Below are 57,671 nucleotides of genomic sequence, written 5' to 3' on the forward strand. Positions count from 1 at the left end.
CAGTAACAATAGCATTTGAAAATGCTTTTGGACTAGAGCGAACGATCGTAGGAGCTCTATTAGCTTTATTAGTTGCAGTTATTATTTTCGGTGGTATTAAGAGCATTTCACGTATTACGGAAATGATTGTTCCTCCAATGGCAATCATTTATATTGGTGTGGCTATTTTTGTTGTTATTAACAACTTTACTATGTTACCAAGCATTTTTATGGAAATATTTAATGGTGCATTCGGTTTAGACCAAGCCATCGCTGGTGGTATTGGAGCAGCAATCAAGTTCGGAATTCAGCGCGGTTTATTCGCGACAGAAGCAGGTATGGGTAGCTCTCCTAACGCAGCTGCAACATCAGATGTATCTCACCCTGTCAAACAAGGACTTGTTCAAGCATTAGGTGTTTTCGTAGACACGTTCTTAGTATGTACATCAACAGCATTTATCGTATTATGCTCTGGACTTTACAAAGGAACAAATTTACAAGGTATTGAATTAACACAAAGTGCATTAAGTTCACAAATCGGACCATGGGCAAGCACTTTCTTAGCGATTATTATTTTCCTATTCGCGTTCAGTTCTTTACTAGGAAACTACTATTATGGTGAAACAAACATCGCATTCATTAAAGAAAGCAAAACTTGGTTAATGATTTATCGCGTTGCCGTTGTCGGAATGGTATTCTTCGGATCAATCGCTGCCCTTCAGACTGTTTGGAGCTTAGCTGATTTATTCATGGGACTAATGGTATTCACAAACTTAATTGCCATCTCATTCCTAAGCAAGTTCGCCTACGCAGCATTAGTAGACTATATGAAGCAAAAGAAACAAGGAAAAGATCCTGTTTTCGTTGCAAGCTCTATCCCTGGCTTACAAAATACAGAGTGCTGGGATGGACAGGATGTAGAAGAAAATAAAAAAGCTGTATAACAACTAAACGGTGAAGCGGCTCGTTCAGAACAAGAGCTATATATCAAACAAAATCCCTATTACTCTACAGTAATAGGGATTTTTATTTACACAGTTCATAATTTGTTCAAATTAATTCCAGCAAAAGGGTTGATTTATACGAATTACTAGATTATAATAATTATAAATTAGTAATTGATATCACATAACAACTCAAAAGGAGATTGATCATAATGAACAAACAAGTAATCGAAGTATTAAACAAACAAGTAGCAGACTGGAGCATTTTATTCACAAAACTACACAACTTCCATTGGTACGTAAAAGGACCTCAATTCTTCACATTACATGAGAAATTTGAAGAACTTTACACAGAATCAGCTACTCACATCGACGAAATTGCAGAACGTATTTTAGCAATTGGTGGTAAACCAGTAGCAACAATGAAAGAGTACCTAGAAATATCTTCTATTCAAGAAGCAGCATACGGAGAAACTGCAGAAGGGATGGTCGAAGCAATCATGAAAGACTACGAAATGATGCTAGTCGAACTGAAAAAAGGCATGGAAATCGCTCAAAACTCTGACGACGAAATGACATCTGACCTACTACTAGGCATCTACACAGAACTAGAAAAACATGCTTGGATGCTACGCGCGTTCTTGAATCAATAATAATTAAAAGCGGAAGCGGCTCGTTCAGAACAGGAGGGTGTTGGAACTCCTGATTACGAGGCGCTTTTTGCCTCGAATGAAGGAGTGAAACAACCGACTGTTCTAGCCGCTGGAGCTGGATATTATTTTAAAGCGGAGGTGACTTGCTCAGAACAGGAGGGCATTGGAGCTCCTGACGAAGAGGCGTTTTTTGCCTCGCAGGAAGGCGCGAAATGACCGACTGTTCTAGTCACCGGAGCTGGATATTACTTTAAAGCGGAGGTAGCTTGCTCAGAATGTGAGGGGGATGGAGCTTTTGACGTAGAGGCGCTCTTTGCCTCGCAGGAAAAAGCGAAGCCACCGAACATTCTAGCTACCGGAGCTGGATATTATTTTAAAAGCGGAAGCGGCTCGTTCAGAGTCGCTTTTTTCTATGAAATGATCGCGCGTTCTGGTACATGAAATTTATATCAACGATTTTTCAAATATATCGACGATAACTCACAATATATCAACGATTTTTTCATTATATCGACGATTCGACACAGGATATCGACTTACCGACAAATCACGACAATATTAGCACTTCCCCATTCCCCACTTTCATCAATATATTACAATCTCTTTTATGCTAAAATATAGGAAACACCCTTTAGTAAAATAGATCCAAAAAAGCTTTTCCATATTCATCATTTACTACTTAAATGGCGGGAGTGGTTCAGTTGAAAGACTACTTAATTAGAGCATTTTTTGCGTTAATAACAGTTGGGATTGTCTTACTTATAGCTAATATTTTCAATATACGTATCGAGGTTAAAGACTATGCTTTCCTCATTGTCTTAGCAATTGGTGGCGGCTGGGGTGGCTGGTACTTGTATAAAAAACAAAGTAATCAAAATGATAAAGGCATTCCAAAATAATACGGAATGCCTTCCTTATTGTTTCCGTCTATAGTAAATAATTAAATTCAAACCACTAATACAACCAATCGCAATAAACATACAAAACGATTGTGCATCTCCACCTAAATTATACTCATCAACAATAAACCCAGACATAAACAACGTGATCGCGGAAACACCGATACATAGTATCGAAATAAACCAAAGCGAAAACGCATTAATAAGCTCTTTCTTCTGTGTTGAAACAATTAGCATAACAAGAATAGATGCCGCTAAAATACATTTAAAAACCGGCCTTAAAAATATGAATTCCTCCATCTATTTCTCCTTTTCCAAAAACATTACACCTTAACATTAACATATTTAACCAAATTAAAAACACATGCCTTTTCAAGATAAAATGACATTTGTTTCCAAAAATTCCTATACAATTGTATTATGATAGTTGCTTCCACTTCGTTCCTAAAATAGGACGCTCGTAATTTTGTATCTTATGAATGAGTGTATCTGCCGTTTCAGCGGCAACGATTAACTCTTTATTCGATGGATTCATGAATCCTTCTTCTGCTGCACGTTCAACCATTTGCAGAATTGGTCCATAAAAATCTTTTATGTTCAATAAACCAACTGGCTTATTATGTATACCAATTTGTGACCAACATACTGCTTCAAATAGCTCTTCAAACGTTCCATATCCGCCTGGTAGTGCAATAAAAGCATCCGCAAGCTCTGCCATTTTCGCTTTACGTTCATGCATCGTTTCTACTTCAATTAATTCTGTTAACCCTGTATGAACGATCTCTCCTCGGAATAGACCGCGCGGCATAACACCTGTTACACGGCCACCTAAGCGAAGAACTTCGTTTGCTACTTCTCCCATTAATCCGACGCAAGAACCACCGTATACAAGCTCATAATCATTCTCAACAAACATTTTACCTAATTCAATTGCCTGCTCTTTGAACTCTGGTCTCTCCCCTAAATTGGAACCTGCAAACACACAAATCTTTCTCATCCTTACACCCCAAAACTATATATTGTTATGATACAATGAACATTGTACAACATATTGAGGGGATGAGAAAGAAATGGATATCGTCGCATTTGAAAGATGGGTTGAGGAATTTTACGAAAAACGAAGCTGGTCACAGTATAATGCCTTTATTCGGTTAAATTTCTTAACAGAGGAAGTTGGGGAAGTTTCACGCGTTGTTCGCGCAATCGAAATCGGTCGGGATCGCCCTGATGAAAACGTGAAAACAGAAGAAGAGCTAAAACAAGAACTAAAAGAAGAACTTGGTGATGTACTATCTAATCTTATTATTCTTTCGCAAAAATATGATTTGGACTTACAAGACATTATGGACGCACACGTCACAAAGCTTTCGAAAAGGTTCGAGACATCCAAATGAGAATATTATCAATTATGGTATAATATTCTTGTCACAATACTAAGGGGGATTTTATGTTATCAAAAAAATTGCACGACGCACTAAACGATCAAATGAACTTTGAATTTTACTCTGCCCACGCTTATATGGCAATGGCTGCTTACTGTACAGCCGAAAGCTATGATGGATTCGCTAACTTTTTCCTTGTACAAGCTGAAGAAGAACGTTTCCACGCAATGAAGCTTTACAACTACATTAATGACCGCGGTGAGCGCGCTATTATTACTGGATTTGATAATCCAAATAACGAATATGACTCTGTACTGAACGCTTTTGAAGTGGCACTTGAGCACGAGCGTGAAGTAACGAAACGTATTTACAACCTATCTGATATCGCTTGGGATGAGCGTGAACACGCAACAATTACATTCTTAAAATGGTTTGTTGATGAGCAAGTAGAAGAAGAAGCTTCATTCGATAGCATCATCCAAAAATTAAAGCGTATTACAAGCGATTCAAACGCATTATTTATGCTAGATGCTGAATTAGAAAAACGTACATTTACGCCTCCAGCTGAGTAGTATTTCAATCACCTTAATGAATGGATTAAGGTGATTTTTTTATTTCTTCTCTAAGTTGAATAACCCTCGCCACATCCTTTTTATAGAGCCCAGAAACCTTTTCAACAAAGTCACTATGAGTAAAAGTTCCATCTCCTTCTTCTACTATGCTTAAATATCCATGTATAAATTTCAAAAACGCTCTAGCATCTTCTCCAGTTAAACGATTAATGTTATCTATAACCTCATCAAATTCCTTTAAACTATTCTGTTCTTTCACCCTAATTCCCCCTCTCCACACTATTTATCATACCAAAATAAAAAAGCCGTTCATCCCTCTAGGCGAGAGATAAACGACCTCTTTACTATTTATTAAAGCATAACCCCAACGATAACCGCTGATAATATACTTACTAACGTTGCACCGTATACAAGTTTTAATCCGAATGATGATACAACGTTTGCTTGTTTGCCATCGATACTCTTCGTTGCACCTGCGATAATTCCGATTGATGAGAAGTTCGCAAATGATACAAGGAAGATAGATAAAATACCTACTGTACGAGCTGATAAATCACCAGCTACTTTACCAAGGTCAAGCATTGCAACGAATTCGTTCGTTACTAATTTCGTTGCCATAATTTGTCCTGCTGTTAGCATCTCTGATGTTGGGATACCCATTACGAATGCTAATGGTGAGAAAATGTATCCTAAAATGCTTTGGAATGTGATTCCGAAAATTGAATCGAATACACCGTTAATTGCTGTAATTAATGCTACGAAACCGATTAACATCGCCGCTACTGTTACAGCGATAGAGAAACCAAGCATAATATATTCGCCTAACATTTCAAAGAATGTTTGCTTTTTATCTTCTTGTAATTCTAAAATGTCGTCTTCTTCTTTCACGTCATATGGATTAATAATATGAACGATAATGAATCCACTAAATAAGTTTAATACAAGTGCCGTTACTACATATTTTGGATCAATCATTTTCATATAAGAACCGACAATTGACATCGATACTGTAGACATGGAAGATGCACAAAGTGTGTATAAACGATTTTTCGGTAATTTACTTAATTGATCTTTTACTGTAATGAATACTTCCCCTTGACCAACAATCGCAGCTGCTACCGCATTATATGATTCTAGTTTTCCTAAACCGTTAACTTTGCTTAATAGGAAACCGACTGCACGAATGATAATCGGTAAAATTTTAATATGTTGTAAGATCCCAATTAGTACTGCTAAGAAAATAATTGGTAATAATACTGTTAAGAAGAATGGTGCTTGTCCATCATTTGCTAGACCACCAAATACGAAATTAACCCCTGCTTCCGCAAATTTTAAAATAGCGCCAAACCCATCTGCAATCCCTTTTACTAATACAAATCCGACCTTTGTATTTAGTAAGAAATACGCAAGTACCAATTGAATGACAAGCATAAGTGCAATTGGTTTATATTTAATTTTCTTGCGATCTGAACTGATAAGGAACCCTAGTACAAATACTACAAGTAAACCGACTAGAAACATTACTATTTTCATATGTGAATCCTCCACTTCTCCCACGAGTTATTGGTCGTATAACGTATAACGAATGACGTCTGACCATTGATGTTAAAAAAATTTAAAACCCCTAAATACTATTCAACTGTTATCTAAGATCAGTAAGCGTTTACATAAATTGCAATTTATTAAAGGTAGCCTCTTCTCTCCTACCATACTTGAAAGTCTGAAATTGATACCACCTACAAATCAAATTGTAAGCGTTATCTAACTGAAAAGCAATATAAATTTAAAAAGATTTTTATATGTTAATATATTCCTAATTAATTGGTTTTTCTATGCAAATTTACCATAAAAAAATAGCCCTAGCTATGAGCTAGGACCATCTTTTTTATAACATAACACCAACGATAATCGCTGATAGAATACTTACTAATGTCGCACCGTACACAAGGCGTAGACCGAATGATGATACAACATTTGATTGATTTTCATCGATACCTTTCGTTGCACCTGCGATAATCCCGATTGATGAGAAGTTCGCAAATGATACAAGGAATACAGAAAGAATACCAACTGTACGAGCTGATAAATCACCAGCTACTTTTCCAAGATCAAGCATCGCAACAAATTCGTTTGATACTAATTTCGTTGCCATAATTTGTCCCGCTGTTACCATCTCTGCTTGCGGAATACCCATTACGAATGCTAATGGTGAGAAAATGTATCCTAAAATAGCTTGGAATGTAATACCGAACATAGAATCAAACAAGCTATTGATTGCTGTAATTAATGCTACGAAACCAAGTAACATCGCTGCTACCGTAATCGCGATTGTGAAACCAAGCATAATATATTCGCTTAGCATTTCAAAGAATGACTGTTTTTTCTTATTTTCTAATTTCAGTGTATCTTCTTCTTCTGTAATATCGTACGGGTTAATAATATGAATAATAATGAAACCACTAAATAAATTTAATACAAGTGCTGTTACTACATATTTTGGTTCGATCATTTTCATGTAAGAACCGACGATTGACATCGATACTGTCGACATAGAAGATGCACATAATGTATATAAACGATGTTTTGGGATTTTACTTAATTGATCTTTTACTGTAATAAATACTTCCGCTTGCCCAACAATAGCAGCTGCTACTGCATTATATGATTCTAGTTTTCCTAGACCATTTACTTTACTTAACAACGTACCAATAGCACGAATAAATATCGGTAAAATTTTAAAGTGTTGCAGAATTCCGATTAAAACGGCAAAGAATACGATTGGTAATAACGCTGTTAAGAAGAATGAAACCTCTCCTTTATTAACAAGACCACCAAATACGAAAACGATTCCAGCTTCCGCATATCCAAGAAGTGCGCCAAATCCATCTGAAATTCCTTTTACTAAAATATAACCAACTTGTGTATTTAATAAGAAATAAGATAACGCTAGCTGAATAACAAGCATAATTGCGATTGGTTTATACTTAATCTTCTTACGATCGGAGCTTATAAGAAAACCGAGTACAAATACAACGAGTAATCCTATAAGAAACATAACAAACTTCATTAATAAAATCCTCCATTTAACTCTTCATTAACGTTGAACGTCTGACCACTAAAACAAGAAATAACCCGAACTTTCCATTTCCCCTCCAAAATCTTCAATCAGATAGGAAAAATCATAAAACCTCTTGTTTCAAAGGCATTTTCCATTCTAACATAAATCACAACTCATATCCGCACTTTTCTTTAAAAAATTACATTTTATTATAAAACACTCATTAATGTTCGTCTTTTACTACCGACAAATATCTGGATAAAACAAAAAAATGAGCATCAAGTTTCACTTGATGCTCACCTCATTATACCGCTTTTTCTTTATCTGCTACTTGCTCTTCCCAGCACTCTGTATTTTTCAGACCTGGAATTGAATTCGCATAGAAGACTGGATCTTTTCCTTGTTTCTTTTGCTTTACGTAATCTGATAACGCTGCAAAAGCATACTTAGAAAGGAATACGATTGCAACTAAGTTAATAACAGCCATAATACCCATGAATAAATCTGCTAAATCCCAAACGATTTGAATTGTTGCTACAGAACCTAACATAACCATACCAAGTACAGCAATGCGGTATGCATTTAATAGTACTTTACTTCCATTTAAGAATTCAATATTTGTTTCACCATAGTAGTAGTTACCTACTAATGAACTGAATGCAAACAAGAAGATTGCCACTGCTACAAATATAGAAGCCCATGGACCGATATGTTGACTTAACGCCTGCTGCGTTAATTGAATACCATTTAAATCAGCTGCATTATGCACATCTGATAAAAGAATGATAAATGCTGTACAACTACAAATTAATAATGTATCTGTAAATACCCCTAAAGTTTGAATGAAACCTTGTTTAACTGGGTGCGTTACGTTTGCAGTCGCAGCCGCGTTCGGCGCACTACCCATACCAGCTTCATTTGAGAATAATCCGCGTTTTACCCCTAGTAAAATCGCAGCTCCTAATCCCCCACCTACTACTTCTTTAATTCCGAAAGCATGTAAGAAAATTTCTTTAAACACATATGGAATTGCCGTAATGTTTGTTACAACAACGAATAATGCCACTGCTACATAAATGATTGCCATTACTGGAACGATCATTTCAACCGCGCGAGCAATTCGTTTTACTCCGCCGAAAATAATAACTGCAAGTAGACCAGCCATTACAAGACCTACTAATCTACTATCTGTTTTGAATGCCCCATCAAAAGCAGCTGCTACAGTATTAGATTGTACAGCGTTAAAAATTAACCCGAAACTTACTGTTATTAATACAGAGAAAATAGCTCCAAGCCAGCGTTTATTTAAACCCTTTTCCATATAATACGCTGGGCCACCACGGAACGTATTCCCATCTTTTACTTTATAAATTTGCGCTAATGTGCTCTCTACAAATGCAGAAGCACCCCCAATTACCGCGATTAACCACATCCAAAATACTGCGCCTGGTCCACCTGCTGAAATTGCGATAGCTACACCAGCTAAGTTACCAGTACCTACACGAGAAGCTGTACTCATACAAAAAGCTTGGAACGATGATACACCGCTCTTCTCTTTTTGTGCTTTCCTCGTTTTCGAACTTGCCCCATCCCCAAGCAATCGAATCATTTCACCGAAGTAACGAACTTGGACAAATTTCACACGAAACGAAAAGTAAAGTCCTAACCCAATTAACATCGCAATAATGATATATGACCAAAGGACATTATTTATATCCCCAATTACCTTAGCTAAAAAATCCATAATTGCATTGCCCCCTCTTCCTAACAATAAGAAAATTATATTCTAAAAACTTTAAACAATCAACAATTTTCGACAAAAAAATGTTAGGTTTTCTAACATGTAATTGTTACCAAACATAACATCATTATTTTAGAAAAATGAACAAACTAAATTCAACCTTATTTCATTAAACCATTTGACAAACACACCTAACTGTAACTATAATGATTACATCGGGTTGTAACAAACCTAATTACAATACATTCATTCACTTTCAGATATACACGTTAACAAAACACTTTGGAGGGATTTATTATGAAAATCGGAATTATCGGAGCAACTGGTAAAGCAGGAAGTCGTATTTTAAAAGAAGCATTAGATCGCGGACATGAAGTAACTGCAATCGTAAGAAATGCTGCAAAAATTACAGAAGAAAACGTAAAGGTTTTAGAGAAAGACGTATTCGCTCTTACATCTAACGACTTACAAGCATTCGACGTAGTTGTAAATGCATTTGGTGCTCCAGCAGGACAAGAACACCTTCACGTAGATGCAGGAAACGTACTTATTGAAGCGATGAAAGGTGCACCTAACACAAAATTACTTGTAGTCGGCGGCGCTGGAAGCTTATTTGTAGACGAAGAGAAAACAACACGTGTATTTGAGACACCAGGTTTCCCAGGCGAATACCTTGCAACAGCTCAAAACCAAGGTAAAAACTTAGAAATCCTGCAACAAACTAACGATATTACTTGGACATTCATCAGCCCTTCTGCACTATTTGCATTAGGAAAACGCACAGGTTCTTATACAGCTGGCAAAGACAACCTGCTTGTTAACTCAAAAGGCGATAGCTACGTAAGTTACGAAGACTTCGCAGTAGCAGCACTTGATGAAATCGAAAATCCAAAACATGTAAACGAACGCTTCACAGTTGTTTCTGAAGCTGAGTAATAAAAAAAGCTCGTAAAACGTTATGTTTTACGAGCTTTTTTTATTATTGCACTTGTTCTAAACCACTTGGAGTAATTTTAAAGGAAATTTCTTTAAACTTTTTCTTATCTCCTTTTCCAACGAACTCACTATTTTTGTACCAGCTTAAACGATCTGATTCGGCATGATACACTTTTACTACATCACCATACTCAAACACCATACCATTTACTTGTTTCGCAAAATTCTGCGACGTTTCTTGTCCTTCTGCTGTTACATGCTTTTTCTCATTATTATTTTGATCATATAATGTAATTCCCATATATAATTCATTATTAAAGTAACTATGAATTTGTTCATTTGTATACGTTACATGTAGTTTCTTATCATCATGATTTAACGTTACAATAGAACGAACAACATTACTAAGCCCTTGGTATACAATGCTATCTCCATATGTTACTTCTACAGGTACTTCCGTCACTTTCTTATTTCCAAAACGATCTTTCGTTTCTACTTTGACTTTTTGTTCACCGATTTTTGTTGTATTTGGCTTTTCTACAAAACCTACTACTTCTCCATCTTTCATTTGAACAAAGTCTTTTGCATTTAATTTTTCAGCGTCTGTTCCGATGACTACTTTTTGCGGTACTGCCGTTACTTCTTGCAACATATCCATTTTCTCGAAACCTTTTTCTGTCACTTTAAAGAACACTTCATGTACACCATACTGCGTATCCACTAGTTCGTTCTTTTTGTACACTTTAAATCTATCAAACTCTCTTTGATACACTTTTACGATATCCCCATATTCAAAGGCCGTTCCATTAAATTGTTCTGCAAATACTTTCGTATTCTCAGATGCTTTTACCGATAAAGCTTTCTTCTCTTTTCCACCTTTATCATATACAGTCATCGCCATATATTGCTCATCTGCAAATGAAGTATGCATTGGTCCTTCTGAATCTGTTATGCTAAATTTCTTTTCTTCATGATTTAATGTAACAATCGATTTAATATTCGTTCCACCATGCCATGTACCGAAGAACATAATACTATCTCCATAAATCACTTCTACAGGTACTTCTGTCACTTGCTTATTTCCAAAACGATCTTTCGTTTCTACTTTGACTTTCTGTTCACCGATTTTTGTTGTATTTGGCTTTTCTACAAAACCTACTACTTCTCCATCTTTCATTTGAACAAAGTCTTTTGCATTTAATTTTTCAGCGTCTGTTCCGATGACTACTTTTTGCGGTACTGCCGTTACTTCTTGCAACATATCCATTTTCTCGAAACCTTTTTCTGTCACTTTGAAGAATAGTTCTTTTGTTCCTTTTTGCTCACCTTGACCAGTAAGAGTATTATTTTGATACCATTTCAAACGATCCGGTTCCGCATGGAATACTTTCACTACATCTCCATACTCAAACTGCGTACCATTCACTTGTTCTGCAAAGTTCTTTGAAGTTTCTTGTCCTTCTGCTGTTACATGTTTTTTCTCTTTTCCTTCTCCATCATATAACGTGATTCCCATGTATAGCTCTTTATTAAAATACTTATGAATCTGGCTATTCATATCAGTCACATGGAATTTCTTCTCCTCATGCTTTAACGTTATAACCGAAGCAATGTTATTGTCATATCCGACATACGCGATACTATCTCCATAAATCACTTCTACAGGTACTTCTGTCACCGCTTTATTTCCTAAACGATCTTTCGTTTCCACTTTTACTTTTTGTTCGCCAATCTTTGTTGTATCCAGCTTTTCTACAAATCCAATTACTTCTCCATCTTTCACTTGAACAAAGTCTTTCGCTTCTAATTTTTCAACATCTGTTCCAATTACTACTTTTTGCGGTACTGCCTTTACTTCCTGTAAACTATCAATTAGTTCATATCCTTGTGGTGTAATTTTAAATAATTTTTCCTTTTTACTATTTGCTTCTCCTTGATCTACAAGTTCATTATCATGATACCATTCTAAATATCGAGGCTGAATATGGTATACCTTAACAATATCCCCGTATTCAAACGACGTTCCATCTAACTCTTTCACGAAATTCTTTAGTCCCTCATGTCCTTCGGCTGAAACATTCTTCTTTTCATTTCCGTTTGCATCATAGATTGTAACACCTACATATTTTTTATCTCGATAACTATGATTCAATATATTTCTTACTAATGTCGCATTAAATTTCTTGTCCTTATGCTGTAAAGTTAGCACCGAGTTTGTATTCCAATATGTTTTAAATAACATACTATCTCCGTATACTCCATTCACAGAAACCGGAACTGAATTAACATTTCCATTTTCATCTATGATCTCTACATATACAATTTGCTTTCCACTTTCCTGTTTAGACCATCTAATTTTTCCGGATACCTTTACATTTTCACCTAAGTTTTGTACTAACTCACTTGCCTTTTCTTCATCTAACTCTTTCCCTGATCCTGTTCCTATTAAAACATCTGGTACTGTATTTACAGCTTCACCATAAGGTGCTTTATATGGTTTCACTTGCGTTTCACGAATAGGGGCACTATCTCTCGATAACCATATTTCGTTTTTCGGTTCAGGCAATTGCAGCTTCCCTACATTTTCTACCGTATCAGGGTCCGCATGTAACCCCCATTTTTCAAAGTATGAAATTAAATTTTGCCCTGCTACTTTTGAGGCCGTATAAATAAATAGTTGTTTCTTCTCTCTATCGGTAACAACTTGATCTATATCTAATAGTGGATAATCTGCATCAGACATTACTCTATACATTTGATGAAGTTTTGGATAAAACTGATCTCCATAGATTAAATGTAACTGCCAAAACATTATAATTGGATCCGAGCTATCAAAATCCTTTTGATCGTTTGGTTTATTAAGATATTCAAAAGCTTGTTCATAACGACCATCTACCTCCATACGAGAGGGATTTCCAAAGCCTGTTTGAACAGCTAAACTGTAAATATTCGCAATTACTTCCTCCATCCCTGCCCATTCCCAAGGTTGTTGCTGATGTAAATGCCCTACTTCATGCCAAGGTCCCCAGCCCTTATTCTTAAACTTGTCGATATCTAATACAAATTCCATCGATTCTTGTGCATATCCCGTGTAATAATTAGTCGCATACATAAAGGGATTCGTTGGATATTTAGCCTCAATAAACTGAACATAATGTTCGCTAGCCTTCGCCATTCCAGGACCATCTTCTGATAATCCAGATAAGTTGTTTTCAATACGAATCGCTTCATCATGTGCCTTCATTAAATCTGTCGGATTTGTTTTTTCCATGTTCTTTTTCACTTTATCGTAACTGGCAGTAATTAAACTTCTTTCCCCTTTTAATTCTATCGCATAAGGATCTTTGTACTTTTTAAGCATTTCATCCCAATCTTTTTTCGTATGTTTCCCTAATATAAATAAAGGAAAATGACTACCACCACTTGTAACAGTTGCAGTAATCTCACCTGTATCATTTAAATTATAAAAGTATAAAATCCCTCCATTAGGAGCTGAAATTATATTTTTCCCCGGCTTTAAATCAAATTCTTTCGGGTCTTCCTTGTCATAACTACGTGTCCCTATGAAAGCCTTAATAGCATGGCTTCCTTTTATTTCAATAGTAATTTCTTCATTTGGCTTCGCATAAATTCCAGTTGGCTCATTAGGCGAAAGTTTATATAAATACTTTAAGCGTTTCCTCTCTTCTTCCACATCGCCTTTCCCCGGCAACTGAAATACTCTCTGCTCAAATTTATTCTCTTTAACCTCTTCTAAATTCCCGCCCTTATTCTCTTCCAAAGGTGCGGCATATCCTTTCGATGCTTCAAAAGCTACTGGTGATAATAATGTAGATATACATATACCAGCTAATAACACCCTACTCGTCTTTTTCTTCGACATAATCTGTGTCCCCTGTTCCTTTATTTAGAGAAACTATCCTATATATTCATTTAATAAACAATCCTATTATTTTTATAAAAACATTTAATGAATAGGCTAACACCTCGCGCACCTGTATCTATTACTACCGCATTCCCCCCATGTATTCGCTTTCTTACATTGTAAAATTTTTATGTAATATGCCCTCCTCACGTCTCTCTATTTGTGATGAGTTCTCTTCGTACATAAAAAGCGAATAGTAAAAGATATACTTTAGTATTGTCATCTATACATCCAAAAATAAAAATAGCAATAGAATCTTACATTTTCTTCATATATGACCATCTATAGGTAGTTTTTCCAACTGAATTTTACACGCTTTCTACTTTGTTTGATAGCCTTCCCAATCAGAATGATGTTACAATTTTGTGAATTTAATTCATTAATCGTAACGTTTAGATTTTATTATATTTTGTTATTTCTAAATAGTTTTTCTACCATTAAAACAGTGTTTTATATAGTGAATAATTATTTTGATATAACTTTAAAATTCATATATAAAAAGCATTGGTTAACACCAATGCTTTCATCCTTACCTTTTATATTGATTCGGTTTATGTGGTTCGTTTGGAGTATGTGGTTTATTATTATCATGACCATTTCCTTTTTTCCAACTCACTGATAACTCCGGACTTGTTTCTTCTTCACTACGCTCAAGTAATACAACTGCATTTTGAATTGTTGGTGTACCTTTATGTGCAATCCCTTGTAGCTTCGTTAATTTCCCTATTACTTTAAAGCTAAAACCACCAGCTGGTGTTTGTTTCGGAATTAAAATGCGGAACTTTTCTCCTACATTAAATTCTGTTTTTGTTTCGCCTTTTTCATTTACAAATTTCGCTCCTGCTGGTGCACCTGTTGCTTGCACTTTATACGTTCCACTTTTTGCATTTGTTTCTACTGTATATAAGCCTGTTTCAAAGAAATCATTTTTTAATACTGCTTCTTGTTCTTCTGTAGGAGTTACACTCATTGTAATTTCTTGTAACTCTTCACTAGCGCTTGCTTTTGCAACGATATCTTTCGTTACCTTTTCTACATTTTTATTGCGGAAATCTAAATCATTAATATCGATTTGCTTTAAAGCATTCCATACTGCAAGCTGCGTTGCATAATGAGCTTCTCTCCAATCAGAAACACCTAATTCTTGCGGGCTCTTTTGTGGATATCCATTTAATAATACACGGTATACGTTAATATCCACTTTCCCCATTTCCGGTAAATCTTGACCGCTTGGAGATTTTAAATCTACATTTAAGCAAAAAGCAATTTTGCCATCTGCCGTTTTAATAAGCTCTGTTCGGATTGGTTTCTTCTTAGACTTACTATAACTCCAATCCATTTGATACTTTGTATGGTCCATCACTTCTGCGAATGCTTTTTGAAGCGGGAATAACACAAATAAAACACTTAAAAACATAGCTAAAAGTTTGAACGATTGCTTTATATTCATGTTTACAGCCCCTTATAACAAACTTGATACTAAGTAGTATTTATTTAGAAACTATTTTTATGCAAAAAAAAGAGTGCTTTTACGCACTCTTCTTTCTTACCCTAATCTTAGAAATCGAAGTTATCAGGATCTGGACCAACGCGGTGATTTTGGTTTAACGCATCGATTTTTTCCATATCTTCTTTCGTTAATTCAAAGTTAAATACATCAGCATTTGCAATGATGCGGTGTTCTTTCGTTGATTTTGGAATTGTAATTACTCCATTTTGAAGATCCCAACGTAAAATCACTTGCGCTGTTGTTTTGCCGTGTTTCTCAGCAATCTCTTGTAATGTTTCGTTATCTAATAATTGACCTTGCATTAATGGTGACCATGCTTCCATTTGAATACCTTGTTCTTTACAGAAAGCTTGTAGTTCTTTTTGTGTTAAACGAGGGTGGTATTCTACTTGGTTAATCATTGGTTTAATTTCTGCATCTTTCATTACATCTTGTAAGTGATGGATTTGGAAGTTACTTACACCAATTGCACGTACGCGCTTTTCTTTATAAAGTGTTTCTAACGCTCTCCACGTATCTTTATATTTTCCTTCTGAAGGCCAGTGAACAAGATATAAATCTAAATAATCTAGTCCTAATTTTTTTAGACTCTCTTCGTATGCAGCGATTGTTGTTTCATATCCTTGGTCAGCGTTCCACACTTTTGAAGTGATAAATAAATCTTCTCTTGAAATACCAGTTGCTTCGATACCTGCACGAATTCCTTCACCTACAGCTTTTTCATTTCCGTAAATTGCAGCTGTATCAATGCTGCGGTACCCTGCTTTAATTGCTGATTTTACAGCTTCTACAAGTTCTGGTCCTTCTTCTACTTTAAATACACCTAAACCGAACCAAGGCATTTCTACACCGTTATTTAATACTGCTTTACTTTGTAAGTTTTTCATTTTATTTTCTCTCCTTTTATTTTACTTGATCTCTTTTTTCTAATGTCATGCTCCACGCTGTTAAAATAACAGCGGCTACTACCATAAGGCCGCCTACCCAAGCAGTATGGATTAATCCTAACGAATTCGTTACAAGGCCACCTATATAAGAACCTAAAGCGATTCCTCCGTTAAATGCGGCAATATTAATTGCTGAAGCAACATCCACCGCACTCGGAACAAAACGCTCTGCCAATATAACTACATATACTTGTAGCCCCGGAACATTCATAAATGCGAATAGTCCCATGAAAATAATTGTGATTAATCCAGCTACTTTAAATGGCGCTGTAAATGTTAAAACAAATAATATAATCGCTTGAATTAAGAACATGTAAAATAGCGCTCGAATCGGATTATGATTCGATAATTTTCCGCCAACCATATTCCCTATCGCAATTGCAATTCCATACACTAATAAAATGATGGTAACGGTACTTGCTTCAAATCCTGTTACTTCTTGTAATAATGGAGATAAATACGTAAATGTTACGAATGTACCGCCGTATCCAAGTGCAGTAATAATGAAAACTAGTAATAGTCTTCCGTTTTTAATGAGTTTGAATTGATCACGAAACGATACAGGTACACCATTTTTTAAATTAGATGGGACTAGTATGCTGTTTGCGATAAAAGCAATAATTCCAATTACGACAATCGCCATAAATGACGCTCTCCAGCCAAATTGTTGACCGATAAACGTTCCAATTGGCACACCTGTAATAGTCGCAACTGTTAATCCAGTAAACATAATGGCAATGGCGCTAGCACGTTTATTCTCTGGGACGATTGCGGCCGCAATTGTAGATCCTATCGACATAAACACACCATGTGCAAAAGCAGATACAATCCTTGCGATAATTAATATAGTGAAACTTGTTGCTACTGCCGCGATCCCATTACCAATAATGAAAATAACCATAATCCACATTAATAATGTCTTTCTCGACATACTAGCCGTTAGCGCTGTTAAAACAGGAGCTCCTACTGCCGCCCCTAACGCATATAGGGAAACAGTTAAACCAGCTGTTGTAACCGAAACATTTAAATCTTTTGAAATAGATGGTAATAAACCGACACTAATAAACTCGGTCGTCCCAATTCCAAATGCACTAATTGCTAGTGCTAATAAAGCAAACATACTTCTTCGATTCGTCTGAACTTCCGAAGATGGTACTGTATATGAACTCAATTGAATTCCTCCTTATTACAAGAAATCCAATCATAATAGTGCGATAAAAAGGCCCTTTTATCTTCTAAAAAAATATATTTAATCTCTACAAATGCTATTATGAATGGTTTCATTCTTTTTTTGAAGAACGCACTTTAAAGTACGATAGGCACCAAAAAGTAACATAGTCACTTTTCAGTACCGTACTACTCATTTGCCTCTTACATGTGCTATTATGAAACATATTTAACATGATAAAAAGTACGTACTTTAAAGTGCTATAGGTACTAAAAAGTAACATTTGTATGATTTAACTTATTTTACTCACAATGGGAGGGTTTCATATGAAGCAATACAATATTCCTGTAGAGGCAACTTTAGAAGTTATCGGCGGCAAATGGAAAGTTGTTATCCTTTGTCACTTAACGAAAGGTACAAAGAGAACGAGTGAATTAAAACGCTCAATGCCTGGTATTACACAAAAAATGTTAACACAGCAATTACGTGAATTAGAAGACGACGGCGTTATTCAAAGAAAAGTATACAACCAAGTCCCGCCAAAAGTAGAATATTCTCTTACTGATTACGGTTGGTCTTTAGAATCCATTCTTGATTCTCTTTGTTCTTGGGGCGAATGCCATCTTGAAAAAGAAGGTAAGACATCGATGCTAATTGCGGAAGGTGAATAATAGGAAAAAGGAAAAAACGAACATGAATTTGTTCATTTTTTCCTTTTTTTCTTATTATATATGTACATTTCTAACTGAAACAAAATATTTTATACGCTTTCATACCTTGTCAGTACTACGTTATACGCTCGATATCAAATAATTAGGAATCATTTTTATGTTAACATAGGTGTATATAGTATATAATATAGGATATATATTATATACACTTTCCGGTAACGGAGCTTTTCCATTATGCGGACAAGCCATATATCGGACAGTTCATAAATAATAAGTAAGACGTTATGGTTTTAGATTTATGTTTGCAACTTAGTTGCTGTCATAAATTTAAAGGCATTTTATTGTGTTTTGTGAAACTTTGTGTAAAGTTTCGTAACCGTTTACTATCTTACTTATCAAAAATAAGAGTATTGCTATCGTAAAGGAGAATTGGAGATGCCAGAAACTATGACTCAAACAAAGCCAGAACAAGAAACTGTACAAATTTCTGCTAGCCAAGGACAACTTGATGTACTTGATCAGTTGTTAAAACCTGAGGTACAAGAATCATTAACAACACTAGTAGAACAGCTTCCAAAATTAACTGAGCTTGTTAACATTTTAACTAAGTCTTATGACTTCGCTCAAACTGTTGCTACTGATGAAGTATTAAAAAGCGACACTGTTGGTGCAATCACAGAGCTTGTAGAACCTGTAAAAGATACAGTAAAAAGCATGGCTGCTACTGCGATCGAAGCGAAAGATCGTGCTGACGAAAGCAACGAAGTTATCGGCCTATTCGGTCTTTTAAAATTACTAAAAGATCCACAAGCACAAAAAATGTTCCGCTTTGTGAACGCATATCTTCAAATTAGTGCAGAACGTAACAATAAATAAGTTAACTTATAACAACAATTAGTAAAGACGGGGGATATCATACTATGTCAAAACAAATTGTCATCTTAGGCGCTGGTTATGGCGGTCTTCTTGCCGCTTTAAACGTACGTAAATATTACAGCAAATCAGAAGCACAAGTTACAGTGATTAACCAATACCCAACACACCAAATCATCACTGAACTACACCGCCTTGCAGCTGGTAACGTGTCTGAGCAAGCAGTTGCAATGCCACTTACAAAGCTTTTCAAAGGTAAAGATATTGATCTTAAAATCGCAACAGTTGAGTCATTCTCAGTTGATAGCAAAGAAATCAAATTAGCTGGCGGCACTACTTTATCTTACGATGCACTTGTAGTTGCTTTAGGAAGTAAAACTGCTTACTTCGGTATTCCAGGACTAGAAGAAAACAGCATGGTATTAAAATCTGCTGCTGATGCAAACAAAATCTACAAACACGTTGAAGACCGTATTCGTGAATACGCGAAAACGAAAAACGAAGCTGATGCTACAATCGTAATCGGTGGTGGCGGATTAACTGGCGTTGAGCTAGTTGGTGAGCTTGCTGACATTATGCCTAAACTTGCAAAAAGCCACGGTGTAAATCCAAAAGAAGTTAAACTTCTTCTTGTTGAAGCAGGTCCAAAAATCCTTCCAGTATTACCAGACCACTTAATCGAACGTGCAACTACTAGCCTAGAAGCACGCGGCGTTACATTCTTAACTGGTCTTCCTGTAACAAACGTTGCTGGCAATGAAATTGACTTAAAAGACGGTCAAAAACTTGTTGCTAACACATTCGTTTGGACGGGCGGCGTTCAAGGTAACCCACTAATCGGTGAATCAGGTCTTGAAGTAAACCGTGGTCGTGCAACAGTTGATGCATACCTACAATCTACTTCTCACAAAAACGTATTCGTTGCTGGAGACAGCGCTGTTGTCTTCGCTCCAGACGGACGTCCATACCCACCAACTGCACAAATCGCTTGGCAAATGGGTGAGTTAATTGGATACAACTTATACGCAGCACTAGAAGGCAAAGCATTCGAAGAGTTCGCACCTGTAAACTCTGGAACACTTGCTAGTCTAGGACGTAAAGATGCTGTTGCTACAATCGGAGCAAGCAATACTCCACTTAAAGGCTTACCAGCATCATTAATGAAAGAAGCAAGTAACGTTCGTTACTTATCACACATTAAAGGTCTATTCAGCTTAGCTTACTAATCTGAATATAAGCCCGAATCATGCCCTGCATGGTTCGGGCTATTTTTATCCCACTTTAATGGGCAGTAAGACCCCCCACCTCAAAATTCAGCGAAAGCAAAGCAGTTAGTTGGGGGATCAACTGCCCATAAAAGTCCGATTGGTGAGGGCTAATAATCAGTGGGGATGAGGAAAACCCCCACTGATTAAAGTTTCACTTTATCCGTAATTTTCTCTAACTTATTTATTCGGCAGAAGAATAATATAACCCTTTTAATTATCTAAATTTACTGATTATTTTATGTCCAAATTGTGTATACGAAAAGATGGAAGTATTCTTCCTACTCCCATCCTTTCACACAAACTATTCGCCTAACTTCACAAGACTGTAATTCTTCTTCCCTTTACGAATAATAATGAATCGTCCATCAAATGAATTCTCTACCGTAACATCCGTACCTACATCCGTTACTTTTTCGCCATTCATAGAAATAGCTCCGTTATTAATATCTTCACGCGCTTGTCGTCTAGATGGTTCAATACCTAAATCAACTAGCCATTCTACAATGTTTTTCGTCTCTTTTGAAGACTGGAATGTTGGCATTTCTTTAAAGCCTTGTTCAATTTCATCAGCTGTTAACGATTTAATATCTCCGCTAAATAACGCTCCTGTAATTTTCACAGCTTGTAGCAATGCTTCCTCTCCATGAACGAATTTCGTCATTTCTTCCGCTAATACTTTTTGCGCTTCACGTTTATGAGGCTCTGTTTCTACCTTCACTGCCAATTCATCGATGCGCTCTTTCGTTAAGAATGTAAAGTATTTCAAGTATTTAACGACATCACGGTCATCTGTATTTACCCAGAACTGGTAAAATTCAAATGGTGTTGTTTTTTCAGGATCAAGCCAAACTGCACCACCTGCTGATTTACCAAACTTCGTACCATCTGATTTCAATAATAACGGAATCGTCAATCCAAATACTTTTGCTTCGTGCCCTTCTAACTTACGAATTAAATCTAAGCCACTCGTAATATTCCCCCATTGGTCACTACCGCCAATTTGCAGTTGAACATCTTCTTTCGTGTATAAATGATGGAAGTCCATCGCTTGCAAAATTTGGTACGTAAATTCTGTGAAAGAAATTCCTGTATCTAAACGACTTGCTACGATGTCCTTTGCTAACATGCTATTAATGCTAAAGTTTTTCCCGTAATCACGTAAAAACTCAATAATATTTATTTCATGAGTCCAATCGTAGTTATTTACCATCTTCACTTCGCTATTTCCGCCAAAATCAAATAGCTTTTTCATTTGCGCTGTTAATGCATCTACATTATGCTGAACTACTTCTAACGTTTGAAGTTGACGCTCTGATTGACGTCCACTCGGATCACCGATTGTTCCTGTTGCACCGCCAATTAAAATAACTGGATGATGGCCGGCTAACTGGAATCTTTTCATCATCATAAACGGAATCAAATGTCCAATATGCATACTATCACCAGTCGGATCAACTCCGCAGTATAGCGAAATCTTTTTCTCTTCTACTAGCTTACGTAAACCTTCTTCGTCAGTCTGTTGATTAACAGCACCGCGCCATTCTAATTCATCAATGATATTCATCTTTTGTCATCCCCTTTATTTTTTAAAAACAAAAAGTCCCTATGTCTATGACATAGGGACGATGATTCACCGTGTTACCACCCAGTTTGTATAAATAGCATAGCTACTCATACCACTCTTAGCAATAATATCGATTGCCAATCCGCTTAGCATTACCTAAGATACTCCAGAGTGTAATTCGCAAATTTGTTTGTGCTAGGTTCCAGCATCCCCTAGCTCTCTCATTAACAGTGACAAACTGCTACTGGGCTCTTTCAACGTATGTTATTTGTTAAATTATTAGCCATTATATTGAATTGAAAACAAATTGTCAACAATACCCAAATGTTATTTTAAAATAATTCGCAGTTTCATACGTATATGTTATTCTTTATCTTCTCCAATAATCCTTACTTCACGCTCTAACTTCACGCCAAATTTCTCTTCAACTGTTTTTTGTACGAAGTGAATTAAGTCGATGTAATCTTGTGCTGTTCCGTTATCAACATTTACCATAAATCCAGCGTGTTTTAAAGAAACTTCCACTCCACCAATTCGCTTACCTTGTAACCCTGAGTCTTGAATCAATTTACCAGCAAAGTTATTTGGTGGGCGTTTAAATACACTACCACATGAAGGATATTCTAGAGGCTGTTTTGATTCACGTTTAAACGTTAAATCATCCATTTTTGCTTTAATTTCTTCATGTACACCTTCTTCAAGTTCAAATCTCGCTTCAAGAATAATGTAATGGTTGTTCGCAAATACACTCTTACGATATCCAAATTCAAATGCTTCTTTCGTCAAAGTACGTAGCTCTCCATCACCTGTCATTACGACAGCTTCTGTTAATACATACGAAATTTCACCGCCGTATGCACCTGCATTCATATATAATGCTCCGCCAACTGAACCTGGAATACCACAAGCAAACTCAAGCCCCGTTAAGTTATGTTCTAGTGCAATACGTGATACGTCAATAATTGCTGCACCGCACTGTGCTACAATCGTCGTTCCTGTTACAGTAACACCTGTAATATGAATTAAACTTACTGTAATCCCGCGAATTCCACCATCTTTAATAATAACATTCGATCCATTTCCTAAAAACGTAACTGGAATATTATATTTGTTCGCATATTTAATAACTTCTTGAATTTCATCATAATTTGTCGGCGCAACGAACACATCTGCTTTTCCACCAACTTTAATATGCGTATGATTCTTTAACATTTCATCTTGTTTCACATGACCTTCAGGCAATACCGTACTTAAATATTCATAAACCTCTTGCATATTCATTTTACGATTCCTCTATTTCTATATTCTTTTTATCCCGTTATACGGGCCCATAATATCCCCACATACATGAACGAACTTAAAGTGGTGGATACAGTGTACCCAAAATCAATTCGAGACACCTATTAACCTCTTAATTTATAAGAGGTGCCACTCATATTAAAATATATATTGCATAATAAAGCAACCCAAATGGGCTACTAAACTTGACATGTCATCAGAAAGACAACAATTTGTAAAATATATTACTTTTTCAAAACACTACCCTTCAGTATCTTACTATACCACACGAAAATAAAGTGGTATTTTTTTGTAATCTTTACTTTATTTTCATCAACAAAAAAGATGCTTTTACATAGGTAAAGGCATCTTTTTCATTACTTATTTTAAATTACTTTTCGTTCTCTTCTTTTTCTTTATCAAACCATAACAGTTCATCGTTATCCACTTCACCATTATAATTGATTAAGATTTCTTCTCCTGCTTTTATATCTTTATAAGCATAGAAGTTAAATGTATGATTCTCAAAGACAATATCATACGTCGCATTCGGTGTATATGAATGATTGAATAACATGCCGTATCCTAAAAGGATTGCCGTATGATTAATCCCATACTCAAATGCGTAGTCAGCAAGTAATGTTTTCTCAATGTGTTCATGCTGTTCATTCGGATAAGAGATAACTGGCGCTGCGTGTATCAACTCACCTTTTTTAATATCACGAGTTGCAAATACACCTCTATTAAATTCTCCATCACTAAGTTCAGAAGTCTTAACTTCGATCATATACGTCACCTTTTTAATTCTTTCTTTGAAGTATTTTAATTCCGCTATTAGCTGAATTTCATCTTCTTAAGCTTGGCAGAAAACGAGCAGAAAAGCAATTAAAATCCGAGCAAGTCTTCGTTTAAATGAAAAAAGGGCACAAACGTTGTGCCCTTTTTAAGTGATATTACTTTTCTAAAATATCTTCTAACAATTTCACTTGCTCGCTAACAGTATGTAATGTCTTCACCGATGTATCATTTCGATGCTTTTCTTCTTCCACACTTGCTAACACTTCTTCTGTAGCCGCAGAAGTTTGCTGTATTACATTGGAAGCATGTGTAACATCCTTTACGATATTCGTCGTTTTAACTTGGAAACTTTCTTGATGACCAACAATTTCTCGCATTACATCATTAATTTCATCAATAAATTTCCCTAAATCCGTTACATTTGTTAAAACACTTACTAACATTTCATTACATTCTTCTTGTACTCTTTCTGATTTCGCTACTTGCACTTCTACCTTACTTGCTTGATTACTAAACTCCTTCAAAATCCCTTGAATTCTTCCCGCAGAACGATTCGATTCCTCAGCAAGCTTTAATACTTCATTCGCTACAATCGCAAATCCTTTCCCATGCTCACCTGCTCTTGCAGCTTCAATATTTGCATTTAAAGCTAGTAAACTCGTCTGACTTGAAATATTCGTTATTACATCTACAATCTCATTAATTTGCTTCGATTGCATCATTAAATCTCTAAATATAACTCCTGATTGTGAAATAACATCATTTAAACTTTTCATATTTGCTTCAAAGTTTCTTAAAGTATGTACACTACCCTTTGAAATTTCTAAGCTTTCATCAACACGAATCGATGCATTTCTTACTTGAGAAATGATTTGTTCAATATTTCCTTCCATATCGTTCAATACTTCTACTGAACGTGACATCATCTCTGATTGTGATTGTGTACCAACTGCTACCTCTTCAAAAGCAAAATTAATGTCACTCATCGACTCCATCGATGTATTCATATTTTCTCTTAAACAATTGAAATTACGATCTAGTTTCACAACTGTTTCTTCAATAAGCCTTTGCGTCTCTTCTAGCTCCTGAGCTTTTCTCATTACTTCTTGCTTCTCATCACTTAAACGAGCCAGTAGGTTAGAACCAATTTTCGTGACGCCCCACATAGCGATTGTTACGATTGCTAACAAGCTTGCGAAGTTTGCAGCTTCAGATGCAGCTGTATAAGCAAAAAATTGCTCTGGCCAATAACTACAAAGGATAAATGTGATTACAACTGCCACTCCGCCTAGAATTACAACGAGGCGTTCACTTAAATAAATAAGTGAAACGGCTAGTGTAAAATAGACCATTTGAAATACAGCTGGGCTTTCATTAAAAGCTTGTACCATAATGAAAGACATCATAAGCAACATAAATGTCATGATATATTTATACGTCGTTTCCATGCTTTTTATAAAAGTAAGAAGTGTTCCAAATACAACGACAGAAATGCCACAAACCCAAAACGCGATTGCTCTCTCTGTAAAAATATATCCGTAATACCCAATTGCGATGATTCCAAGGAAGAAACTACAAATCGTAATAAACAGCAATAAATGATTTTTCTGTGATTCTTTCTCAAGGTTAGAAAAACAAGTTTTCTTTAACCATTCCATATATAGTCCCACCTTCTGCACTTAATTACTTCAGCTTAAATACCGCACTCACTGGGTTATGATCACTATTTTCAAACTTTAAATCTTTTCCTTGCACATTTACAATTTCAACATTCGGTGAAACGATAAAGCCATCAATAATCGTGACGAAGTTTTCACCTTCTACATATTTCTTCACATCGTCTCTCACTGTCATAACAGACGGGTCTACAGCCCATTTAAATCCACCATCAGTAAAGTCCTTCGGTAACTCTACTAACCACTCAGGACGCTCCTTCACAAACTTCGGATCACTTAATTGAACGTCAGAAACTAATTGATTCCAATCTCCGCCCATTATTACGTAATCACCTTTTTCATAATGCTTGTTCATATATTCTTTTAAAAACTCTACTTGCTGTTTTCTAATTTTCCCGCCTTCATCGTACGCAGACAAATGTAAGTTTACAAGTCTAACATGCTTTCCATTATTAACAGGGATTGTATGTTCAACAATCGCCCGATCTAAATCAAATAAACGCTTCGGCCAAGGCTCCATTCCAGGAAGCTGGAATCTCTTCGCTTCTTGAACAGTGTATTTAGAAAACGTACTTAATCCAGCCTCCGCATATCCCATTGGATTTGTTATTGGTACTGGAACCCATTTCGTATCGTAGTTCTTGCCAAATGACGAAGCATAATCAGGTAATCCTTTTTTCAAAAATTCATGTTCATTTACATCAAAAGATCGCATTGATTTTATATCAACTTCTTGTAACAACGCAAAATCACTATTCTCATTTTGTAAAAACGAAAACATATTCTTTAGGTTAACTTCCGTTTGCTCTTTACTACTTGAACCAGATCCCTTTCCCCCATCCATAAAGAAATCTTGGTCCTTATCTAATCCAGCATATCCAATATTAAATGTTGTAACTTTAAATTCATTTCCTGTCGCTAATACGCGCTCTTTATTATTTTCCACCTTCAAACTTACAACATCAGCAGGCTGCTCTTTAGTAAGTGTCATATACCCTAAAAAAACACCTACCACTCCCAATGCTACTAAAATACATATAAGTACTATTTTTAATAATTTCTTCAAATAAACGCCCCTTTTCTAAAACACACAACTTAATTTTCCTTATTTTCAGTTAACTAAAACTGAATGACAACATACGAAATATTTTATCACACCAAAAACCTTATATCACTATATTTAGTTTATAAGCAATATTTCTTACTCTTACATTATCAAAAATACAAAATGCTCCAACTCCTTCACTGGAAATCAAGCGGAATGTTTAGTACACTATATGTAATAATCATAGGCGATGGAGTTCGCCATAAACGCTGCTTAGCTAATGACTCCTACCAGTATAACTACTGGTAGGAGTCTATTTTTTTGAGCAAGCTATTTAAAGAGGTGAGAAAATTGATTTATATTATCGTCGGCATTGCCGGTATATTAGGAGCCCTTTCTCGTTATTATTTAGGTCTTACTATTCATGAATTTTGGCATCATACATTTCCACTAGCTACATTACTGATTAACTTAGCCGGATGCTTCTTATTAGCTTGGCTGACTACGTATATCGCTAAGCTCAACATCTTACCTTCAGATGTAATCACAGGCATTGGGACTGGATTCATCGGTTCTTTTACGACGTTTTCAACATTTAGTGTAGAGACTATTCAATTGATCAATCATTCTGAGTGGGGCATAGCCTTCTTATATGTATCATGCAGCATACTTGGTGGCCTCATTATGTCTGGACTTGGCTATACACTAGGTAATTTCTTACTTAAGAAACATCTTACGGAAGGTGATCACTTATGATAGAAGCTTTATTAGTCGCAACAGGGGGATTTTTCGGTGCGATTACGCGATTTGCAATTAGCAATTGGTTTAAAAAAAGAAATAAAACTTCCTTTCCAATTGCTACATTTCTCATTAATATAACAGGAGCGTTTTTACTCGGATATATAATTGGCAACGGAGTCACTACAGGTTGGCAATTATTATTAGGTACTGGATTTATGGGTGCCTTCACGACATTCTCGACGTTTAAACTAGAATCTGTTCAGCTTCTCAATCGTAAAAGCTTTAGCACATTCCTTTTATACTTAAGCGCTACTTACATAGTTGGTATCCTCTTCGCATTCCTTGGAATGCAGCTAGGCGGAATATAAAAAAGCGACTCTTATCAGTCGCTTTCTTTCATAAGAAATAAGTCCCACCATATGGAATGGAAAAGAAACTAGCTGGATACACATCATAATGCACACTTTGCATCGGAAATTGTGAGTATGGCATATACTGCCCCTGCATCATTTTTGCAAATTGTGCTTGTTGCTGCATTTGAATCACTTGATTCACAGCATGAATGGTCTCCTGCGCCCCAGCAAGTGTAATAGCTGCTCCCACTTGTCTACCTCTATAAAAATAATAATTCATTATGATTCAGCTCACTTATTATTTTTCTTCCATATCGTATGTTTCTATTTCGTGGTGAGTGTTTTATTTCAATTAACGGATTCCCTACTATAGCTCTTCCAAACGGTTATTTTGTGCCAAAGTATGCCTTTTGGAACATACACATTCTTATCGCATTATGATAGTTACCGTCAACGAAAAATTCGTCTAACAGTTCACCTTCTACCATAAATCCAACCTTTTTATAAACATGTACCGCTTTTTCATTTTCCTTATCCACCACTAAATAAATCTTATGCATATTTAATACAGAAAAAGCATAATCCATCGCTAAACGCGTCGCTTCCGCTGCATAACCATATCCTTGATAATTTGGATCAATAATAATTTGGAATTCTGTTCTACGGTGAATATAATCGATTTCCACTAACTCGACTAATCCAACCATTTCATTGTCTTTTTCAACGATAAATCGGCGTTCGCTTTGATCATGTATATGTTTATCGTATAAGTCTTGTAGCTCCACAAATGCCTCATACGGCTCTTCAAACCAATACGACATAATATGTGCATTATTATTCAGTTCGTGTACAAACTTTAAATCTTCTCGCTCTAGTGGACGCAATTTCAATTCCTGATTCATTTCTATAACCTCCAAGTAAAAGAAACCTCTTCACTTAATTTCTCAATTTTTTTCAATTTCAAACGCCCTATTTACATTGTAAACTTTCAAGTAACTTGAAGGTCAAGATGAAAAAAGTAGTGCAAACTTATGTCTGCACTACTACTCTTTTCTCAAATCTCTCATATTTGATATGTATAAAGCGATAACTAAAATAAGAATTGCTCCTGCGTATAATAACGTCTCCATCGGTTCCTCATGAGACACAATAATTAATCGAATTAACGCCGTGATTCCAATATAAATAAAATAACGTAACGGAAAATGGTAGTTCGACTTAAAATACTTAATAATCAATGCGATGAACTCGAAGTATAAGAAATAGACGATAATACTTTCAACTAATTTATATGACGTATACTTCTTCGCTGAAAATATGTATTGAATAAAAGTAATCGTCTCGTTAATTAAAAAAATAGATAAGACAATGGATAATATAATTAACGCTATATTTAATATCCACTGTAAAACACTCGCGATAAAATGATCAATATTAAATGATTTCATTTTCTCATTAAACTCCCCTTCGTATAAGTACATATTTATTATAGCAAAATTATAATTGGAGGTGGGTTAAATCATAGGTTCGTCCTTTGTTGGTGCCAGTGTGTGGGATGTTCATTGTTTTGAGGAGTCTTTTGACAGTCGCACTCGATTGAACGTTAAGAAATTTCTTCAACTGCATATTTGTACAAGTGTCACCAATAAGAAGTACGTAATCTTTTAAAGCAAATTCATGCGCCACTTTAGAGATAGCTTTACAGTTCGAACAATACCAGCCTTTTTTCAATTTAAACATTGGTAGTACAGAACATACCTCACATTGTACACCGTGTAACAACTCTTCTTTTTTAATTTTAAATTGTTCAAGAATATTTTGCCGTAATGGAGCATGGTTGGCTACTATTTGACGAATAAGAATATCTACATTTTTTATAGCTTTTTTCTTATATTTACTCTCAAACCATTTGATTTTATTAGGTAAATTTGCACTGTGGATAATTGTATTAAGGAGATTATCATCTGAAGCTTTAATAATAGTTCGGGGGTTACTAATCACAACAAGTGATTCAATTGGAAAACGAGAAAATCCATTTAGACTCAACCATTTCCTAAGCTGTTCCTCTTGTCTTTTCACTTGTAGAATTGGATCTGGAAAGCCTTCTGAATTTCCCTCTGATATTCTAATAAGTTGATTAAACTTTGAATCAAATAGTAACGTACCTGCTATATTTTTTATTTCGAGGAAAAGAAGAAAATATGCTGAAATGATAATCGTATCAATTTGAAAATGGTAATTTTGATCAAACAACCTTATATCGTGCAAAATACGATATTTTTCCTCCGAGAGAAAACTTAGCGGATAATTAATAGCTTGTTCACCTTTATAACCAGCCTTATGCTTCGCTAAACTTTCTACAATCATATCTCGTTTCGGATGATGAGCTGGTAATCGCCTAAATAACGCTTCTAATTGCCGTAAATAAATCGGTATTTGCCGTTCTTTCACAATCATCTTTAGTCCTCCCCAAAATATATCGACGATTTTTCAAATATATCGACGATAACTCACAATATATCAACGATTTTTTCATTATATCGACGATTCGACATAGAATATCGACTTACCGACAAAAAACGACACAACAAGTACTCATAAACAGTATATCACCACATCTAAAATCGCACTGTAAGCATAATGTTACTCCTCTCTTTTGATTACGACATTTTAAAAACGAGAGAATCACATTCACCTTATGTAAAATAACTTTTTTATAAATGCAATCGCAAAAAAGCTGCTGCCTACAAAATATAGACAGCAGCTACAGTATACATTTTATAACTAATAAACAGCAATCGGCCCATAAGGACCATTAATAATCTCTATTCTTGTTTCAAAAATATCTGTCAAAAGTGTTGAGTCCATAACTTCTTCTACTGTTCCAAAAGCAGCAATTTGTCCATCTTTCATCGCACAAATTTTGTCAGAGTATTTAGCTGCAAAATTTATGTCATGCATAACAGTCAAAATTGTTCTTCCAAATTCATTAGCCGCACGTCTCAAGTGCTCCATCATTTGAACAGATCGAGCAACATCCAGGTTATTTAGCGGCTCATCCAAAAGTACATATTCAGTCTCTTGGCACAATACCATCGCTACATATGCCCTTTGTCTTTGACCACCAGAAAGCTCATCTAAATATCTATTCTCTAAATTCGTTAAATCTAGGAAGTCGATATATTTAGAAATAATAACTTCATCCTCTTTCGTTAATCTTCCCTTTGAATAAGGAAAGCGCCCAAATCCAACTAATTGTCTAACAGTAAGCCTCGTTACAAAATGATTTTCTTGTCGCAATATAGTCAAAACTTTTGCTAAGTCTTTTGATTTGGATTCAGAAACATCCATATTTGCTACTTGGATTTGACCTTCATCCATATCTAAAAGTCTTCCTATCATCAAAAGTGTCGTAGACTTTCCAGCACCATTTGGTCCAATTAAAGAAGTAAAGCCCGCTTTTGGTATTTCAATATCCAAAGGTCCTATTTTTACCTTATCAGTATAGAACTTTTTAACATTATCAATTTTTATCATAAAGCCCTCTTCCTTAAAACTATAGTTAAGAATATAATTCCACCAAATAATTCAATAATAACTGAAACTACGCCTTGAGCATGGAATACATGATACATTAAAAAGTATGCGCTCGTCATTATTAAAAATCCGATTGCAAAAGCCATTGGGAAAATATATCTGTGATCATACGTTGATGCCGCCTGATAACTCAAAGTTGCTACTAAAAATCCGTAGAAAGTAAGTGGCCCAATTAGAGCTGTTGAAATAGACATTAAAATAGCTACTAATACAAGCGTATAAATTACACTAGGTTGATATTTAACTCCAAAAGAAGTAGCAACATCCTTTCCTAGTGATAAGACATTCAAATTCTTAGAATGAGCAAAAATTAATACTGCTACAATTATGATCATCGGAATTACAATAGGAAAATAGGCAGGATCTGCATGATTAACAGAGCCAAATAATTTCGCTTGCAAAATATCAAACTCTGAAGGCGCAAGTAGTTTTCTCATGAAAGTTGACATAGAATTTAGTCCAGTGCCAATGATAATCCCAACTAAAAGCATAAGTTGTAAATTCCCGTATTTACCGGAAAGTAGCCATCCATAAAGTATCAAACTCATGAGGACCATAAGAATGACTTGAAATAAAAATGATCCAATTCCATTAAAATTGATCAATGCACTAGCACCAAAGAAGAATATTGTGCTCGTATGAATTGCTGAATAAAGTGATTCGAAACCTAACAGTGAAGGAGTAATAATCTTATTATTCGTAATGGATTGGAAAGCAACTGTCGACAAGCTATGGCAAACAGCTGCAATAATCATTGCAACAATAGCTACAATCCTTCTCTTAACAACTGGGATAAAAGAAGGTGAATCTATCGGAACTGGATTGTTATACACTAAAAGTCCATATGAAGAAAGGAGGCCTAAAGCAATCAATGTTATCAGTACAATCCAATAACGTCTTGCTTCCTTCTTAGAACGAAAAGCGCTAGCTGATCTACTTTCATTATGAAGGCTAGAATCGACTTCGACATTTTCTTTATTTCTATAATCTAATGTGATCATCGTAGCCTCCTTGGTTTTCTTTTTCTCAATAAAATAGTAATAAACACGACTGCTCCTACTGATGCAAGTATTAAAGAAACAGGTAATTCAAAAGGTTTTATAATTGTTCGAGAAATGATATCACAGGCAGTTATTGTCCCCATTCCGATCAAGCACACCCAAGGTAAATTACTTCTAAGATCATCACCTCTAAACATGGAAACAATATTTGGAACAATTAACCCTAAGAAAGGTAAATTTCCAATAACAGCTGCAACAATCCCAACTGCAACAGAGATAAGAGCAGTCCCAAAAAGAACAATTCGATTGTAATTAACGCCAAGGCTTGTTGCGACATCTTCTCCTAGCCCAGCTAACGTCAATCTATTCGCATACATAAAAATAAGAAAAGTAATGATAACAATCAGCCATAAATATTCGTATCTTCCCACCTGAATGTTAGCAAATGAACCTACAAACCAAGTTTCAATACTTTGCGTCATTTGAAAAAGGAGTCCCAAAAAAGTAGATACTGCAGAAATAACTGCTCCAAGCATCAATCCAATAATCGGGACAATTAAAGACGAACGGAGCTTAACTCTTCTTAAAAATAGAAAGAAAATCATAGTTCCTATAAAAGAAAAAATGATTGCACCAGTCATTCTTTGAACTAAAGTTGGGGCAGGAAATAGTAAATACACAAAAAGCAGGCCTAAGCCTGACCATTCAATAGTCCCCGTTGTAGTAGGTTCAACAAAACGATTTTGTGTAAGTAGTTGCATGACGAGACCTGCCATCGCCATTGCAGCTCCAGTAAGCATTAATGCAACAGTTCTCGGAACACGAGTTATGAAAAACATCTCTGTCCCGTCCTCTTGTCCACGTATATCATAAACGCCAGTAAACAGTGATATAATCCCTAAAATTATAACAACTATAATCGCTATTATAAAAGATTTTGTCCATAATTTATTGTGATTATAAAACTGGGGTTGAGAAATATTCTCAACCCTAGAAATTATATTTTTTGACACTGCTTCGTACTCCTTTACACTACTTAGCTAAAGTTTTTGCAAGATTTCCAAATAACTCTATATAAGTCTGAATTGATTCATTTGTGTAAGTATCTGCTGGTGCATAAATAACTTGTTTTTTAGAAACAGCAGTTGTGTTTTGAAGAGCTGGTGATTTAGAAATAACATCCTGAGCAGGAGCTGACTTAGCTGCATCAGATGTTGCAGCATCACGATCTAATACGAACAGCCAATCAGGATTTGTTTGTGCAATAGCTTCAACAGAAACGTCGTCACCTTTATGACCTGCAGTAGAATTAGAAACTTCTAATGCTGGAGTCCAACCGAAAATTTCATACATTGGTCCCCAAACACGGCCAGAGTGCGGCGCAGCAAAACCGATATTACCACCAGTAACGATAACACTCATAACTTTATCTTTTCCGTTATAAGCAGATTTTGCATTTTCAATAGATTTATCAAAATCAGCTACTAATTTTTTAGCTTCTTTCTCTTTATCGAAGATTTTTCCTAAAGTAACAGTAGAATCTTTAAGTCCTTTTACTAAGTTTTCTCCAGGCTTAGTAGCCTTCTCAGAAACATCAACATTAAGATCAATAACTGCTGCATTTGGTACTAATTTTTTGATTTCTTCGTAATGGCTAGCAAATCTTTGACCAACAATTACAAGGTCAGGGTTTGCAGCGGCAATAATTTCAAGATTTGGCTCACGGTGATTCCCAATATTTTGAACTTTTTCATCCTTTTTATATGCTGAATCAGCAGGCATGATATCCTTTGGAGCAGCAGCTAATTTAATTCCCCAATCAGCTAAAGTTTCAAACGTTCTATTATCTAAAGCAACTACATTCTTTGGATTTACAGGAACAGTAACTTTTCCATGCGCATCAGTGATTTCAACCGTTTTTGGCTTATCACTACCATTATCTTTAGTAGCCTTCGAAGTTTCTTTACCTGAATCTGAGCAAGCTACTAACATTAAAGTGAAAATTGCTAGAATACTTACTAATTTTAAAAGCATAGTTTTTTTCATACGTATACTCCTTATTATGTAATTTATTTCGAAAATGATGACTTCCAAAGATTGAATTAGATAATAACTGCTATTCACCTAAATCAATATTGATAATCATTTTCATTTGAATATCCTGTAAATAAGTATAGTCATTAATTATGTGAAAATCTTGTGAATGGTGTGAGTTAATAAAATTAAAAATAAATTTGATACGGTCTCAACTAATGCGCAGCAGATCCATCCCCCATACCTTATAAAACATGGTTTCTACTGCAAAAAAATGACCATTTCCTGATAGCAATCTTCTTTTTATAGTTTCTGTCTTTTCATATTTCACAGAAACTACTTTATTATCTTATTTTTATCATTCAACCATTGAATAGCCTCTACCATGTATCGTTTGAATATATCTGTCTTTCTTCTCACACTTTAACTTTTTTCTTACATATCCAATATATAAGTCTACTACATTTGGATTTACGACTACGTTATGTCCCCAAACTTGGTTCAAAAGCATTTCACGGCTCAATATTGTATTTTTATTCTTAATTAAAAATACAAGTAAGTCGTACTCACGTTTCGTAAGCGAGAGATTTTTACCACCTTTTTTCACAATATTGCTAGATGCATCAACAAAGAGATCTTTAAATTGAAAAAAGTTTATCTCATTTTGCTGGTTACAGTTACTTCTCCTTAAAATAGCTTGAACTCTTGCTACTAATTCTTCTTTCGCAAATGGTTTTCTTATATAATCATCAGCTCCTGCTTGTAACCCTGCTACGCAATCCTTGCTAGAAATATTGTCGGTCACAATAATGATGGGTGTCATTTTAACAAGTCGTATTTTCCTGCAAATTTCTGGTCCAGATATGCTTAATGAATCCCAATCTAATATAATAATATCCCAATCTTGTTCATATGCTATATTTAAACCTTCGTTTTCATTGTGAAGTTTTAAAATGAAATGGCCTTCTTCCGTTAAACCGCTTACGATTTTCTTTGCTAAAGACCGTTCATTTTTAATTACTAACACCTGCCTCACCGATGGTTCACCTCTACTTCAATATAACTTAGTTAGATAAAAAATTATTTACGACTTATAAATATTAAATCCCTAAAAAATCCATTAAAACAGCTTATTAGGAGAACTCTATATAATCTTACAATAGGTATGTATAGAAACACAAAACATATTAAGATTTGAATAAAGTAAATTTTTAATTTCCTCCAATCGGACTTTTACAGGCATCTCGGCGGATAATAGGATAAAAGAAAACATAACAAAAGCACTTATCCATAGAATAAGTGCTTTTGTTATGTTTTCGCGATCTTATGATATTGATTCCCTTTAGGAAAATGTATTGTCACTTTTGTATATTCATTCTCTTTCGATTCAATAGAAATATTATGCCCCAATTTATGAGACAATCGTTTCGCTAAATATAATCCTAATCCAGTTGATTTCGTATGAACTCGTCCATTTGCTCCCGTAAATCCACGTTCAAACACTCGGCTAACGTCTTCAAGCTTAATACCAATGCCGTTATCTTGAATAATGAGACGCTTTTCCGCTTCGTCTTCTTCTCCGATAAACTTAATTTCTCCATGCGAATCCGTATACTTTAATGCATTTGCTACAATCTGATCGACAATAAAAGATAGCCATTTTGTATCACTCTCTACTAGAAGTTGTAAGTTTGTACGTTCAAATTGAATGCGCTTTGAAATAAATGACTTAGCATATTTTTTCATACTAGTACCCGTAATCGCCTCGAGAGAAACTTCTTGAATGAAATAATCTTTTGAAAAGGAATCAAGCCGTGAATAGTATAAAGCTTGTTCAACAAAGTGATCTATTTTTCCTAACTCATCCTCTAATTTATCAATTAAAATATCTGCCGGTTTGCCACTGCGCATCAATAGTTGACTAGCAGCAATCGGTATTTTAACTTCATGAATCCACGACATAATAAAATCATGATACTCTTTCTTTTCCTCATGCAATACGTACATTTGCTCTTGTTGCTCTAAGTACAGTTTTTTTAATATATCTGTATATAGTTCCTGTTCATATGTATGTGGATTTGGGATTGCAATAACTGTATCCTGCTCTAAATGAAGAGCAATATGAAGTTCTTTATAAAATCTTTTATGATAAAAATACCCGATTATAAGATAGATAAAAATAAAAATTGCACTTACGACATTGATATATATAAGATTTGCTTTTGTATTACTTAATCCCTCGCTTAAATAAATCATGGTAGAAATAAATGACATAATCAAAAAGTAAAGAAGCATAAAATACCGGCGTTCTTTTATGTAACGAAAAATACTCATGTAATAATGTAACCTTGCCCTTTCTTCGTATGGATAAATTCCTCTTTTCCAAGTTCAGCAAGCTTCTTCCTTACACGAGCGACGTTTACTGTTAATGTATTATCATCAACAAAACTTTCATTTTCCCAGAGTTTACGCATAATATTATCTCGACTTACAATCGATCCTATATTCTGCATTAATATCTGTAAAATTTTAAACTCATTTTTTGTTAATTCCAATATTTGATTATGATATGTTACTTCCCCGCTCTGTAAATTTAATACGACACCTTCATATTCAACAACATTTGTTTCCGTTTGTGTATAAGAATATGTACGTCTCATAAGAGCTTGAATTTTGGCTACTAAAACATCTGTATAAAATGGTTTCTGCATAAAATCATCTCCCCCCATATTCATGGCCATTACCATATCCATAGGATTATCACGAGATGATAAGAAAATAATTGGTACTTTCGATACTTCACGAATTTTTCTACACCAATAAAATCCATCAAAATGAGGAAGGTTAATATCAAGTAAAACAAGTTGCGGAGATTGAGCCAAAAAATCGTTTAAAATATGTTCAAAGTTTGTACTTGCCCATACTTCAAATCCCCATTTTCTTAACTCATCGGCCACTGTTTCACGAATAGTTGGTTCATCTTCAACTAATAAGACTTTCATAAAAAGTTTGCCTCCTAGCACTATTTTAACCTTACAAGTTTGTAAGGTTTGAATTATAATTTGTAAGGTTGTCCTATGGTTTAGGGTATAAAATTACCATACAATAAGCTTATCATACAATAGAGGAGGATCCATATTGAACCCCGTATTACAAGCAAAACACGTAAGAAAGGTCTTTAGTAATAGAGGTAGCATATTTACTGCCCTCCATGATATTGATCTCACAATTTTTGAAGGTGAATTCGTTGGCATAATGGGTCCATCTGGATCTGGAAAATCTACTTTATTAAATATATTATCGACAATTGATATACCAACCACAGGAGAAATTATTGTTGATGGAAGAAATATTATAAAAATGAAAGATGAACAACTTACTGCATTCCGTAGTGACACATTAGGCTTTATTTTTCAGGACTACAATTTACTTGATACGTTAACGATAAAGGATAATATACTTCTACCACTTGCTTTAAGAAATATGAATGCACACGAAATTGATGCACGTGTCGATGAAGTTTCCACACTGTTTGGCATTCAAGAATTGCTAAATAAATATCCGTATCAAATTTCTGGTGGACAACAACAGCGTACTGCAGCAGCGAGGGCTATTATAGGAAAACCGAAATTAATTTTAGCTGATGAACCTACAGGTGCACTGGACTCTAAATCAGCAGCTCATTTACTAAACAGCCTACAAGCATTAAATAAAAAACAAATAGCCACTATTTTGATGGTTACGCATGATCCTTTTGTAGCAAGTTATTGCGAACGCATCCTCTTTATTAAAGATGGAAAACTTTTCACGGAACTTGTAAAGGGTGAGATGCCACAAGAAGATTTTTTCCAAAAACTGTTACGTATCATTTCTGCTCTTGGAGGTAGCGGGCATGACTCCATTTAGTATCATCCAAAAAAACTTGCAAAGAAATCTTAAAAATTATGTACTATACTTTGCATCTATGATACTTAGTATTGTCATTTATTTTATTTTTGTATCCTTACAATATAACGAAGATATCGTAGAACAAACGAATACAGCTAAAGGGATTTCAGATGTTTTTACAGCCTCTTCTGTTATTCTAATCATTTTTGTAGCAATATTCATTTCGTATTCAAATTCATTTTTCACAAAGAGAAGAAAAAAAGAAATTGCGTTGTATTCCTTACTAGGTGTTCGAAAACGTCAAATTGGTGCCCTGTTATTTTATGAAAATCTCATCATAGGAATGTTTGCACTCATTATAGGAATGAGCATCGGAGCTTTACTCTCAAAGGTGTTTTCCATGTTACTTTTAAAAGTAATGCAATTATCAACTGCTATTTCGTTTTCTATTTCTCTAGAAGCAATCATGCATACCATACTCGTATTTACCGTTATTATTTTAATAACATCTTTTCAAGGTTATAGCATAATTTATAAGTTTAAATTAATTGAATTACTTCGGGCTGAGAGACAAAATGAGCTCATTCCAAAAGGCTCTATATGGACTGCCTTATTAGGAATTATTTTAGTTATTTCTTCTTACTGGTTCGCACTTCAACCTATTTTCTCTTCTATATGGCTAGACCATACGATACGGAATATGTGTATTATTTTAGGTTTTTCTATAGTTGGTACATATTTCATATTTCGTTCTTTTACCGTTTTTTTATTGCTTGGCTTACAGAAGAATAAAACACGCTATTACCGTGGGATTAATGTGGTTAGTGTGTCTCAACTATTAGCACGTATTCAATCAAATGCAAAAACACTAACTGCCATTGCGCTATTAAGCACAGTCACACTGTGTGGAATCGGTGCTTCTTATAGTATGTATTATAAAAATAAGGTAATGATTAATAAAACCGAACCGTTTAGCTTTATGTATGTAAAAACCGATTCACATATAGATCAGCAAATTGAAAATACAATAAGAAACTCTAATCATACAATAAAAGAGAAAATTACCATCCCTTTAATAAAAATAAAAGCAGACTTACAGGTGAATGGCATCTTACCAGTCGATTTTGAAAGAAATCCTAAAGAATTAAATTTATTATCAGAGAGTACATTCAATACTCTAGCCGATAAAACGAAGAAGGATATAAAAGTATCCCTTCAAAATAGAGAAATCATTGCCCTTGATGCAAATAGGAGTAATACATTTCAAACTGAATATAAAAATGGCAAAGCAAAACTACATCTTTCAGGTAATGATTATTCATTGCAATTTGTAGGGAAGATTCAAGATAATATATTAAATGACTCATTGCATGAATTCACCATCGTAGTGACCGACAAAGTTTTTTCTGATATTACAAAAAAACAAGAACCCTATATGCTACAAGCATATAAAGTATCCGATGACAAAAATACTAAGGAGTTAACAAAAGCACTGCAAATACTCCTTCCTAAAGACATCCATTTAATATCTAAATACAGCGCTTATACAGGTGTTGTGGAAGCTACAGGATTAGTCATCTTCGCTGGTGTCTTTTTAGGACTTGTCTTTTTAGCTGCAACTGGAAGCATCATTTACTTTAAACAATTAACAGAAGCAACTATAGATAAAGATAAATACAGTATTTTACGTACATTAGGTGTAAGTAAGCAAACCATTTTTAAATCGATTGCAAAACAAATGGCCTTCATATTTATTCTGCCGCTTATTATCGGTAGCTTGCATAGTATTGTCGCTTTAAATGCACTTTCTAATACACTTGGCATAGATATTTTCATTCCAGTTTTAACTACCATAGTTGCCTATACATTGATTTATTTTGCTTACTATATACTGACAGTAAAATCCTACAATAACATTGTGAATAAATAAAAAAAGCATCTCAACAGATGCTTTTTTTATTTATTTGTTCTTTTTAAAAGTTATCACATTATACGTTTTACTCATTTTCTCATAGAATAAACGCTTATCTCGTTTGAAAATATGCAATACAAAATGCAATAAAATTAAACCATTGAAAATAAAGAATAATAAAAGGAAAATTATCTCTAATTGCTCATTCAATATTCTAGAAGCAATTAAAATATAATTGATACCACCAATCCCGTAATATAACAGGCCATAGCGTTTACATAATTCAATGAAAGTAATTCTCTCTCCTTGCCCTTTTACTCTAAAATGAAGAATCCATTTCCCAATTGTTTTCCCATTTGTGAAATAAGGAACAACAATAAAATAAACGAATATCCAAACGAAGCCAATTAAAAGCTCGTCCAACTTTTCAGCAGGGTTAAATATAAATGCTATGGAAACTTTCACATTGAATATTAAAGAAGTCACAATCCCGATAACAAACCAATCCATCCAAAGAGCAAGGAAACGTCTTGTCATACGAACTGGTTTATTTTCAAAATCAACTTTTTCATCCATCGCATGTACATCTGGTAGGAAATAAGTAAATATTGGTGCAATCATATATCCAGCAAATCCACCAAGCGTATTTAAGAATAAATCATCAACATCAAATAAACGATATGGACAATTATATAATCCATAGAATCCAGTTACTTGTGTAACTTCGAAGAATAGGGAAACAAAAAATGTAATAATAACAGTTTGTACCAGATTACGACGGAAATAATATCTTAAATAAACGCCTAATGGTAACAATAAAAGAAAATTAAATGCTACCTGTAAAAATGCACGCTCTTTCAAGATACCAATGTATGACATCGGATTCGCAAAATTCACCTTTGTTTCTCTCAAGATGTCCATGATTGAAGTAAAAGGTGTTATTTGATAATGCTGTGTTCCTGGACGTTGCATACTACACGTATCAAACGTTGCCGGAAACGGTAAAATAATTAAATAATAGGCCGCCATTGAAAATAATAATAAAGAGTACAAAACAAACATACGTAAATAATTAATATACCCATGCTTGCGATACTGCCAAATTAAAAAAGGAATTAATAAAATAAAACCAGCGATTGGAAATGTAATGATCGCCGTCTTAATCGGGAATAAATAAGCACCCAAGTTCTTCACCTCCAAAATATACAACATCCGCTATTATAACAAATTTTTCTTTTTATGCCATTTTCAGTTTTATTTGTTTTTTCATTCAATTTATTTGATTTTCAAGTTAACTTATTCCTCATCAAAAAGACTCTAAAGAATTACTACTTACCAGTAATTCCTTAGAGTCTTTTTATGTACATAAAAAATATCTACATGAAGGTTCCTTACAGAAATGTAAGATTCCAGTTAGATACATCGATGTTTGCAACTTTTAATCACTTGTAAACTAACAATAGTTAATTAAGCAATACATGTACTAAAAATCATCATAGAAAGGATGTATGGATTATGAATGCAATAAAACAAAGTTTACCTCAAAAGAATCGAATTGTTGATTTAGATGTCATACGAGGTTTTGCCTTAATTGGCATTTTCTTAGTGAATATATCTATGTTTTTTAACGAAGTTGGTGTATCTAATACTAATTTACCAGATAACAAATGGGTTAACATTTTAGTAACCGGCAAGTTTTATGCCATTTTCTCTCTACTATTTGGTGCTGGATCAGCCCTATTCTTGGCCCGGGTGAAAGCAAAGGGGCAACCATATTTTATTTATATACGTCGTATGATCATACTGGCATTAATCGGTCTATTACACGCTAGCATTTGGGGAGGAGATGTTTTAATCTCTTACGCCATTGTCGGGTTACTATTATTAAGTCTTCATAAAGTTCCTAGCCGGTTATTGTTAGTAATTTCTTTAAGCTTACATGTAATAGGCATAATCGTAAGTATAGTATCTTACGATTATATATTTCAGTTAAAGTCGAACATACCGCCATTTCTTGATGCTCTTCAAATATTAACTATGATAACTTCATTTTTAATCTATTTTATAGAAGGGTATTCACTAATGAAGTTGGATGTTCTAACAAAATTGAAGCAACGTCCAAATCTTCATAAATGGCTCATTATTATGTTTAGCGGTGTTTCTATAATTGGAATTACTATACAAATGCTAACACCAAGTGCAAAGCTATCTTTTATACTACTAAACATTTTACAGCCATTTCTCACAATAACTTATATTTTAATCCTTGTAGCTTTGTTGAAAAGTACAGTAGGAAGCACTGTATTAAAACCATTACAAGCTTACGGGAGAATGGGAATGAGTAATTATTTAGGACAGACCTTTATTGGAATGTTCATTTTACCACTAACTCTAAACGTATTTTCACCAGCAATCGCTATGGTAAGTGTTTGTTTCCTAACATGGATTCTACAAATCTTGCTTAGCAACGTTTGGTTAAAATATTTCAATTTTGGACCTGTAGAATGGATTTGGCGCTGCTTAACTTATTGGAACTTAATGCCTATCCGAAAAAAATAATAGTAAGAAATAACATATAGGAGGATATAAAAATGCAAAGACCTGTTGTAGACGTAAAAAATGTTCAGAAAGTATATGGTAAAAAAGGTGAAAATCAGTCATACGCCTTAAAAGGTGTATCCTTTTCAATTCGAGAAGGTGAATTTGTAGGAATTATGGGACCATCTGGTTCAGGAAAAACAACATTATTAAATGTAATTTCTACATTAGATCATGCAACAGACGGCAAAGTTGAAATTGCTGGAACTGATATTACAAAAATGAGGCAAGGTGCACTCTCTGATTTCCGTTCTAAAAAATTAGGATTTATTTTTCAAGACTTTAACCTTTTAGAAAATTTATCAATCTATGAAAATATTGCATTGCCACTTTCCCTGCAGGGTGTTCCTTCTCGAAAAATTGGACCAAAGGTAACGAAAGTAGCAGAGATGTTAGGAATTTCAGCAATTCTAAAAAAGTATCCTTCAGAAGTATCTGGTGGACAAAAACAACGTTCCGCTGCTGCACGCGCACTCGTTCATGAGCCAGCAATTATTTTAGGAGATGAACCAACAGGAGCACTTGATTCTAAAAATGCAACTAGCCTTTTAGATGCAATGAAAAGCCTTAATGAAGAACAAAATGTTTCAATTATGATGGTTACTCATGATCCATTTAGCGCAAGTTACTGCCAGCGCATTTTGTTCATTCAAGATGGTGAGCTATATAGAGAACTACATCGTACAACAAACCGCGAAATGTTCTATAAAGAAATTTTAAATGTACTTGCTGATTTAGGCACACAAAAAGCATAAGAAAGGAATTTACAACATGTTACTCAAACTTTCCATGTCAGGACTAAAAAGTAAAATAAGAGATTACATTGTCTTATTAATTGGACTTGTTATGTCCATTTCTATCTTTTATATGTTCCAAACACTAGCGACGAATGATTCATTTATTAAAGCAAATGCAATGGTGAGCACTATTGGAATCATCTTTCAAATAGGTTCGTTTTTATTAGCGACTATCACCTTCTTCTACATCTTATATGCGAATTCATTTTTACTTTCATTAAGGCAAAAAGAATTCGGTATGTATATGATGTTAGGTGCAAAAAAATATAAAATTACAATGCTCATGTTTATAGAGACTTTAGCTATCGGTATCAGCTCACTTATTATTGGGATTGGAATCGGTATCGGACTTTCTAAAGGAATTGGACAACTCCTTATGAAAGAGTTAGATTTTACTTCCGATGGATACCATGCTCTTTATATTCCATCTATTCGTATAACAGTAATATTTTTCTTCATTCTGTTTCTCATAGCTGCCATTATGAATACAGCAAAACTATCTCGCATTACAATATTACAACTCGTTCATTCTGAGATGAAAACAGACAAACCTTCAGTAAAAGGAATCAAAACTTTCTTTGTATCAGTAATTGGTGCTGGTTCATTAGCAATTGGATATGCAGCATTAATAAACATAGAAACTTTATCATTTGCTGGATTTCCTATCGCTACCGTAGCAACGACATTAGGAACATATCTTATTTTCATTTCTTTATTACCGTTAACTATGAAATTACTCAAAAAGATTAAGCCATTAAATGAAAAAGGATTAAACTCTTTTACTTTTGCTCAATTAACCTTCCGAGTGAATGATTTAACGAAAGTATTAGCAACTGTAGCAATGTTAATTGCACTTGCAGTTGGAGCAATTGCTGGCGGAATGGCTTTTAAAAACAATATTAGCCTAGCTACCGATATTACTAAACTATATGATGTAGCAGTTCATAACCCAACAGCAGATGAGAAAAAAATATTAAAAAATATAAAATTTGAAGAACAAGCAGACTATCGCTACAAAGTAGATCAGCAATTTGTTTATTACTTGAAGGAAGACTTAGAAAAGAATCGACCTCTCGTTCAAATTGGATTTGAGAAAAAGAAAATCGGTAAAGTAGAAAAAACTGCAAGTGAACTTCCTGTTGGAGCAATTGTAAAGAAAGGTCAAAACGATACAATTGACGGTCCTACTCTTTCGGAAGAATGGAAGAATGCATTCAAAGAAATACAGCCTGAATACTTATACAAACAACAACATATAAAAATTGTAGACCAAAAGATGTACAATCAAATAAAGACAGTAGAACAATATGTTGTAATCGGAAAAACTAATGATTATGCAGCGTATAAGAAAGAATGGAAAGAACTTGATCAATTACAATTAGCAAAATATAAAGATGTAACTACGGATCAGTTGAATAGTAAATATAGCTTTTACGAATTCATGTACAATTTCACAAGTGGTACAGTCTTTATGGGCTTCTTCTTAGGAATTGCTTTCTTAGCTATGATGGCAAGTTGCTTAATGTTTAAAATTCTATCTGGTGCAACGAAAGATACGAAGCGCTATCAAATGTTACGTAAAATAGGAGTACGTCGTGAGCTATTAGCAAGATCAATCTATAAGGAGTTATTGTTAGTATTTTTATTCCCGGCTACTATTGGTATCTCCCATGTAATTGTTGGTATGAATCTGTTCTCCATCATTGTGGTTGATCCATACTTCCGCATTTGGATTCCATTGGCAATTTTCGCAGTGATCTATACAGTTTATTACTTAATTACAGTTCAATTATATAAAGGGATTGTACTTCCGAAAGAAAGATAATAAAAAAAGCTGGTGACGTGCTGTCATCAGCTTTTTTATATCCCATATTAATCATTTATACACTATACTAATATATGCACTTAATTCTATTTTAAATTTCAACAACTGATATGAACTGAAAGGAGCTATTTTATTGCAGCATGTGAAACAACTACTAAGAAATTCTCTATACTTTTTCTTTAGTAAACAAATCAGAAAATTTTCTGCCTATAACTTAAGAAAAAAAACAAATGTATTTATTCTTATTGCTATTTATATGTATATGGGAACAAAAATAATTTCTATTCTTTTTAACCCTAGAGAGTCTTACGGATTGTGGCTCGTTAATATTAGTTGGCTTATGGTCATGTTACTTTATTTATATTTCGCTAAAAATATTTACTTCGAAATGAAACAAGAACATCGAAAGGTGAAAGAATTAACCTTCTTTTCTCTCTTTGACTCCCATAAAGAATTACCTTATCGTAGATACATTTATAAGTGTTATACAAAAGTATTGTACAGCTTGCTTATCGCTACATCGAGCTTCAATAGCTTATTACAAATTAATGCATCCATCTCATCGTCTTTTTCAGACCTATTCTCTAATGTGATGCAAATGATTTTACTTCTAAGTGCAGTAACAGTAACTAGCCTTTATCTTGCACTACAATGGACAAATATATTAATGACCATAGTATTAATACTCTCTTCAGTTATCACTGGAGCGATAATAAGTACTAGTTTATTATCAACAATAGGTAGTTTAACTCATTTTGATCTTTTAAATGACTTCTCTATCATCTTAACAATTTTCATCGGCATTATTGTCCAAATGGGAATTGTATGGATACGACCTCCTTATCAACTAAGTCGTACAGAAAATGCTTTTTTCATATCCAATTCAATGATTGCTACAACGCTATTATTACTCGTTATTTTTATTCAAGATGTTTCTGTACTAATTGGCGGGGAAACAAATTTTAATATGAATGATTTTAAAACAAATTTAGAAAAGAAAGCTCAATTAGCTTTATTACCTTATACAATTGGGGCAACCATTAATTTCATGTATATAAAATTCAAATCTAATCGTATCGCCCAAAAAGCAGAAAAGAATATGTTAGAGGTTATTTATTTGTTAGAAGAACATGACATCGATTGTCTTTCTCCTACACAAAAACAAACAATAGTTACTAAAATCAAGAAATGCGTTTACTACGGTGGAACATCCTTCCGCTTACTTCTCCTTACGAATCCAGAAACGAAACAATTCATAAAAAACATGAAGTTAGATGAGAAAACTTCATAACAACATTTACTTCTGCTTCGGCTATTCTTTCAATAGAATAGCCTTTTTTCATACTTCTGTAAGATTCCTTACAATACTGTAAGCCAATCGTTAGCTACTTCGATGTTTCCAATCTTACATTTCATATAAACTAAAAGTAGATAATCAATCAACAATAAAAACACTTTTAAAGGAGCGAATTCTCATGAAAGAAAACCGAGACTTATTATTCAACCAAATCGTTACTGTTTCTTGCTTAGGCGGCTTCGTTTTACTATCTGGTGTTGCGGCTATTACTAAAATCGCTCAACAACTTTTCATGTAATATATAAATTCATTGCAATCATACATTACTAAATTAATTAAAGGAGCGAATCCTTATGAAAGAAAACCAAAACTTATTATTCAACCAAATTGTTACTGTTTCTTGCTTAGGCGGTTTTATTTTACTATCTGGTGTTGCGGCTATTACTAAAATCGCTCAACAACTTTTCATATAATATATCTTCATTACTACTTTAAATTTAAAATCATTCAAGATGACTAAAAATCACTTTTTATATAGATAGATTTCAAAATAAGGATTCCTTACAAAAATGTAAGTTTCCAGTTAGATACATCGATGTTTGCAAATATTTATCCCTTGTAAACTAATAACTAGTTAGTCCAATTTAAATACACAAATAACTTATAGAGGAGTTTTCATATGAAAAAATTACTTGCTTCATGCGCTACTTTCGCCTTATTCGCTAGCTTTGCGGTTGGATGTGATGTATCTTCCCCAAGCAAAATCGGCACAGAAGAATACTACGTTCAAATTCAAGGTGAAGGTGAGATTAAAGATAATAGACGCGTCTATTCTTTACCTACTTATAATGAAGATGGAGACGAAAAGAAAGTTACTTTCACTAGCGAAAAACCAAATAATGAAAAAATGAAAGAAAATGCATTTTTACGCCTTTACATTAAACAAGAGGACGAAAAGAAAACAGATATACCAAACACAGAGGTTAAATCTTATGAAGAAGTACAAAAATCAGATTTACCTGCAAAAACAAAAGAAAAATTAGGTGTAAAATAATTATTAAAACAAATAAAGGGAGTATCTCTTACTTAACAAGAGATACTCCCTTTATTTTTGGAATCATAAATTTGCCGCAAACAAAAAGAACCATAACCTCACCAACCTGGCAAGATTATGGTTCATATCATACAAAAATAAAAAACCACCAAATATGTATTGGTGGAGACGGTGGGAGTCGAACCCACGTCCAAAAATATCGGCACTTAAGCTTCTACGAGTGTAGTCGATATATTAGCATTTCGCAAACTCTTCAGCCTATCGACAGGCTTCCAAGTTGCTAGTCTGGTTATTCTCTTCCTTTGTCCTCAGACGGCGAACTCCGGCGTAGTCCACTTAGTTTGAGTCCCTTACCCTACCACATGGACGATGGAGGGAGGAACCTTTAGTGCAATTAAGCAGCTAAAGAAAGATTGTTTTGTTTGCCAATTATAGGCTTTGACGTTTTAACGAGGCCGATCCCCTCGACTCGCAACCTAAGCTCGAACTATCCCTGTCGAATCCGTAACGTCCCCATGATAAAAATGGAGCATACGAAGAAAATTTCGTGATAGCTACTAAGAGCTGTTTTTCAATGTGCAACAATCTTACATAAGTTATTATAACATACGCGCGCCGTTTTACAAATGTAAATATCTGTATTACATCTTTTGGCGATCACGGAACGCGCGTGCAATTTCACGTTTAGCTTCTTTCTCTTTTAAATCGTGACGTTTATCGTATTGTTTCTTACCTTTTGCTAAACCAAGTGCCATTTTCGCAAATCCATTTTTCAAATAGATTCTAACTGGAACTAGTGCATATCCTGTCTCTTTTGAAGCACCCGCTAACTTCTCAATTTCTTTTTTATGAAGAAGTAACTTTCTCGTGCGAAGCGGATCGTGGTTGAAACGATTTCCTTGTTCGTACGTACTAATATGCATATTATGAACCCATACTTCACCATTATGTACACGTGCAAACGCATCTTTCAAGTTCACGCGTCCAGCGCGAATCGACTTAATTTCCGTTCCTTGAAGGACAAGCCCTGCTTCGTATGTTTCTTCGATGAAATAATCATGAAATGCTTTTTTATTTTGTGCAATAACCTTACCTGAACCTTTTGGCATATAACGTCCCTCCTCTATTTTTACTATTGTAACAAATGTTACTAAAAAGCGAAAGTGGCTCGCTCAGAATGTGAGGTGGATGGAGCTTCTGACCTTGAGGCGTTCTTTGCCTCTAGAGAAGAAGCGAAGCCGCCGAACATTCTAGCCACTGTAGCTGGATTATACAAAAAGCGAAAGTGGCTCGCTCAGAATGTGAGGTGGATGGAGCTTCTGACCTTGAGGCGCTCTTTGCCTCTCGGGAAGAAGCGAAGCCGCCAATCATTCTAGCCACTGTAGCTGGATTATACAAAAAGCGAAAGTGGCTCGCTCAGAATGTGAGGTGGATGGAGCTTCTGACCTTGAGGCGCTCTTTGCCTCTCGGGAAGAAGCGAAGCCACCGAACATTCTAGCCACTGTAGCTGGATTCCGATAAAAAGCGAAAGTGGCTCATTCAGAATGTGAGGTGGATGGAGCTTCTGACCTTGAGGCGCTCTTTGCCTCTCGGGAAGAAGCGAAGCCGCCGAACATTCTAGCCACTGTAGCTGGATTTCATAAAAAGCGAAAGTAGCTCGTTCTCCAGCCACTAAGAAAAAAGAAAAAGCCCCGCTTTTTATCAAAGCGAAGCCATCCTTTTCTTACTTACGCTTTTTCTTCTTCTTCTTGAATCCTGGTACGTTTTCGAAGAATGCTTTTTTCTTCTTGCCGTTACCATCTTTTTTCCCTGGTTGGCTAGCGGACGCGGATGCAGATCCTCTTCCTTTACCTTTGCCACCACGATCAAATTTTCTTCCTGTGCCACGTTCTCCGCCGCGCTCATTACTGCGTTCGCTACGTCCGCCGCGTTTCTTTCTGCCTGTTCTTGGCTGTTCGATAACGACTGGGCGGTCTTTGAACTTACGACGAGGCGTACCTTTCATACCAACGATTTCAAAGTCAATTGCACGCTCGTCTTTGTTTACGTTAATAACGCGAATTGTAATTTCGTCACCAATGCGGAATACGTTACCTGTACGTTCGCCGATCATTGCGAAGTGCTGCTCATCATAACGATAGTAATCATCCGTTAAGTAACTAACGTGTACAAGACCTTCAATTGTATTTGGAAGCTCTACGAATAAACCGAAGTTTGTTACAGAGCTAATCATACCATCATACTCTTCACCAATCTTATCGACCATATACTCTGCTTTTTTCATTTCGTCTGTTTCACGTTCTGCTTCAACTGCACGGCGTTCCATATTAGAAGAATGATCTGCAATCTCAGGTAATTTTTCACGCCATTTTGCTTGCGTTTCATTATCGACTTTACCGTTAATGATATATTCACGAATTAATCTATGAACAATCGTATCTGGGTAACGACGAATTGGTGATGTGAAATGTGTGTAGAACTCAGTTGATAAACCAAAGTGACCTAAACTTTCTGCATCGTAACGTGCTTGCTTCATAGAACGAAGCATTACTGTCGAAATGACTACTTCTTCTGGCTGCCCTTGAACCATTTCAAGAATTTGTTGCAGCGCACGAGGATGTACTTCATTTGCACGTCCTTTTACCGCATATCCAAAGTTCGTTACAAACTCAAAGAAACGCTCTAGCTTATCTTCTTTCGGATCTTCATGGACACGGTACATGAATGGTACGTTCATCCAGTGGAAGTGCTCTGCTACTGTTTCGTTCGCGACAAGCATAAATTCTTCAATTAACTTCTCTGATACAGAACGATCACGCATAACAACGTCTGTCGGTTTTCCTTCTTCATCTACTAATACTTTCGCTTCTTTAAAGTCAAAGTCGATTGCCCCGCGGCGCATACGTTTTTCACGTAAAATTTGTGCCAATTGGCCCATCTCTTTAAACATCGGTACGAGCGGCTCATAGCGTTTAATTAATTCTTCGTCCTCATCTTCTAAAATGCTTCTTACGTCAGCATACGTCATACGCTCTGTCGTTTTAATTACACTTTGGAAAATCTCGTGCTTTACAACGTCACCTAAATTGTTGATTTCCATTTCACAAGATAACGTCAGACGGTCTACTTTCGGATTTAATGAACAAATACCGTTAGATAGACGATGCGGAATCATCGGGATTACACGGTCAACAAGATACACACTCGTCGCTCTTTCTGCTGCTTCTACATCAATTGGAGAACCTTCTTGAACGTAATGGCTTACATCCGCAATGTGAACGCCAAGCTTATAGTTACCGTTCTCAAGCTTCGTTACTGTAACAGCGTCATCTAAATCTTTCGCGTCTGCACCGTCAATCGTTACGATCATTTGGTCACGTAGGTCACGGCGATCTTTTAAATCTTCCTCTGAAATCGTTTCTGGTACACTGTTTGCGTGTTCCATCACTTCCTCTGGGAATGCTAAAGGTAAATGATGTTTATGAATAACAGATAAAATATCTACTCCTGGGTCATTTTTATGACCTAGAATTTGAATAACTTCACCTTCTGCACTTAAACGATTCTCTGGATAGCTCGTAATTTTCACAACTACTTTATGACCTTCTACAGCGCCCATTGATGCGCTTTTCAATACGAAAATGTCACTCGTCCAGCGCTTATTGTCAGGTATAACAAATCCAAAGTTTTTCGATTCTGTATATGTACCAACTAGTTCTTTCGTTCCGCGTTCTAAAATGCGTACAATGGAACCTTCTTGACGCGAACCACTCGATTGAGAACTAAGGCGTGCTAATACTGTATCACCATGAAGCGCACCGTTTAATTCTGTAGGCGGAATGAAAAGATCGTCGTCTCCTGTTTTCTTCTCGTCTGGTACAACAAACGCAAAGCCACGTGCATGTCCAATTAACTTACCACGTATTAAATTCATCTTTTCAGGAAGACCGTAACGGTTGCTACGAGTACGAATAACAAGTCCCTTTTCTTCCATCGTTACAAGTGCCTTTACGAAATCTTTAAAGCCCTCAGAACCTTCAATCCCAAATGCCTCTTCTAACTCTTGTATCGTTAGCGGTTTATACGCTTCTTCTCTCATAAATAATAACAACTTATCAATATGTTCTTGTATGATTTCTTCCAAGCAAAAATACCTCCTTTAAAACCTTATATTATTTAGTGTATCCGAAAGATAGGGGATGTATAAAGCGAAACTTCAATACTCCCCTTATGATTTTTACAGTTTTCACAAAAAATTCCTTATGAAAAAAAGAGGCAACTAGATCTTACCAATCTAGTTGCTCCAAGAAGTTATATACATCCTCATGTAGCTCGTCACGCTGCTTATCAAGTGTAATGACATGCGTAGAGTCTTCATACCATTTAATGTCTTTTAACGTTGATTCTACACCGTTATAAATAATGTTCGCACTATCTGTATTAATCATTTCATCATGACGCGCTTGTACAACAAATGTTGGTGCATAAATCATGTCCACATTGTTACGTACGTCAGCAATTAATTGTTGTAATGCTTTTAATGTATTCATCGGTGTCTTTTGGAATTCCAACATTTCTTGTTCGATTTGCTCTGGTGATTTTTGCTCACGCTTTTTATATTCGCGGGCATATGCCAATATACCTTGGTACATCGTTTCTTCACTCTTAATATACATCGGTGCACACATTGGCACTACACCTAAAACCGGTACTGTATAACCTAATTTTAGAGAAAATACGCCGCCAAGTGACAATCCAACGACAGCAATTTTCTCAAAACCTTTATCTTTTAAAAGCTGATATGCCTCCGTTACATCTTGCCACCAATCTTCAGGACCTGTATGAACAAGTTCTTCTGGTGGTACACCGTGCCCTTTATAAATTGGCGCATGACAAGTGTAGCCTTTCTTTTCTAAGAAACGCCCTAACATGCGTACATCAGCTGAGTTTCCTGTGAATCCATGTAGTAATAAAACAGCGCGGTCTCCACCCTCAAATGTAAATGGTTTCGGAGATGCTAATTTCATCATGTACTTCTCCTCTTTCTCTTCTGTAATCTAGTCGTATTCTTTCTATATCTAGTGTACCATATTTATATTTCTATAATCTAATTAGAAACATCTTTCAAATGGCAAAACAAAAAAAGAAGAACCATTAGTACATCCTACTAACGCTTCTTCTTTCAATTCTATAAGTTTAAGTACGTAACACCAATTGTTAATGCGAAGAACAATACAGCTAAAACAATTGTAATACGGTTTAATACCGCTTCAATTCCACGTGCTTTTTGCTTACCAAATAATTGCTCTGCACCGCCTGAAATTGCACCTGAAAGGCCTGAGCTATTACTAGACTGCATAAGTACCATAACAATCATTAAAATCGATACAATAATAAGTAAAACGGATAATAACGTATGCACTTGGCGTACCTCCTACAAAAATTCAGTTATTGTAACTGTAGCATAAATTCTATAGAAAAGCGAGAGCTATAAGGTTGCTCTCGCTTTTCTTCTACTACATGAACATCATTGCAAATAACGGCCCGAGCAAACATGTCAAAATCGCTGTTAATGTCATTGTTACCGATCCAATAACACCTTCATGTTCATTATTTTTCATCGCTCTCATCACACCCATAATATGAGAAGCACATCCAAATCCGATCCCTTTACCAACTGAGTTTGTAACACGGCTCCATTTTAATAAAAGCGGGCCGGTAATCGTTCCAGTAATACCTGCAATAACAACGAAAGCTGCTGTTAATGACGGTACACCACCAACTTGCTCTGAAACACTCATCGCAACTGGCATTGTCACTGATTTTGGTAAAGAAGATAAAATTAAGCTTTTATCTGTTCCCATAAGTGACGCAATAGCAAAGTCACTTGCAATGGCAACTGTTGTACCTACTAGTACCCCGCCGGCAATCGGTACAACATATTTTTGAAGAACGTGGCGTTGTTTATAAAGAGGAATTGCAAATGCTACAACACCGGGTCCAAGTAGCTTTGCAATCCAGCCACCACCACTTTCCATATAATGTTGATACGGTATATCAAGCACGATAAATAGGAAAGCCATTAATCCTGTTGCTACAAGCATTGGAATGGTGAATGGTGTTGGAAATAATTTATAGATTTTTTTAGATAATTGATATAATAGCACCGTAAAAAGAACCCAACCGATCCCGATTAATATTTGACTCATCGCGACTCTCTTTCCTTTCTATTCGCAAGATATTGTCCTGTATGTCCTGCGACAATAATGATTAAAAATGTACTCGCTACAACTGTAATGAAAAGAGAAATTCCTTTACTCATAAAAAAAGCACCGTAATTCATTAGGCCAAGCGTTGGCGGAATTAATAAAAACGGCATAATAGCAACGAGTGTTTCTGCTCCTAAATCGAACCATTTCACTGGAAGAACTTTTAGGCTAAGTAAAACAAGTAAGAGGAACATTCCAATCAAACTTCCTGGGATTGGAATATTTAACATTTCTTGTACCCAAGTTCCAACCATATAAAAAACGTAAAGAGCAGCAATTTGGACAAGAATCTTTGTAAATTTCATGTTCATCATCCCTCTTGTTTATACGATCTTCTGTTAATATCTTTATCATAGTATAAATTGTAAAAAGCTGCAATTTATCAACTTGACATCAAAAAACACCTATGTTATACGCTTACAACCTTGATATGACTACATTTCCAAGAGGAAATTAAGTCAAAAACCTTGACCTAATATAAGAAGTTTTTATTTTCTGAATTTTAAAGGTTGTTATTTCAATAAAATAATCTTTTTACCTTTAAGCTTACATATATATAAAGTGAAACTTTAATCAGTGGGGGGTTCTTTAACCCCACTGATTATTAGCCCTCACCAATCGGACTTTTATGGGCAGCCCGACCCCACCTAAATTCCTTGCTTTCGCTGAATTTTGAGGTGGGGGTCTTACTGCCCATTAAAGTGGGATAAACAAGATAGGTGGTGAACATATGCCCAAAAAAGTTCTTATTTTTTGTGATCCTGGCATTGATGATACGATGGCTCTCCTCTTAGCATTCTTTATCGATGAAATAGAAATCATCGGTATTGTTGCTGATTACGGCAATGTTCCAAAAGAGATAGCCGTACAAAATGCTCATTTTCTTAAGAATGAAACAAGGAATAGAAATATTAAGATATTCGGTGGTTCAGAACGCCCTCTTACTGGTGCCCCGCCTGCTTTTTTTACAGAAGTACACGGGAAACAAGGGCTTGGGCCAATTATTCCAAATGGGAATGTGACTAACGGAGAAATGGAGAATTTCTTTGAAGTGATTCCTCTTATTGAACAGTATAAAGATGAATTAATCATTGTAAGTTTAGGAAGACTTACCTCTCTAGCAATTTTATTTATCATGTGCAAACAGTTAATGAAACAAATTAAATCTTACTACGTAATGGGCGGTGCCTTTTTACATCCTGGTAATGTTACCCCTATTTCTGAAGCAAACTTTTATGGCGATCCTGCTGCCGCTAATATAGTCCTTCAATCCTCACCTAACATGTACATCTATCCATTAAACGTCACCCAATATTCCATCATTACACCAGAAATGGCTGAATATATTGAAGCAAAAGGAAAAGCCCCACTCGTCAAACCGTTATTCGATCATTATTACTACGGCTATTATAAAAATGCTCTACCACATTTAAAGGGTAGCCCCTTCCATGACACAATGCCAATACTCGCTTTACTTGATAACTCTATGTTTACGTATCACAAATCACCTATCGTTGTCATGACCGAATCTTATGCACAAGGAGCAAGCATAGGGGAATTTCGTTCTTTAGGAAATTCTAAACCATTTATGGATTGGCCGAGTCATCAAATCGCAATTGATTTTGATTATAATCGTTTCTTTAAACATTTCATGTCACTTATGACGGGTGAGCAATTTTAGCATAAAAAAACAGACCGTGATTTCTCACGGTCTGTCGTTATTTTCTACAATTATCGTTTGATGTTGTAGAAAGATTTGATACCATCGTAAACAGCGATTTCGCCTAGTTCGTCTTCGATGCGTAATAATTGGTTGTACTTAGCAATACGGTCAGTACGGCTCATAGAACCAGTTTTGATTTGGCCAGCGTTAGTTGCAACTGCGATGTCAGCGATTGTAGCATCTTCAGTTTCACCAGAACGGTGAGATACAACTGCTGTGTAACCAGCACGTTTAGCCATTTCGATAGCTTCGAAAGTCTCAGTTAAAGTACCGATTTGGTTAACTTTAATTAAGATTGAGTTAGAGATACCTTTTTCGATACCTTCAGCAAGTTTTTGAGTGTTAGTTACGAATAAGTCGTCACCAACTAATTGTACTTTGCTTCCAAGACGCTCAGTTAATAATTTGTGACCATCCCAGTCGTTTTCGTCTAAACCATCTTCGATAGAGATGATTGGGAAGTCTTTGCAAAGCTCTTCGTAGAAATCAACCATTTCTGCAGAAGTTAAGCCAGTACGGCCTTCGCCTGCAAGGTCATATTTACCAGTTTCTTTGTTGTAGAACTCAGAAGAAGCAACGTCCATTCCTAAGAATACGTTCTCGCCAGCTTTGTAACCAGCTTTTTCGATAGCTTCGATGATTACTTCTAATGCTTCACGGTTAGAACCAAGGTTTGGAGCGAATCCACCTTCGTCACCTACTGCAGTGTTAAGACCTTTGTCATGTAATACAGCTTTAAGTGCATGGAATACTTCAGCACCCATACGGATTGATTCTTTGAATGTTGGAGCACCAACTGGTAAGATCATGAACTCTTGGAAGTCTACGTTGTTATCAGCGTGAGAACCACCGTTGATGATGTTCATCATTGGAGTTGGTAATTGTTTTGCATTGAATCCACCAAGGTAACGGTATAATGGAAGACCTACGAAATCAGCTGCTGCGTGAGCTACTGCCATAGATACACCAAGGATAGCGTTAGCGCCTAGTTTACCTTTGTTTGGAGTGCCATCTAATTCGATCATAGCACGGTCGATACCAGCTTGGTCAGTTACGTCGAAACCAACGATTTCTGGAGCGATAATTTCGTTAACGTTGTTTACTGCGTTAACAACACCTTTACCAAGGTAACGAGATTTGTCACCGTCACGTAATTCTACTGCTTCGTGTTCACCAGTAGATGCACCACTTGGTACGATAGCGCGTCCGAAAGCGCCGCTTTCTGTGTAAACTTCTACTTCTACAGTTGGGTTACCACGAGAGTCAAGGACTTCGCGAGCATAAACATCAATAATTGTTGACATAATAAATTCTCTCCTTTTTATATAAGCAAATTATTTAATAATTGTTTTACCTGTCATTTCTTTCGGTTGCTCAACACCAAGAAGTGTAAGCATAGTTGGAGCGATATCACCTAAGATACCACCTTCACGTAATTCTACGTCGTTCTTAGTAACGATGAAAGGAACCGGGTTAGTTGTATGAGCTGTCATTGGCTCTCCGTCAGAAGTTAATTCTTCGTCAGCATTACCATGGTCAGCAGTAATAAGTGCTACACCATCTTTTGCAAGAATCGCTTCTACAACTTTTCCTAAACATTCGTCAGTTGCTTCTACTGCTTTAATTGTTGGTTCCATCATCCCAGAATGGCCAACCATATCACAGTTCGCAAAGTTAAGAATGATAACATCATGT

Annotated in this window: 54 protein-coding genes, 1 other RNA gene, 1 riboswitch and 1 other annotated feature (2 of these 57 running past the window's edge); of the genes, 19 read left to right on the top strand and 36 right to left on the bottom strand. The window is 35.4% G+C overall.

What is annotated here, in order from left to right:
* From RCJ96_RS23570 to RCJ96_RS23580, 3 genes are all read left to right on the top strand, one after another.
* Positions 1-923 carry the 3' portion of an alanine/glycine:cation symporter family protein gene (locus RCJ96_RS23570; protein ID WP_000227572.1) on the top strand. The gene continues 511 nt to the left of window position 1, outside the view, so the window shows 923 of its 1,434 coding nt (coding positions 512-1,434); its start codon lies beyond the left edge, outside the window; its stop codon occupies positions 921-923.
* 212 nt (positions 924-1,135) lie between these two features.
* Complete coding sequence (locus RCJ96_RS23575; RefSeq protein ID WP_416504315.1) at positions 1,136-1,576, top strand: Dps family protein; 441 nt, start codon at positions 1,136-1,138, stop codon at positions 1,574-1,576.
* A gap of 701 nt (positions 1,577-2,277) precedes the next feature.
* Positions 2,278-2,475: a hypothetical protein gene (locus RCJ96_RS23580; RefSeq protein ID WP_000656318.1), complete on the top strand. Its 198-nt coding sequence runs from the start codon at positions 2,278-2,280 to the stop codon at positions 2,473-2,475.
* 15 nt (positions 2,476-2,490) lie between these two features.
* On the opposite strand, the gene RCJ96_RS23585 is transcribed toward RCJ96_RS23580, so the two are convergent.
* Both RCJ96_RS23585 and RCJ96_RS23590 read right to left on the bottom strand, forming a co-directional pair.
* The gene (locus RCJ96_RS23585) at positions 2,491-2,775 is read right to left on the bottom strand and encodes a hypothetical protein (RefSeq protein ID WP_074606998.1); all 285 of its coding nucleotides are present in this window, start codon (positions 2,773-2,775) and stop codon (positions 2,491-2,493) included.
* A gap of 118 nt (positions 2,776-2,893) precedes the next feature.
* On the bottom strand, positions 2,894-3,472 hold the full coding sequence (locus RCJ96_RS23590) for a TIGR00730 family Rossman fold protein (protein ID WP_074606996.1): 579 nt from the start codon (positions 3,470-3,472) through the stop codon (positions 2,894-2,896).
* 73 nt (positions 3,473-3,545) lie between these two features.
* Here RCJ96_RS23590 and RCJ96_RS23595 point away from each other — a divergent pair, with 73 nt between their 5' ends.
* Positions 3,546-3,869, top strand: coding sequence for a MazG nucleotide pyrophosphohydrolase domain-containing protein (locus RCJ96_RS23595; protein ID WP_000355737.1), 324 nt, complete (start codon positions 3,546-3,548; stop codon positions 3,867-3,869).
* 53 nt (positions 3,870-3,922) lie between these two features.
* Positions 3,923-4,429, top strand: coding sequence for a ferritin (locus tag RCJ96_RS23600; RefSeq protein ID WP_000949389.1), 507 nt, complete (start codon positions 3,923-3,925; stop codon positions 4,427-4,429).
* 25 nt (positions 4,430-4,454) lie between these two features.
* Here RCJ96_RS23600 and RCJ96_RS23605 read toward each other — a convergent pair whose 3' ends face one another.
* The 4 genes from RCJ96_RS23605 to RCJ96_RS23620 all read right to left on the bottom strand — a co-directional run bounded on the left by RCJ96_RS23605 (position 4,455) and on the right by RCJ96_RS23620 (position 9,231).
* Positions 4,455-4,688: a hypothetical protein gene (locus tag RCJ96_RS23605; protein ID WP_048557411.1), complete on the bottom strand. Its 234-nt coding sequence runs from the start codon at positions 4,686-4,688 to the stop codon at positions 4,455-4,457.
* A gap of 92 nt (positions 4,689-4,780) precedes the next feature.
* Positions 4,781-5,962, bottom strand: a complete 1,182-nt coding sequence (locus RCJ96_RS23610; RefSeq protein ID WP_000706846.1) for a NupC/NupG family nucleoside CNT transporter — start codon at positions 5,960-5,962, stop codon at positions 4,781-4,783.
* A 352-nt stretch (positions 5,963-6,314) separates the two neighbouring features.
* The gene (locus tag RCJ96_RS23615) at positions 6,315-7,496 is read right to left on the bottom strand and encodes a NupC/NupG family nucleoside CNT transporter (RefSeq protein WP_074606994.1); all 1,182 of its coding nucleotides are present in this window, start codon (positions 7,494-7,496) and stop codon (positions 6,315-6,317) included.
* A 295-nt stretch (positions 7,497-7,791) separates the two neighbouring features.
* A complete protein-coding gene (locus tag RCJ96_RS23620; RefSeq protein ID WP_000346383.1) occupies positions 7,792-9,231 on the bottom strand; it encodes an alanine/glycine:cation symporter family protein in 1,440 nt (479 codons plus the stop codon).
* A gap of 294 nt (positions 9,232-9,525) precedes the next feature.
* On the opposite strand from RCJ96_RS23620, the gene RCJ96_RS23625 reads away from it, so the two are divergent.
* The gene (locus RCJ96_RS23625; RefSeq protein ID WP_000689887.1) at positions 9,526-10,164 is read left to right on the top strand and encodes an NAD(P)-dependent oxidoreductase; all 639 of its coding nucleotides are present in this window, start codon (positions 9,526-9,528) and stop codon (positions 10,162-10,164) included.
* 43 nt (positions 10,165-10,207) lie between these two features.
* Here RCJ96_RS23625 and RCJ96_RS23630 read toward each other — a convergent pair whose 3' ends face one another.
* From RCJ96_RS23630 to RCJ96_RS23645, 4 genes are all read right to left on the bottom strand, one after another.
* Entirely contained in the window at positions 10,208-14,047 is a 3,840-nt protein-coding gene (locus RCJ96_RS23630; RefSeq protein WP_416504314.1) for a putative mucin/carbohydrate-binding domain-containing protein, read from the bottom strand.
* A gap of 571 nt (positions 14,048-14,618) precedes the next feature.
* Complete coding sequence (locus tag RCJ96_RS23635) at positions 14,619-15,539, bottom strand: thioester domain-containing protein (protein ID WP_074606990.1); 921 nt, start codon at positions 15,537-15,539, stop codon at positions 14,619-14,621.
* 107 nt (positions 15,540-15,646) lie between these two features.
* Positions 15,647-16,486 (bottom strand): aldo/keto reductase, encoded by an 840-nt coding sequence (locus RCJ96_RS23640; protein ID WP_000793541.1) that lies wholly within the window; start codon positions 16,484-16,486, stop codon positions 15,647-15,649.
* A 16-nt stretch (positions 16,487-16,502) separates the two neighbouring features.
* Positions 16,503-17,666 (bottom strand): MFS transporter, encoded by a 1,164-nt coding sequence (locus RCJ96_RS23645; protein WP_002037401.1) that lies wholly within the window; start codon positions 17,664-17,666, stop codon positions 16,503-16,505.
* Between the two features lie 374 nt (positions 17,667-18,040).
* Here RCJ96_RS23645 and RCJ96_RS23650 point away from each other — a divergent pair, with 374 nt between their 5' ends.
* From RCJ96_RS23650 to RCJ96_RS23660, 3 genes are all read left to right on the top strand, one after another.
* Positions 18,041-18,385, top strand: a complete 345-nt coding sequence (locus tag RCJ96_RS23650) for a winged helix-turn-helix transcriptional regulator (RefSeq protein ID WP_000816344.1) — start codon at positions 18,041-18,043, stop codon at positions 18,383-18,385.
* 435 nt (positions 18,386-18,820) lie between these two features.
* Positions 18,821-19,261, top strand: coding sequence for a DUF1641 domain-containing protein (locus tag RCJ96_RS23655; protein ID WP_001115309.1), 441 nt, complete (start codon positions 18,821-18,823; stop codon positions 19,259-19,261).
* 44 nt (positions 19,262-19,305) lie between these two features.
* Positions 19,306-20,484, top strand: a complete 1,179-nt coding sequence (locus tag RCJ96_RS23660) for an NAD(P)/FAD-dependent oxidoreductase (RefSeq protein ID WP_000043204.1) — start codon at positions 19,306-19,308, stop codon at positions 20,482-20,484.
* 343 nt (positions 20,485-20,827) lie between these two features.
* Here the strand turns inward: RCJ96_RS23660 and tyrS are convergent, their stop codons facing one another.
* The 5 genes from tyrS to RCJ96_RS23685 form a co-directional block, all read right to left on the bottom strand.
* Positions 20,828-22,090 (bottom strand): tyrosine--tRNA ligase, encoded by a 1,263-nt coding sequence (tyrS, locus tag RCJ96_RS23665; RefSeq protein WP_074606988.1) that lies wholly within the window; start codon positions 22,088-22,090, stop codon positions 20,828-20,830.
* Positions 22,091-22,141: 51 nt separating this feature from the next.
* Positions 22,142-22,357, bottom strand: a binding site (T-box leader).
* Positions 22,358-22,453: 96 nt separating this feature from the next.
* The gene (murB, locus tag RCJ96_RS23670; protein ID WP_001057091.1) at positions 22,454-23,371 is read right to left on the bottom strand and encodes a UDP-N-acetylmuramate dehydrogenase; all 918 of its coding nucleotides are present in this window, start codon (positions 23,369-23,371) and stop codon (positions 22,454-22,456) included.
* 388 nt (positions 23,372-23,759) lie between these two features.
* Positions 23,760-24,155 carry an SET domain-containing protein gene (locus tag RCJ96_RS23675; RefSeq protein WP_000573649.1) on the bottom strand — a complete coding sequence of 132 codons (396 nt, stop codon included), beginning with the start codon at positions 24,153-24,155 and terminating at the stop codon, positions 23,760-23,762.
* Positions 24,156-24,321: 166 nt separating this feature from the next.
* Entirely contained in the window at positions 24,322-25,824 is a 1,503-nt protein-coding gene (locus RCJ96_RS23680) for a DUF4077 domain-containing protein (RefSeq protein WP_416504313.1), read from the bottom strand.
* A 25-nt stretch (positions 25,825-25,849) separates the two neighbouring features.
* Positions 25,850-26,908: an endonuclease/exonuclease/phosphatase family protein gene (locus RCJ96_RS23685; protein ID WP_416504312.1), complete on the bottom strand. Its 1,059-nt coding sequence runs from the start codon at positions 26,906-26,908 to the stop codon at positions 25,850-25,852.
* Between the two features lie 216 nt (positions 26,909-27,124).
* Positions 27,125-27,184, top strand: a riboswitch (Fluoride riboswitch).
* 54 nt (positions 27,185-27,238) lie between these two features.
* Here RCJ96_RS23685 and crcB (RCJ96_RS23690) point away from each other — a divergent pair.
* Complete coding sequence (crcB, locus tag RCJ96_RS23690; protein ID WP_411470209.1) at positions 27,239-27,643, top strand: fluoride efflux transporter CrcB; 405 nt, start codon at positions 27,239-27,241, stop codon at positions 27,641-27,643.
* A complete protein-coding gene (gene crcB / locus RCJ96_RS23695; protein ID WP_000568597.1) occupies positions 27,640-27,996 on the top strand; it encodes a fluoride efflux transporter CrcB in 357 nt (118 codons plus the stop codon). Before crcB (RCJ96_RS23690) ends, crcB (RCJ96_RS23695) begins: the two co-directional genes overlap by 4 nt.
* A gap of 28 nt (positions 27,997-28,024) precedes the next feature.
* On the opposite strand, the gene RCJ96_RS23700 is transcribed toward crcB (RCJ96_RS23695), so the two are convergent.
* The 11 genes from RCJ96_RS23700 to RCJ96_RS23750 all read right to left on the bottom strand — a co-directional run bounded on the left by RCJ96_RS23700 (position 28,025) and on the right by RCJ96_RS23750 (position 37,615).
* On the bottom strand, positions 28,025-28,264 hold the full coding sequence (locus RCJ96_RS23700; RefSeq protein ID WP_270796367.1) for a DUF3947 family protein: 240 nt from the start codon (positions 28,262-28,264) through the stop codon (positions 28,025-28,027).
* A 103-nt stretch (positions 28,265-28,367) separates the two neighbouring features.
* Positions 28,368-28,883, bottom strand: a complete 516-nt coding sequence (gene speG, locus RCJ96_RS23705) for a spermidine N1-acetyltransferase (RefSeq protein ID WP_001071086.1) — start codon at positions 28,881-28,883, stop codon at positions 28,368-28,370.
* A 141-nt stretch (positions 28,884-29,024) separates the two neighbouring features.
* Complete coding sequence (psiE, locus tag RCJ96_RS23710; RefSeq protein ID WP_000834703.1) at positions 29,025-29,429, bottom strand: phosphate-starvation-inducible protein PsiE; 405 nt, start codon at positions 29,427-29,429, stop codon at positions 29,025-29,027.
* Positions 29,430-29,478: 49 nt separating this feature from the next.
* Positions 29,479-30,438 (bottom strand): nuclease-related domain-containing protein, encoded by a 960-nt coding sequence (locus tag RCJ96_RS23715; RefSeq protein ID WP_074606978.1) that lies wholly within the window; start codon positions 30,436-30,438, stop codon positions 29,479-29,481.
* A gap of 327 nt (positions 30,439-30,765) precedes the next feature.
* Positions 30,766-31,518, bottom strand: coding sequence for an iron ABC transporter ATP-binding protein (locus tag RCJ96_RS23720; RefSeq protein WP_000590069.1), 753 nt, complete (start codon positions 31,516-31,518; stop codon positions 30,766-30,768).
* On the bottom strand, positions 31,515-32,579 hold the full coding sequence (locus tag RCJ96_RS23725) for an iron chelate uptake ABC transporter family permease subunit (protein WP_242304737.1): 1,065 nt from the start codon (positions 32,577-32,579) through the stop codon (positions 31,515-31,517). Before RCJ96_RS23725 ends, RCJ96_RS23720 begins: the two co-directional genes overlap by 4 nt.
* Positions 32,576-33,592 (bottom strand): ABC transporter permease, encoded by a 1,017-nt coding sequence (locus tag RCJ96_RS23730; protein ID WP_000041833.1) that lies wholly within the window; start codon positions 33,590-33,592, stop codon positions 32,576-32,578. Before RCJ96_RS23730 ends, RCJ96_RS23725 begins: the two co-directional genes overlap by 4 nt.
* A gap of 19 nt (positions 33,593-33,611) precedes the next feature.
* The gene (locus RCJ96_RS23735; protein ID WP_000753432.1) at positions 33,612-34,625 is read right to left on the bottom strand and encodes a siderophore ABC transporter substrate-binding protein; all 1,014 of its coding nucleotides are present in this window, start codon (positions 34,623-34,625) and stop codon (positions 33,612-33,614) included.
* 346 nt (positions 34,626-34,971) lie between these two features.
* Entirely contained in the window at positions 34,972-35,649 is a 678-nt protein-coding gene (locus RCJ96_RS23740) for a response regulator transcription factor (RefSeq protein ID WP_074606976.1), read from the bottom strand.
* Positions 35,650-35,921: 272 nt separating this feature from the next.
* Positions 35,922-36,947, bottom strand: coding sequence for a sensor histidine kinase (locus RCJ96_RS23745; protein WP_416504310.1), 1,026 nt, complete (start codon positions 36,945-36,947; stop codon positions 35,922-35,924).
* Positions 36,944-37,615, bottom strand: coding sequence for a response regulator transcription factor (locus RCJ96_RS23750; RefSeq protein ID WP_000866336.1), 672 nt, complete (start codon positions 37,613-37,615; stop codon positions 36,944-36,946). The genes RCJ96_RS23745 and RCJ96_RS23750 overlap by 4 nt, the downstream gene beginning before the upstream one ends.
* 136 nt (positions 37,616-37,751) lie before the next feature.
* Between RCJ96_RS23750 and RCJ96_RS23755 the strand changes: the two genes are divergently transcribed.
* Together RCJ96_RS23755 and RCJ96_RS23760 are read left to right on the top strand one after the other, a co-directional pair.
* The gene (locus RCJ96_RS23755) at positions 37,752-38,519 is read left to right on the top strand and encodes an ABC transporter ATP-binding protein (RefSeq protein WP_080493777.1); all 768 of its coding nucleotides are present in this window, start codon (positions 37,752-37,754) and stop codon (positions 38,517-38,519) included.
* Positions 38,506-40,431, top strand: coding sequence for an ABC transporter permease (locus tag RCJ96_RS23760; protein WP_416504309.1), 1,926 nt, complete (start codon positions 38,506-38,508; stop codon positions 40,429-40,431). Before RCJ96_RS23755 ends, RCJ96_RS23760 begins: the two co-directional genes overlap by 14 nt.
* A 30-nt stretch (positions 40,432-40,461) precedes the next feature.
* On the opposite strand, the gene RCJ96_RS23765 is transcribed toward RCJ96_RS23760, so the two are convergent.
* On the bottom strand, positions 40,462-41,598 hold the full coding sequence (locus RCJ96_RS23765; protein WP_416504308.1) for a VanZ family protein: 1,137 nt from the start codon (positions 41,596-41,598) through the stop codon (positions 40,462-40,464).
* Between the two features lie 330 nt (positions 41,599-41,928).
* Between RCJ96_RS23765 and RCJ96_RS23770 the strand changes: the two genes are divergently transcribed.
* From RCJ96_RS23770 to RCJ96_RS23790, 5 genes are all read left to right on the top strand, one after another.
* Positions 41,929-42,972 carry a DUF418 domain-containing protein gene (locus tag RCJ96_RS23770; protein ID WP_270796337.1) on the top strand — a complete coding sequence of 348 codons (1,044 nt, stop codon included), beginning with the start codon at positions 41,929-41,931 and terminating at the stop codon, positions 42,970-42,972.
* Positions 42,973-43,004: 32 nt separating this feature from the next.
* Positions 43,005-43,766 carry an ABC transporter ATP-binding protein gene (locus RCJ96_RS23775; RefSeq protein ID WP_074608730.1) on the top strand — a complete coding sequence of 254 codons (762 nt, stop codon included), beginning with the start codon at positions 43,005-43,007 and terminating at the stop codon, positions 43,764-43,766.
* A gap of 16 nt (positions 43,767-43,782) precedes the next feature.
* On the top strand, positions 43,783-45,633 hold the full coding sequence (locus RCJ96_RS23780; RefSeq protein ID WP_416504307.1) for an FtsX-like permease family protein: 1,851 nt from the start codon (positions 43,783-43,785) through the stop codon (positions 45,631-45,633).
* Positions 45,634-45,766: 133 nt separating this feature from the next.
* Positions 45,767-46,924, top strand: coding sequence for an AcrB/AcrD/AcrF family protein (locus RCJ96_RS23785; RefSeq protein ID WP_270796333.1), 1,158 nt, complete (start codon positions 45,767-45,769; stop codon positions 46,922-46,924).
* Between the two features lie 685 nt (positions 46,925-47,609).
* Positions 47,610-47,984, top strand: a complete 375-nt coding sequence (locus RCJ96_RS23790) for a YxeA family protein (RefSeq protein WP_416504306.1) — start codon at positions 47,610-47,612, stop codon at positions 47,982-47,984.
* A gap of 160 nt (positions 47,985-48,144) precedes the next feature.
* Here RCJ96_RS23790 and ssrA read toward each other — a convergent pair.
* From ssrA to RCJ96_RS23825, 7 genes are all read right to left on the bottom strand, one after another.
* Positions 48,145-48,499, bottom strand: a transfer-messenger RNA (tmRNA) gene (gene ssrA / locus RCJ96_RS23795).
* A 126-nt stretch (positions 48,500-48,625) separates the two neighbouring features.
* Complete coding sequence (gene smpB / locus RCJ96_RS23800) at positions 48,626-49,093, bottom strand: SsrA-binding protein (RefSeq protein ID WP_001123905.1); 468 nt, start codon at positions 49,091-49,093, stop codon at positions 48,626-48,628.
* A gap of 614 nt (positions 49,094-49,707) precedes the next feature.
* Positions 49,708-52,128 (bottom strand): ribonuclease R, encoded by a 2,421-nt coding sequence (gene rnr / locus RCJ96_RS23805; protein ID WP_242304749.1) that lies wholly within the window; start codon positions 52,126-52,128, stop codon positions 49,708-49,710.
* 142 nt (positions 52,129-52,270) lie between these two features.
* Positions 52,271-53,011: a carboxylesterase gene (gene estA, locus RCJ96_RS23810; protein WP_000761976.1), complete on the bottom strand. Its 741-nt coding sequence runs from the start codon at positions 53,009-53,011 to the stop codon at positions 52,271-52,273.
* Positions 53,012-53,172: 161 nt separating this feature from the next.
* Positions 53,173-53,406, bottom strand: coding sequence for a preprotein translocase subunit SecG (secG, locus tag RCJ96_RS23815; protein ID WP_000557262.1), 234 nt, complete (start codon positions 53,404-53,406; stop codon positions 53,173-53,175).
* 94 nt (positions 53,407-53,500) lie between these two features.
* Positions 53,501-54,193 carry an LrgB family protein gene (locus tag RCJ96_RS23820; protein ID WP_000078304.1) on the bottom strand — a complete coding sequence of 231 codons (693 nt, stop codon included), beginning with the start codon at positions 54,191-54,193 and terminating at the stop codon, positions 53,501-53,503.
* Entirely contained in the window at positions 54,190-54,558 is a 369-nt protein-coding gene (locus RCJ96_RS23825) for a CidA/LrgA family holin-like protein (protein WP_000673222.1), read from the bottom strand. Before RCJ96_RS23825 ends, RCJ96_RS23820 begins: the two co-directional genes overlap by 4 nt.
* Positions 54,559-54,983: 425 nt before the next feature.
* Here RCJ96_RS23825 and RCJ96_RS23830 point away from each other — a divergent pair, with 425 nt between their 5' ends.
* On the top strand, positions 54,984-55,934 hold the full coding sequence (locus tag RCJ96_RS23830) for a nucleoside hydrolase (RefSeq protein WP_074608740.1): 951 nt from the start codon (positions 54,984-54,986) through the stop codon (positions 55,932-55,934).
* A gap of 50 nt (positions 55,935-55,984) precedes the next feature.
* Here RCJ96_RS23830 and eno read toward each other — a convergent pair whose 3' ends face one another.
* Entirely contained in the window at positions 55,985-57,280 is a 1,296-nt protein-coding gene (gene eno / locus RCJ96_RS23835) for a phosphopyruvate hydratase (RefSeq protein WP_000103957.1), read from the bottom strand.
* Between the two features lie 30 nt (positions 57,281-57,310).
* On the bottom strand, positions 57,311-57,671 hold the 3' portion of the coding sequence (gpmI, locus tag RCJ96_RS23840; protein ID WP_001231150.1) for a 2,3-bisphosphoglycerate-independent phosphoglycerate mutase. 1,169 nt of this gene lie beyond the right edge of the window; only the last 361 of its 1,530 coding nucleotides appear in the window; its start codon lies off the right edge, out of view; it ends in the stop codon at positions 57,311-57,313.

This window comes from Bacillus sp. BSL6, assembly GCF_052928345.1.

What these genes read in the sequence shown, in the direction of transcription:
- RCJ96_RS23760 (WP_416504309.1), top strand. Translation starts at nt 38,506, where the DNA reads ATGACTCCATTTAGTATCATCCAAAAAAACTTGCAAAGAAATCTTAAA.
- RCJ96_RS23630 (WP_416504314.1), bottom strand. Translation starts at nt 14,047, where the DNA reads ATGTCGAAGAAAAAGACGAGTAGGGTGTTATTAGCTGGTATATGTATA.
- RCJ96_RS23715 (WP_074606978.1), bottom strand. Translation starts at nt 30,438, where the DNA reads ATGATTGTGAAAGAACGGCAAATACCGATTTATTTACGGCAATTAGAA.
- speG (WP_001071086.1), bottom strand. Translation starts at nt 28,883, where the DNA reads ATGAATCAGGAATTGAAATTGCGTCCACTAGAGCGAGAAGATTTAAAG.
- RCJ96_RS23790 (WP_416504306.1), top strand. Translation starts at nt 47,610, where the DNA reads ATGAAAAAATTACTTGCTTCATGCGCTACTTTCGCCTTATTCGCTAGC.
- RCJ96_RS23615 (WP_074606994.1), bottom strand. Translation starts at nt 7,496, where the DNA reads ATGAAGTTTGTTATGTTTCTTATAGGATTACTCGTTGTATTTGTACTC.
- RCJ96_RS23575 (WP_416504315.1), top strand. Translation starts at nt 1,136, where the DNA reads ATGAACAAACAAGTAATCGAAGTATTAAACAAACAAGTAGCAGACTGG.
- RCJ96_RS23585 (WP_074606998.1), bottom strand. Translation starts at nt 2,775, where the DNA reads ATGGAGGAATTCATATTTTTAAGGCCGGTTTTTAAATGTATTTTAGCG.
- RCJ96_RS23600 (WP_000949389.1), top strand. Translation starts at nt 3,923, where the DNA reads ATGTTATCAAAAAAATTGCACGACGCACTAAACGATCAAATGAACTTT.
- RCJ96_RS23655 (WP_001115309.1), top strand. Translation starts at nt 18,821, where the DNA reads ATGCCAGAAACTATGACTCAAACAAAGCCAGAACAAGAAACTGTACAA.
- RCJ96_RS23620 (WP_000346383.1), bottom strand. Translation starts at nt 9,231, where the DNA reads ATGGATTTTTTAGCTAAGGTAATTGGGGATATAAATAATGTCCTTTGG.
- tyrS (WP_074606988.1), bottom strand. Translation starts at nt 22,090, where the DNA reads ATGAATATCATTGATGAATTAGAATGGCGCGGTGCTGTTAATCAACAG.
- RCJ96_RS23625 (WP_000689887.1), top strand. Translation starts at nt 9,526, where the DNA reads ATGAAAATCGGAATTATCGGAGCAACTGGTAAAGCAGGAAGTCGTATT.
- RCJ96_RS23675 (WP_000573649.1), bottom strand. Translation starts at nt 24,155, where the DNA reads ATGATCGAAGTTAAGACTTCTGAACTTAGTGATGGAGAATTTAATAGA.
- smpB (WP_001123905.1), bottom strand. Translation starts at nt 49,093, where the DNA reads ATGCCAAAAGGTTCAGGTAAGGTTATTGCACAAAATAAAAAAGCATTT.
- eno (WP_000103957.1), bottom strand. Translation starts at nt 57,280, where the DNA reads ATGTCAACAATTATTGATGTTTATGCTCGCGAAGTCCTTGACTCTCGT.
- RCJ96_RS23735 (WP_000753432.1), bottom strand. Translation starts at nt 34,625, where the DNA reads ATGAAAAAAACTATGCTTTTAAAATTAGTAAGTATTCTAGCAATTTTC.
- RCJ96_RS23635 (WP_074606990.1), bottom strand. Translation starts at nt 15,539, where the DNA reads ATGAATATAAAGCAATCGTTCAAACTTTTAGCTATGTTTTTAAGTGTT.
- RCJ96_RS23720 (WP_000590069.1), bottom strand. Translation starts at nt 31,518, where the DNA reads ATGATAAAAATTGATAATGTTAAAAAGTTCTATACTGATAAGGTAAAA.
- murB (WP_001057091.1), bottom strand. Translation starts at nt 23,371, where the DNA reads ATGAATATGCAAGAGGTTTATGAATATTTAAGTACGGTATTGCCTGAA.
- RCJ96_RS23590 (WP_074606996.1), bottom strand. Translation starts at nt 3,472, where the DNA reads ATGAGAAAGATTTGTGTGTTTGCAGGTTCCAATTTAGGGGAGAGACCA.
- RCJ96_RS23775 (WP_074608730.1), top strand. Translation starts at nt 43,005, where the DNA reads ATGCAAAGACCTGTTGTAGACGTAAAAAATGTTCAGAAAGTATATGGT.
- RCJ96_RS23830 (WP_074608740.1), top strand. Translation starts at nt 54,984, where the DNA reads ATGCCCAAAAAAGTTCTTATTTTTTGTGATCCTGGCATTGATGATACG.
- RCJ96_RS23780 (WP_416504307.1), top strand. Translation starts at nt 43,783, where the DNA reads ATGTTACTCAAACTTTCCATGTCAGGACTAAAAAGTAAAATAAGAGAT.
- RCJ96_RS23680 (WP_416504313.1), bottom strand. Translation starts at nt 25,824, where the DNA reads ATGGAATGGTTAAAGAAAACTTGTTTTTCTAACCTTGAGAAAGAATCA.
- RCJ96_RS23725 (WP_242304737.1), bottom strand. Translation starts at nt 32,579, where the DNA reads ATGATCACATTAGATTATAGAAATAAAGAAAATGTCGAAGTCGATTCT.
- RCJ96_RS23770 (WP_270796337.1), top strand. Translation starts at nt 41,929, where the DNA reads ATGAATGCAATAAAACAAAGTTTACCTCAAAAGAATCGAATTGTTGAT.
- crcB (WP_000568597.1), top strand. Translation starts at nt 27,640, where the DNA reads ATGATAGAAGCTTTATTAGTCGCAACAGGGGGATTTTTCGGTGCGATT.
- RCJ96_RS23595 (WP_000355737.1), top strand. Translation starts at nt 3,546, where the DNA reads ATGGATATCGTCGCATTTGAAAGATGGGTTGAGGAATTTTACGAAAAA.
- RCJ96_RS23640 (WP_000793541.1), bottom strand. Translation starts at nt 16,486, where the DNA reads ATGAAAAACTTACAAAGTAAAGCAGTATTAAATAACGGTGTAGAAATG.
- RCJ96_RS23745 (WP_416504310.1), bottom strand. Translation starts at nt 36,947, where the DNA reads ATGAGTATTTTTCGTTACATAAAAGAACGCCGGTATTTTATGCTTCTT.
- psiE (WP_000834703.1), bottom strand. Translation starts at nt 29,429, where the DNA reads ATGAAATCATTTAATATTGATCATTTTATCGCGAGTGTTTTACAGTGG.
- RCJ96_RS23650 (WP_000816344.1), top strand. Translation starts at nt 18,041, where the DNA reads ATGAAGCAATACAATATTCCTGTAGAGGCAACTTTAGAAGTTATCGGC.
- RCJ96_RS23825 (WP_000673222.1), bottom strand. Translation starts at nt 54,558, where the DNA reads ATGAAATTTACAAAGATTCTTGTCCAAATTGCTGCTCTTTACGTTTTT.
- RCJ96_RS23645 (WP_002037401.1), bottom strand. Translation starts at nt 17,666, where the DNA reads ATGTTTGCTTTATTAGCACTAGCAATTAGTGCATTTGGAATTGGGACG.
- RCJ96_RS23750 (WP_000866336.1), bottom strand. Translation starts at nt 37,615, where the DNA reads ATGAAAGTCTTATTAGTTGAAGATGAACCAACTATTCGTGAAACAGTG.
- RCJ96_RS23820 (WP_000078304.1), bottom strand. Translation starts at nt 54,193, where the DNA reads ATGAGTCAAATATTAATCGGGATCGGTTGGGTTCTTTTTACGGTGCTA.
- RCJ96_RS23610 (WP_000706846.1), bottom strand. Translation starts at nt 5,962, where the DNA reads ATGAAAATAGTAATGTTTCTAGTCGGTTTACTTGTAGTATTTGTACTA.
- RCJ96_RS23660 (WP_000043204.1), top strand. Translation starts at nt 19,306, where the DNA reads ATGTCAAAACAAATTGTCATCTTAGGCGCTGGTTATGGCGGTCTTCTT.
- estA (WP_000761976.1), bottom strand. Translation starts at nt 53,011, where the DNA reads ATGAAATTAGCATCTCCGAAACCATTTACATTTGAGGGTGGAGACCGC.